The 57,671-nt window shown below is 35.9% G+C and carries 52 protein-coding genes and 1 pseudogene (2 of these 53 cut by a window edge); 39 read left to right on the top strand and 14 right to left on the bottom strand.

Annotated elements, in window-relative coordinates:
- From pdxA to CLU97_RS19150, 15 genes are all read left to right on the top strand, one after another.
- Positions 1 to 417, top strand: partial view of a 4-hydroxythreonine-4-phosphate dehydrogenase PdxA gene (gene pdxA / locus CLU97_RS19080; RefSeq protein WP_121489335.1) — the end only. Its footprint begins 675 nt before the window's first position; the window shows 417 of its 1,092 coding nt (coding positions 676–1,092); its start codon lies beyond the left edge, outside the window; it ends in the stop codon at positions 415 to 417.
- Positions 418 to 501: 84 nt separating this feature from the next.
- Positions 502 to 1,032: a YceD family protein gene (locus tag CLU97_RS19085; RefSeq protein ID WP_121489336.1), complete on the top strand. Its 531-nt coding sequence runs from the start codon at positions 502 to 504 to the stop codon at positions 1,030 to 1,032.
- A 67-nt stretch (positions 1,033 to 1,099) separates the two neighbouring features.
- The gene (gene rpmF / locus CLU97_RS19090; RefSeq protein WP_121489337.1) at positions 1,100 to 1,303 is read left to right on the top strand and encodes a 50S ribosomal protein L32; all 204 of its coding nucleotides are present in this window, start codon (positions 1,100 to 1,102) and stop codon (positions 1,301 to 1,303) included.
- Positions 1,304 to 1,430: 127 nt separating this feature from the next.
- Positions 1,431 to 1,913, top strand: coding sequence for an acetyl-CoA carboxylase biotin carboxyl carrier protein (gene accB / locus CLU97_RS19095; RefSeq protein WP_121489338.1), 483 nt, complete (start codon positions 1,431 to 1,433; stop codon positions 1,911 to 1,913).
- 98 nt (positions 1,914 to 2,011) lie between these two features.
- Positions 2,012 to 3,367 carry an acetyl-CoA carboxylase biotin carboxylase subunit gene (gene accC, locus CLU97_RS19100; RefSeq protein WP_047385963.1) on the top strand — a complete coding sequence of 452 codons (1,356 nt, stop codon included), beginning with the start codon at positions 2,012 to 2,014 and terminating at the stop codon, positions 3,365 to 3,367.
- A gap of 331 nt (positions 3,368 to 3,698) precedes the next feature.
- Positions 3,699 to 4,946 carry an ornithine--oxo-acid transaminase gene (gene rocD / locus CLU97_RS19105; protein WP_121489339.1) on the top strand — a complete coding sequence of 416 codons (1,248 nt, stop codon included), beginning with the start codon at positions 3,699 to 3,701 and terminating at the stop codon, positions 4,944 to 4,946.
- Positions 4,947 to 5,735, top strand: coding sequence for a glycosyltransferase family 2 protein (locus CLU97_RS19110; RefSeq protein ID WP_121489340.1), 789 nt, complete (start codon positions 4,947 to 4,949; stop codon positions 5,733 to 5,735).
- Position 5,736: 1 nt separating this feature from the next.
- Positions 5,737 to 6,501, top strand: a complete 765-nt coding sequence (locus CLU97_RS19115; protein ID WP_121489341.1) for a polysaccharide deacetylase family protein — start codon at positions 5,737 to 5,739, stop codon at positions 6,499 to 6,501.
- Between the two features lie 54 nt (positions 6,502 to 6,555).
- Positions 6,556 to 7,302, top strand: coding sequence for a glycosyltransferase family 2 protein (locus tag CLU97_RS19120; RefSeq protein WP_121489342.1), 747 nt, complete (start codon positions 6,556 to 6,558; stop codon positions 7,300 to 7,302).
- 4 nt (positions 7,303 to 7,306) lie between these two features.
- Positions 7,307 to 8,287: a hypothetical protein gene (locus CLU97_RS19125; protein WP_121489343.1), complete on the top strand. Its 981-nt coding sequence runs from the start codon at positions 7,307 to 7,309 to the stop codon at positions 8,285 to 8,287.
- Between the two features lie 21 nt (positions 8,288 to 8,308).
- Entirely contained in the window at positions 8,309 to 9,298 is a 990-nt protein-coding gene (locus CLU97_RS19130; protein WP_121489344.1) for a hypothetical protein, read from the top strand.
- Positions 9,295 to 10,242, top strand: coding sequence for a hypothetical protein (locus CLU97_RS19135; protein ID WP_121489345.1), 948 nt, complete (start codon positions 9,295 to 9,297; stop codon positions 10,240 to 10,242). The genes CLU97_RS19130 and CLU97_RS19135 overlap by 4 nt, the downstream gene beginning before the upstream one ends.
- Positions 10,243 to 10,247: 5 nt before the next feature.
- Positions 10,248 to 11,459, top strand: a complete 1,212-nt coding sequence (locus CLU97_RS19140) for a glycosyltransferase (protein ID WP_121489346.1) — start codon at positions 10,248 to 10,250, stop codon at positions 11,457 to 11,459.
- A complete protein-coding gene (locus CLU97_RS19145; RefSeq protein ID WP_121489347.1) occupies positions 11,456 to 12,319 on the top strand; it encodes a glycosyltransferase in 864 nt (287 codons plus the stop codon). The genes CLU97_RS19140 and CLU97_RS19145 overlap by 4 nt, the downstream gene beginning before the upstream one ends.
- A 22-nt stretch (positions 12,320 to 12,341) precedes the next feature.
- Positions 12,342 to 13,226, top strand: coding sequence for a hypothetical protein (locus CLU97_RS19150; RefSeq protein ID WP_121489348.1), 885 nt, complete (start codon positions 12,342 to 12,344; stop codon positions 13,224 to 13,226).
- 72 nt (positions 13,227 to 13,298) lie between these two features.
- On the opposite strand, the gene CLU97_RS19155 is transcribed toward CLU97_RS19150, so the two are convergent.
- Both CLU97_RS19155 and CLU97_RS19160 read right to left on the bottom strand, forming a co-directional pair.
- Positions 13,299 to 14,264 carry a glycosyltransferase family 1 protein gene (locus tag CLU97_RS19155; RefSeq protein WP_121489349.1) on the bottom strand — a complete coding sequence of 322 codons (966 nt, stop codon included), beginning with the start codon at positions 14,262 to 14,264 and terminating at the stop codon, positions 13,299 to 13,301.
- Between the two features lie 314 nt (positions 14,265 to 14,578).
- Positions 14,579 to 15,967 carry an MAC/perforin domain-containing protein gene (locus tag CLU97_RS19160; protein WP_121489350.1) on the bottom strand — a complete coding sequence of 463 codons (1,389 nt, stop codon included), beginning with the start codon at positions 15,965 to 15,967 and terminating at the stop codon, positions 14,579 to 14,581.
- 423 nt (positions 15,968 to 16,390) lie between these two features.
- Between CLU97_RS19160 and gltX the strand changes: the two genes are divergently transcribed.
- Entirely contained in the window at positions 16,391 to 17,899 is a 1,509-nt protein-coding gene (gene gltX / locus CLU97_RS19165; protein ID WP_121489351.1) for a glutamate--tRNA ligase, read from the top strand.
- A gap of 49 nt (positions 17,900 to 17,948) precedes the next feature.
- Positions 17,949 to 18,905: an acetyl-CoA carboxylase carboxyltransferase subunit alpha gene (locus CLU97_RS19170; RefSeq protein WP_047435651.1), complete on the top strand. Its 957-nt coding sequence runs from the start codon at positions 17,949 to 17,951 to the stop codon at positions 18,903 to 18,905.
- Positions 18,906 to 18,969: 64 nt separating this feature from the next.
- Here the strand turns inward: CLU97_RS19170 and CLU97_RS19175 are convergent, their stop codons facing one another.
- Positions 18,970 to 19,743: a DUF6759 domain-containing protein gene (locus CLU97_RS19175; RefSeq protein WP_121489352.1), complete on the bottom strand. Its 774-nt coding sequence runs from the start codon at positions 19,741 to 19,743 to the stop codon at positions 18,970 to 18,972.
- A 144-nt stretch (positions 19,744 to 19,887) separates the two neighbouring features.
- On the opposite strand from CLU97_RS19175, the gene tsf reads away from it, so the two are divergent.
- From tsf to CLU97_RS19220, 9 genes are all read left to right on the top strand, one after another.
- Complete coding sequence (gene tsf, locus CLU97_RS19180; protein WP_121489353.1) at positions 19,888 to 20,712, top strand: translation elongation factor Ts; 825 nt, start codon at positions 19,888 to 19,890, stop codon at positions 20,710 to 20,712.
- Positions 20,713 to 20,910: 198 nt separating this feature from the next.
- Entirely contained in the window at positions 20,911 to 24,261 is a 3,351-nt protein-coding gene (locus CLU97_RS19185) for a gliding motility-associated C-terminal domain-containing protein (protein ID WP_121489354.1), read from the top strand.
- 79 nt (positions 24,262 to 24,340) lie between these two features.
- Positions 24,341 to 27,166, top strand: a complete 2,826-nt coding sequence (locus CLU97_RS19190) for a gliding motility-associated C-terminal domain-containing protein (protein WP_121489355.1) — start codon at positions 24,341 to 24,343, stop codon at positions 27,164 to 27,166.
- Positions 27,167 to 27,335: 169 nt separating this feature from the next.
- Positions 27,336 to 30,734, top strand: a complete 3,399-nt coding sequence (locus tag CLU97_RS19195) for a T9SS type B sorting domain-containing protein (protein ID WP_183084617.1) — start codon at positions 27,336 to 27,338, stop codon at positions 30,732 to 30,734.
- Positions 30,735 to 30,936: 202 nt separating this feature from the next.
- Entirely contained in the window at positions 30,937 to 31,731 is a 795-nt protein-coding gene (locus CLU97_RS19200) for a hypothetical protein (RefSeq protein WP_121489356.1), read from the top strand.
- Positions 31,732 to 31,994: 263 nt separating this feature from the next.
- Positions 31,995 to 32,759, top strand: coding sequence for a DUF6759 domain-containing protein (locus CLU97_RS19205; RefSeq protein WP_121489357.1), 765 nt, complete (start codon positions 31,995 to 31,997; stop codon positions 32,757 to 32,759).
- A 96-nt stretch (positions 32,760 to 32,855) separates the two neighbouring features.
- Entirely contained in the window at positions 32,856 to 33,533 is a 678-nt protein-coding gene (gene trmB / locus CLU97_RS19210) for a tRNA (guanosine(46)-N7)-methyltransferase TrmB (protein ID WP_121489358.1), read from the top strand.
- 17 nt (positions 33,534 to 33,550) lie between these two features.
- Complete coding sequence (locus tag CLU97_RS19215) at positions 33,551 to 34,252, top strand: DUF6759 domain-containing protein (RefSeq protein WP_121489359.1); 702 nt, start codon at positions 33,551 to 33,553, stop codon at positions 34,250 to 34,252.
- On the top strand, positions 34,249 to 34,689 hold the full coding sequence (locus tag CLU97_RS19220) for a DUF6759 domain-containing protein (RefSeq protein ID WP_121489360.1): 441 nt from the start codon (positions 34,249 to 34,251) through the stop codon (positions 34,687 to 34,689). Before CLU97_RS19215 ends, CLU97_RS19220 begins: the two co-directional genes overlap by 4 nt.
- A gap of 121 nt (positions 34,690 to 34,810) precedes the next feature.
- Here the strand turns inward: CLU97_RS19220 and rpsB are convergent, their stop codons facing one another.
- The 3 genes from rpsB to rplM all read right to left on the bottom strand — a co-directional run bounded on the left by rpsB (position 34,811) and on the right by rplM (position 36,628).
- On the bottom strand, positions 34,811 to 35,572 hold the full coding sequence (gene rpsB / locus CLU97_RS19225) for a 30S ribosomal protein S2 (RefSeq protein ID WP_034692922.1): 762 nt from the start codon (positions 35,570 to 35,572) through the stop codon (positions 34,811 to 34,813).
- Between the two features lie 207 nt (positions 35,573 to 35,779).
- Positions 35,780 to 36,166, bottom strand: a complete 387-nt coding sequence (gene rpsI / locus CLU97_RS19230) for a 30S ribosomal protein S9 (RefSeq protein WP_002976218.1) — start codon at positions 36,164 to 36,166, stop codon at positions 35,780 to 35,782.
- Positions 36,167 to 36,172: 6 nt separating this feature from the next.
- Complete coding sequence (rplM, locus tag CLU97_RS19235) at positions 36,173 to 36,628, bottom strand: 50S ribosomal protein L13 (protein ID WP_027375420.1); 456 nt, start codon at positions 36,626 to 36,628, stop codon at positions 36,173 to 36,175.
- 348 nt (positions 36,629 to 36,976) lie between these two features.
- Here rplM and CLU97_RS19240 point away from each other — a divergent pair, with 348 nt between their 5' ends.
- Entirely contained in the window at positions 36,977 to 38,077 is a 1,101-nt protein-coding gene (locus tag CLU97_RS19240) for a DUF3667 domain-containing protein (RefSeq protein WP_121489361.1), read from the top strand.
- A 1-nt stretch (position 38,078) separates the two neighbouring features.
- On the opposite strand, the pseudogene CLU97_RS19245 reads toward CLU97_RS19240, so the two are convergent.
- Positions 38,079 to 38,410 (bottom strand): annotated as a pseudogene (locus CLU97_RS19245) (hypothetical protein).
- A gap of 282 nt (positions 38,411 to 38,692) precedes the next feature.
- Here CLU97_RS19245 and CLU97_RS19250 point away from each other — a divergent pair.
- The 6 genes from CLU97_RS19250 (at position 38,693) to CLU97_RS19275 (ending at position 46,525) form a co-directional block, all read left to right on the top strand.
- The gene (locus CLU97_RS19250) at positions 38,693 to 39,091 is read left to right on the top strand and encodes a hypothetical protein (RefSeq protein WP_121489362.1); all 399 of its coding nucleotides are present in this window, start codon (positions 38,693 to 38,695) and stop codon (positions 39,089 to 39,091) included.
- On the top strand, positions 39,088 to 40,377 hold the full coding sequence (locus tag CLU97_RS19255) for a hypothetical protein (RefSeq protein WP_121489363.1): 1,290 nt from the start codon (positions 39,088 to 39,090) through the stop codon (positions 40,375 to 40,377). The genes CLU97_RS19250 and CLU97_RS19255 overlap by 4 nt, the downstream gene beginning before the upstream one ends.
- Before the next feature lie 264 nt (positions 40,378 to 40,641).
- Positions 40,642 to 43,989 (top strand): methylmalonyl-CoA mutase family protein, encoded by a 3,348-nt coding sequence (locus CLU97_RS19260; RefSeq protein ID WP_121489364.1) that lies wholly within the window; start codon positions 40,642 to 40,644, stop codon positions 43,987 to 43,989.
- Between the two features lie 166 nt (positions 43,990 to 44,155).
- Positions 44,156 to 44,356 carry a hypothetical protein gene (locus CLU97_RS19265; protein WP_121489365.1) on the top strand — a complete coding sequence of 67 codons (201 nt, stop codon included), beginning with the start codon at positions 44,156 to 44,158 and terminating at the stop codon, positions 44,354 to 44,356.
- A gap of 124 nt (positions 44,357 to 44,480) precedes the next feature.
- The gene (locus CLU97_RS19270; protein ID WP_121489366.1) at positions 44,481 to 45,185 is read left to right on the top strand and encodes a diphthine--ammonia ligase; all 705 of its coding nucleotides are present in this window, start codon (positions 44,481 to 44,483) and stop codon (positions 45,183 to 45,185) included.
- A gap of 230 nt (positions 45,186 to 45,415) precedes the next feature.
- Positions 45,416 to 46,525, top strand: a complete 1,110-nt coding sequence (locus CLU97_RS19275) for a serine hydrolase domain-containing protein (protein WP_121489367.1) — start codon at positions 45,416 to 45,418, stop codon at positions 46,523 to 46,525.
- A 14-nt stretch (positions 46,526 to 46,539) separates the two neighbouring features.
- Here the strand turns inward: CLU97_RS19275 and CLU97_RS19280 are convergent, their stop codons facing one another.
- The gene (locus CLU97_RS19280; protein WP_121489368.1) at positions 46,540 to 47,259 is read right to left on the bottom strand and encodes a hypothetical protein; all 720 of its coding nucleotides are present in this window, start codon (positions 47,257 to 47,259) and stop codon (positions 46,540 to 46,542) included.
- Complete coding sequence (locus CLU97_RS19285) at positions 47,256 to 47,579, bottom strand: PadR family transcriptional regulator (protein WP_121489795.1); 324 nt, start codon at positions 47,577 to 47,579, stop codon at positions 47,256 to 47,258. Before CLU97_RS19285 ends, CLU97_RS19280 begins: the two co-directional genes overlap by 4 nt.
- A gap of 81 nt (positions 47,580 to 47,660) precedes the next feature.
- Between CLU97_RS19285 and CLU97_RS19290 the strand changes: the two genes are divergently transcribed.
- Entirely contained in the window at positions 47,661 to 48,185 is a 525-nt protein-coding gene (locus CLU97_RS19290; RefSeq protein ID WP_121489369.1) for a 2'-5' RNA ligase family protein, read from the top strand.
- 31 nt (positions 48,186 to 48,216) lie between these two features.
- On the opposite strand, the gene CLU97_RS19295 is transcribed toward CLU97_RS19290, so the two are convergent.
- The gene (locus tag CLU97_RS19295; protein WP_121489370.1) at positions 48,217 to 49,575 is read right to left on the bottom strand and encodes a M64 family metallopeptidase; all 1,359 of its coding nucleotides are present in this window, start codon (positions 49,573 to 49,575) and stop codon (positions 48,217 to 48,219) included.
- Between the two features lie 2 nt (positions 49,576 to 49,577).
- Positions 49,578 to 50,069, bottom strand: coding sequence for a hypothetical protein (locus tag CLU97_RS19300; RefSeq protein WP_147436524.1), 492 nt, complete (start codon positions 50,067 to 50,069; stop codon positions 49,578 to 49,580).
- A gap of 109 nt (positions 50,070 to 50,178) precedes the next feature.
- Here CLU97_RS19300 and ruvC point away from each other — a divergent pair, with 109 nt between their 5' ends.
- The 5 genes from ruvC (at position 50,179) to CLU97_RS19325 (ending at position 53,680) form a co-directional block, all read left to right on the top strand.
- Positions 50,179 to 50,733: a crossover junction endodeoxyribonuclease RuvC gene (gene ruvC / locus CLU97_RS19305; RefSeq protein WP_047424950.1), complete on the top strand. Its 555-nt coding sequence runs from the start codon at positions 50,179 to 50,181 to the stop codon at positions 50,731 to 50,733.
- A 136-nt stretch (positions 50,734 to 50,869) separates the two neighbouring features.
- On the top strand, positions 50,870 to 51,940 hold the full coding sequence (locus CLU97_RS19310) for a DUF4407 domain-containing protein (RefSeq protein WP_121489372.1): 1,071 nt from the start codon (positions 50,870 to 50,872) through the stop codon (positions 51,938 to 51,940).
- Between the two features lie 163 nt (positions 51,941 to 52,103).
- The gene (locus CLU97_RS19315) at positions 52,104 to 52,697 is read left to right on the top strand and encodes a phage tail protein (protein ID WP_121489373.1); all 594 of its coding nucleotides are present in this window, start codon (positions 52,104 to 52,106) and stop codon (positions 52,695 to 52,697) included.
- A gap of 5 nt (positions 52,698 to 52,702) precedes the next feature.
- Complete coding sequence (locus CLU97_RS19320) at positions 52,703 to 53,389, top strand: T9SS type A sorting domain-containing protein (RefSeq protein ID WP_121489374.1); 687 nt, start codon at positions 52,703 to 52,705, stop codon at positions 53,387 to 53,389.
- Positions 53,390 to 53,470: 81 nt separating this feature from the next.
- Positions 53,471 to 53,680, top strand: a complete 210-nt coding sequence (locus CLU97_RS19325) for a KTSC domain-containing protein (protein WP_228437805.1) — start codon at positions 53,471 to 53,473, stop codon at positions 53,678 to 53,680.
- A gap of 57 nt (positions 53,681 to 53,737) precedes the next feature.
- Here the strand turns inward: CLU97_RS19325 and CLU97_RS19330 are convergent, their stop codons facing one another.
- The 3 genes from CLU97_RS19330 to CLU97_RS19345 all read right to left on the bottom strand — a co-directional run.
- The gene (locus CLU97_RS19330) at positions 53,738 to 55,609 is read right to left on the bottom strand and encodes a GEVED domain-containing protein (RefSeq protein ID WP_121489376.1); all 1,872 of its coding nucleotides are present in this window, start codon (positions 55,607 to 55,609) and stop codon (positions 53,738 to 53,740) included.
- 348 nt (positions 55,610 to 55,957) lie between these two features.
- Positions 55,958 to 57,418 carry an IMP dehydrogenase gene (gene guaB, locus CLU97_RS19340; RefSeq protein WP_121489378.1) on the bottom strand — a complete coding sequence of 487 codons (1,461 nt, stop codon included), beginning with the start codon at positions 57,416 to 57,418 and terminating at the stop codon, positions 55,958 to 55,960.
- Between the two features lie 188 nt (positions 57,419 to 57,606).
- A protein-coding gene (locus CLU97_RS19345) for a hypothetical protein (RefSeq protein WP_121489379.1) crosses the window boundary here: on the bottom strand, positions 57,607 to 57,671 show its final stretch. It continues 640 nt past the right edge of the window; only the last 65 of its 705 coding nucleotides appear in the window; the start codon falls outside the window, past its right edge; it ends in the stop codon at positions 57,607 to 57,609.

A 57,671-nucleotide genomic window follows, 5' to 3' on the forward strand; every position in this document is an offset into this window, starting at 1 on the left:
ATTGAAATCATCATCCCTGCTATCAAAGAACTTTCTGACAACGGAATATTGGCATTTGGTCCTTTCCCTGCAGACAGCTTCTTCCAGCCTAGCAAATACAAAAATTTCGATGCCGTTTTAGCAATGTATCATGATCAGGGATTAGCACCATTCAAAACACTCGCTTATGAAGAAGGGGTAAATTATACTGCAGGTCTTCCTTTTATCAGGACATCTCCGGATCACGGAGTAGCATATGATATTGCGGGAAAAAATGTAGCCGATGAACAGAGTTTTACAGAAGCTATCTTCACAGCAATTAAAGTTTTCAAGAACAGAAGTGAATACAGCGAACTGATGAACGGCCGCCTACAGCCAAGAAAAATGGTTGTAGACAACGGAATAGATGAAGATCTACCGGATGAAACTGAAGCATAAATCTTTAAAACAAATTTTAATTTAATTTGTTTCGGATTTTATTTGTTATTATAAAAAAAATGCATATTTTTGCACACTCATTTTATGGACAAGTTAAGAAACTATGACGTAAGCTTTTCCGGACTAAAAAACGGAAAACACGAGTTCAGGTTTGAGATAGATAAAACGTTCTTTCAATTATTTGACACTGAACAGGAATTTACAAATCCTAGAATAGAAGTACATGTATCTCTTGATAAGCATACTACTTTTTTAGAATTTGAGATAAAAATTAAAGGATTGGTAGAGTTGGTTTGTGACATTACAAACGAAAATTTCGACTATCCTATTGAGAATGAAATCAAGATTTTGGTGAATTTCGGGGAAGAATATGATGACAGCAATGAAGATGTCATTACCATTCCGAGTACAGAGCATGCCTTCAACGTAGCCCATTTGATCTACGAAAATGTAATGCTTTCTATCCCAATGAAAAAAATTTCACCGAATGTAAGTGATAAAGATCTTGAAATTCTTGATCAGTTCAGTCCTAAAGATATTGAGGGAAATGAAGAGGAAGAACATGAAAGTGATCCCCGATGGGATGCTTTAAGAAAGTTAAAAGACAATAATTAAATAGAATAATTTAAATATGATGAGATGATGAATCTCATCGCTCATCAATTAAAAAAGTTATTAGAAAATGGCACATCCAAAGAGAAGACAATCGTCCACAAGAAGAGATAAGAGAAGAACTCACTACAAAGCTGTAGTTCCTCAATTAGCTAAAGATACAACAACAGGAGAGCTTCACCTATACCACAGAGCTCACTGGCATGAAGGAAAACTTTACTACAGAGGTAAAGTAGTATTGGAAAAAGAAGTAGCTGCTACTGAAGAAAACTAAGAGACGCTTTTCACTGAAAAAGCCTCATTTTAATACAAAAACCGCCCAATTTTGATAAAATTTGGCGGTTTTTTGTTGTTTTTTGCGTTTTTTTGGTATCTTTGAACCAAAATCAAATATCAAATTTATGGACATTAAAGACATACAAAATCTTATTAAGTTTGTATCTAAAGCTGAAGTATCAGAGGTGAAGTACAAAACTAAAGATTTCGAAATCACTATTAAAACTCCATTAGCTGGAAGCGATGCTGTTTACGCACAACCTGCAGTATACCACACTGCTCCACAGGCAGCAGCTGCTCCGGCACCTGTTGCAACTCCAGCTGCTCCGGCTACAGAGAAAGCTGAAGCTGCATCTGATGACAGTAAATATGTAACCATCAAGTCTCCAATGATTGGTACTTTCTATAGAAAACCATCTCCTGATAAAGATGTATTTGCAAATGTAGGTGACGAAGTTTCTGTTGGTAAAGTAGTTTGCGTTATTGAAGCAATGAAACTATTCAACCAGATTGAATCTGAAATCAGTGGAAAAATCGTTAAGATTTTAGTTGACGATGCTACTCCTGTAGAGTATGACCAACCTTTATTCTTAGTAGATCCATCTTAATTTCGAAGTTAGATGTTAGACATTAGATGTTAGATTAAATTCTACATTAAAATAACATTATCTAATTTTCAAATTATCTAATTTTCAAATTGAAGAAGATGTTCAAAAAAATATTAATAGCCAATCGTGGCGAAATTGCAATGCGTATTTTACGTACTTGTAAAGAAATGGGGATCAAAACCGTTGCAGTATATTCTACTGCTGATAAAGACAGTCTTCACGTAAGATTTGCTGACGAAGCGGTATGTATTGGCCCTGCAATGAGTAAAGACTCATATCTTAAAATCCCTAACATTATTGCTGCTGCGGAAATTACCAATGCTGATGCCATTCACCCAGGTTACGGATTCTTATCTGAAAATGCTAACTTCTCAAGAATCTGCCAGAAGAACGGGATCAAATTTATTGGTGCTTCTCCTGAACAGATTGAAAAAATGGGAGATAAAGCGAATGCTAAAGCTACCATGAAAGCAGCTGGTGTACCATGTGTACCAGGTTCTGACGGATTAATCGAATCTTATGAGCATGCTGTAAAAGTAGCTGAAGAAACAGGATACCCTGTAATGATTAAAGCTACTGCCGGTGGTGGTGGAAAAGGGATGAGAGCCGTTTGGAAAGCTGAAGACCTTAAAGATCACTGGGAGTCTGCCATTCAGGAAGCTGTAGCTGCCTTTGGAAATGGAGGTATGTATATGGAAAAACTGATTGAAGAACCTAGACACATCGAAATTCAGGTTGCTGGTGACCAATTTGGTAAAGCTTGCCACCTTTCAGAAAGAGACTGTTCTGTACAGAGAAGAAACCAGAAACTAACTGAAGAAACACCTTCTCCGTTCATGACAGATGAACTTCGTGAGAAAATGGGTGACGCTGCTGTAAAAGCTGCTGAATTTATTGGGTATGAAGGTGTAGGAACTATCGAATTCCTTGTAGACAAGCACAGAAATTTCTATTTCATGGAAATGAATACAAGAATCCAGGTAGAGCACCCTATTACGGAACAGGTAATTGATTATGACCTGATCAGAGAACAAATTCTTCTTGCTGCAGGAACTCCTATCTCAGGAATCAACTACTACCCGAAATTGCACTCAATCGAGTGTAGAATTAACGCAGAAGATCCTTATGCAGACTTCAGACCGTCTCCGGGAAAAATTACAGGATTAAACATCCCTGGTGGACACGGAATCAGAGTAGATACGCACGTGTATTCCGGATACAGTATCCCTTCTAACTACGACTCTATGATTGCTAAGCTTATCACTACGGCTCAGACCCGTGAAGAAGCTATTGCTAAAATGAGACGTGCCCTTGAGGAATTCTATATTGAAGGAGTAAAAACTACCATTCCTTTCCACAGACAGCTGATGGATAATGAAGATTATCTTGCAGGAAACTATACTACAAAATTCATGGAAGATTTTGTAATGGATAGAAAATATGATAATCACTAAGATTATTTAAAAATATATAATGAAGCTGCCTCTTTTTGAGGCAGCTTTTATTTTTGGTCATCAATACAGAATCCGTTCAGATTAAATATTATAAAGATAACTGGAACGCTCCAATATCTTTCGTTAATAAAAATTAATCAAGAAACGGAAAATAAAAAACCCGCCATAAGAAAGATATAATACCTAAAAAACTATCTGTCTACAAAGAAAATATTTTCTAATACGACATGATTACACCCAAAATTTACTTCAAATATATCCCAAAACCCTATTGTGCATTTGTTCATGTATATCATTAATATTGTGTAATTTTGTTGAAAATCAAAAAAATATGTCAACAGCAGAACAAACAAAAAACTCACAGTATTTTATTGACCTTGAAGACAAACACGGAGCACACAATTACCACCCTCTTCCAGTAGTTCTGGATCGTGGAGAAGGTGTTTTCGTTTGGGATGTTGAGGGCAAAAGGTATTATGATTTTCTTTCAGCATATTCTGCCGTGAACCAGGGGCACTCCCACCCTAAAATTGTAGGAGCTTTGGTAGAGCAGGCTCAAAAACTTGCTTTAACTTCAAGAGCATTCTACAATTCCAAATTAGGAGAATACGAACAGAAAATAACAACTCTTTTCGGATTTGATAAAGTTTTACCCATGAACTCCGGAGCGGAAGCTGTGGAAACGGCTGTAAAACTTGCCAGAAAATGGAGTTATGAAGTAAAAGGAATTGCAGAAAACGCAGCAAAAATTATCGTTTGTGAAAACAACTTCCATGGAAGAACCACAACCATTGTTTCTTTCTCTAATGATCCGGATGCTAATCAAAACTACGGACCTTTTACTCCTGGATTTATCAAAATTCCTTATAACGATATTGCAGCTTTGGAAGATGTTCTTAACAGAGAAGCAGGAAATATTGCAGCATTCCTTGTAGAACCTATTCAGGGAGAAGCAGGAGTATATGTTCCGGATGAAAACTTCCTTAAAAACGCCTCTGAACTATGTAAAAAACACAACGTTCTTTTCATTGCGGATGAAGTTCAGACGGGTATCGCAAGAACAGGAAGACTGATTGCCTGCCACCACGAAGACGTACAGCCGGATATTTTGATTTTAGGTAAAGCCCTTTCCGGAGGAATGTACCCTGTATCTGCTGTTTTAGCAAATGACAACATCATGAATGTTATTAAGCCTGGGCAACATGGTTCAACATTCGGAGGAAACCCTATTGCATGTGCAGTAGCCGTAGCAGCACTGGATGTAGTAGCAGACGAAAAACTATCTGAAAGAGCTGAAGAATTAGGAAAGCTTTTCAGAGCTGAAATTGAGAAGCTGATAGAAAAGACAGACCTTATTACCAAAGTAAGAGGAAAAGGACTTTTAAATGCTATCCTTATCAACGACACACCTGACAGTTCTACCGCATGGAATCTTTGCCTGCAATTAAAAGAAAACGGACTTCTGGCAAAACCTACACATGGTAATATCATCAGACTGGCACCGCCATTGGTAATTACTGAAGAGCAGCTACTGGATTGCGTGAAGATTATTGAAAAGACTATTCTCGAGTACAAATAAATGGCTCTTTCCCTTGCAATCATTACTTATAATGAAGAAGAAAACATCGTAAGGCTATTAAACTCTCTGGCAGACACAGCGGATGAAATTATTATTGTTGATAGCTTTTCTACAGATAAGACCAAAGAAATTTGCACTCAGCAATATCCTCAGGTAAAATTCTTTGAGAAAAAATTTAATGGGTATGGTGAACAAAAAAACCATGCCCTTAATTTATGCTCTCATGAATGGGTTCTGTTTCTGGATGCCGACGAAGTTCCTGATGAAGATATGAAAAGATCTATAAAGAAAATTATTTCTACAGAAAATACGGAATTCAATGTGTATGATGCAAAATTCAATAACCATCTTGGGATACACCTGATCAAATACGGAGGCTGGGGAAATGTGTACCGTGAAAGACTTTTCAGAAAAAAATACGTCAAATATTCTGATGATAAAGTACACGAATTTTTGATTACCGATCAGAAATCCGGACTTCTGGAAGGAAATCTGGATCACTACACCTATAAAAGCATTCACCATCATGTCTCAAAAATCAATAAATATTCTGATATGATGGCAGAAAAGATGTTTGAAAGAGGAAAAAAAATCAATAGATTCAAAATCATTGTAAGTCCTATTTTTGAATTTATCAAAGTATTCATCTTCAAACGAGGCTTTCTTGACGGATTTCCCGGATTTTACATTGCCAAAACGATGTCTTATTACACTTTTTTAAAATATATTAAACTGTATGAAAAAATAAGACTGGTGAAAATGGAAATAGAAAAAAATAGAATAAAATAGCATGATTCTGTGTCTTATTCCTGTTGTATCGGCGGTATTTATCGCCATCTATTTCCGTCTCTATCTATTGGCTTTTCCGCATAACAAACTGATTATTCTTATGTACCATCAGATTGAAAAAGAAAGCCATGAAGATCTTACAGTAAGCTTAAAGAACCTTGAACAGCAGTTTTCATATCTAAGCCGTAAAAAATACACTTGCCGGTTCTTTTCAGAACTTACTACTTCTGCTAAAAAGAATATCATCATCACGTTTGATGACGGCTACAGAAATAACCTTGAATACCTGCCTTCTTTACTGGAAAAATACAGTCTGAAGGCCACTATTTTTATCCCCACAGGATTCATAGAAAACGGATATAAAAATTATCATATGATGACCTTTGATGAAATCAGAAGCCTGGATAAAAAATATTTTGAAATTGCTCTTCATACCCACGCCCATGAAAGCCTGAAAACCAGACATTTCGACCTTATAGAAAAAGATCTAGAAAAGAATATGCAAATTCTTGATGCCCACAGCATAGCTTACTCAAAGGTTTTGGCATATCCTTATGGCAAATATCCCAATAAAGGAAAAGAAAAATCTGCTTTTTTTTCTGTTTTAAAAAAAATAGGAATTGATTTTGCAGTAAGAATTGGAAATAGAGTTAATTACTACCCAACCCGGCATCCATACGAACTATGCAGAGTTGATATAAAAGGCAAAGATTCGATAATAAAGTTCAAATTAAAACTTATCTTTGGAAGATTAAAACTATTTTAAAAAACAATTTTAAAGGGGTATTTTACGTACTTCTCTATCAAACAACCCGTTGTGATGAATATAAGTGGTTTAATCATAACATATAATGAGGAAAAAAATATACAGGATGTTCTGGAGTCTTTTGATTTCTGTGATGAAATAATAGTAGTAGACTCTTTTAGTACGGACAAAACTGTAGAAATTGCAAAGAAATTCTCTAATGTAAAAGTGATTCAAAATAAATTTGAAGACTTTACAAAGCAAAGAAATTTAGCTCTGGATGCTGCAAAAAATGACTGGGTATTATTTTTGGATGGTGACGAAAGAATTACCCCGGCACTGAAACAGGAAATCATTAATGAGCTGAATAAACCCGGGCAAAAGGATGCCTACTTTTTTTACAGGAAGTTCTTTTTTGCTCAGAAACCGATTCAGTTTTCAGGAACACAGGGAGATAAAAACTTCAGACTGTTCAGAAAATCGAAGGCCAGATATATGGCGGAAAAAAAAGTACACGAAACTCTGGAAGTTAACGGAAGCATTGGGATTTTAAAAAATAAATTACTACATTACTCCGTTTCAGATTATGAATCTTATAGAAAAAAAATGATTCATTACGGAGTTTTAAAGGGGAAAGAACTGGCTGCAAAAGGGAAAAAGTACAGTGTTTTAGTTCAATATCTTAAAACAGCTTTTAAATTCTTTAAAGCCTACATAATGAGATTAGGTGTTTTAGACGGAAAAGAAGGATATCAGTTATCTTATCTGCAGTCTTTAAGCGTTTACGAAACCTATGAATCATTAAAAAAAGAGCAAAATTAGTTGAATGAAGATTTGCGTTATTAGTTTTGATTTTTGGGGATACGACGAGCATATTGTGGAAACATTGTGTAGAAAAGGTATTGATGCTCATCATATAAGAATGGGATCTGTAACACATTCTAACTTCAGTGAGCGAGCTACCAATGCTGTAAGCAAAATCTTTCTTAATAAAAATTTAAAAACAGAAAAGAGACAAAAATTTGTTTTAGAATCTCTGGAGAAACTAGGACATCAGGATCAGATTCTGGTATTGAATCCTGATACTTTTGATTTGTCTACCCTTGAAAAAATAAGGGAATATTCTGATCGTCTTATTACTTATCTTTATGATAGTCTGGACAGGGTGCCTGTAGAAAAAGAAAAACTGAATCTTTTTGATAAAATACTTTCTTTCGATATTGCAGACGTTCAAAAATATAATTTTGAAAAGCTCACCAATTATATCTACCTTCCACACCTTTGCAGTAAACAGCAAAAACCGAAAATGGATCTTTTTTATATTACATCTTATGATAATAAAAGAGTTGCATTTATAAAACTACTTACAAAAAGGCTGCTTGAGGTAAATTTAAAATTCCAGATTATTGTTATTGGTAAAAAAGGATGGAAGCACCAGCTTAAGAATATTTTTATTAAAGTACCGGAAAACCTTCATATCATTTTCAGTATCAAAAAAATTAGCCACAAAAAACTTCCGGAATTCTATAAAAATTCCAGAGCTTTGCTGGATCTTACCCGTGAAAACCAATATGGTTTGAGTTTCAGGGTTTTTGAAGCTATGGCTTTAGAAAAAAAGATCATAACAGATAATGAATTTATTAAGAACTATGATTTTTATAATCCCAATAATATACTGGTCCTAAATGACACCTGTAGTAATCTGGATAAGTCATTCTTTGAAATTCCTTATGAAAAAATTTCTGATGAAGTTTATAATTATTACACACTCAATCAATGGGTAGAAAGAGTTTTTCAATTACCCTAAATATATTGTGACCTAAAAATCATGCTTACACATACAGATCAATCAAAAATAATCATATTTTGTCCTCCAAATAGTGTTACCGGAGGTCCCGAAGCTTTGCATCAACTTGCTGATAAGCTCTATCACCTGGGAATTAAAAATGTTTTTATGCATTATATTCCTCAAAGAAAAAATGCAAAACCTGTTAATTATAATGTTTATGCTACAACAGAAATTGAAATTGTAGAAGATAAGCCTGAAAATATTCTGATCATCCCGGAATCTATGACTTTCCTGATAAAAAAATACCCTGAAAGCCAAAAAGTAATATGGTGGTTAAGTGTAGATTTTTATAAAATTTTAATGGATCACAGAATAAGACGACAAAGTTTCTTCACTAAGTTATTCTATAAACAAAACGATAAAGAATATCATTTTGAACATTTACCCAATGTGTTTCAATGGGCTCAGTCTTACAGGTCTTCCATCTATATAAAAGATCATGGTATTCCTGCCAGCCAGATAGATTTTGTCTGTGATTATATTAATCCGAGCTTTTTAAAGAATACGGATAGAATAGAAAAAGATCTTTCTAACAAAACTATTTTATACAATCCGAGAAAAGGAAAAAAAGAGGTCTCTGAATTGATTAAGAATTCTCCGGAGTTGCAATGGATTCCTGTACAGAATATGAATGCCGACCAAATTAAAGATTTGATGGCAAAATCATTATTATATGTAGATTTTGGAGAAAACCCGGGAAGAGATAAAATGCTGAGAGAATCTGTATCTCAGGATTGCTGTATTATTTCCGGAAAAAACGGATCTTCTGCATTTTATGAGGATTTGATGATTCCAGATGAATACAAATTCAATTTCACTGAAAAGGCAATTCCCGAAATTATTGCAAAAATAAAAGAGGTTTTAAACCACTATCCTGATCATATTTCACAATTCAGCACCTATAAAAATATGGTTTTGAATGAAAAAATTGCATTTGAAAATAAGCTGAAAGAAATATTTAAAAAATGACGTCAAAGAAAATTACTTTAATTTACCCTTTTGCGTATGGTTATCTGGATTTTGTTGTTCAGGAGCTGAGTTCTCATCATAATATTGTGGTCACTGATATTAAAACAGATACTATAAAATATAAGTATCCCAATATTTTTGTAAAAGTCTGGAATGGCATTACCAAATTATTTGGGAGTAACATAAAAAAGAAATATTTCAATCAGCAGATTCTAGACCGGATAAAAGAGAAGCAGGATATTATTTTTGTGATCAGACCGGATATGCTGGATGATTCTTTGTTAAAACAATTAAAGAATAATACAGAGACATTTACAGCGTATTTATATGACAGCTGTAAAAAATTTCCGAGACAGCTTGAAATCACCCATTTTTTTGACGAAATTTACTCGTATGAAAAAGAGGACATTAAAAAATACAACTTTATTGAAACGTCTAATTTCATTTATGATGAGACCTTAGAGCCGGAAGAAATAAAGTATGACATTTTCAATGTTTCGTCTTACGATTCCAGAATTGATGAAATCAATGCGGTTTCAACAGCTTTGGCTGAAGGTGGATTAAATATTTATTTTGTATTATTTTGGTATCAGAAATTGGAATATCCTCATTTAATTTCAACCACAAGATATCTTTCACTTGATGAAACCAAGAAATTGATTGCCCAGTCTAAAGCAATGATTGACATTCAGAGAAAAGATCAGAAAGGATTATCTTTCAGAACGTTTGAAAGTTTAGGGTACAGAAAAAAACTCATTACAACCAACACAGCAGTACAAGAATACGAATTTTATCACCCCAATAATATATTAATAATAGACAGCAACCATTTAAATACTGACAAGATTAAAAACTTTCTGAAGCTGGATTACCAGGAAATTTCTCAAGATATTATTGATAAATACAGTGTCCGAAACTTTACAAAGAAAATATTCAAATTATAAAGATCATGGGTATCAAAAGAAAAATAAAAAATTATATATACTTAAAGAGGCATTATCCTTTATCTGTAAAGAACATTACTCCTGATCCTGATAAAAAGAATGTTCTGATTGTAGACAGCCAGATTCCTACATTTGATAAAGACTCTGCATCTAACAGGATTACCGAAATTGCAAAATTTCTGGGTAAGCATTATAATGTCTACCTGATGGACTGGAGAAAGGCCATTCCCAAGCTGGAATCAAAAAAATATATCCAGAACCTAAATGATCATAATGTAATGGTGTATACTCCTTTTATAGGCAAATACGGCATTATGAAGGGTAAAAAGCATTTTATCAACAGTCTTCTTCCCAAACTGGACTTTGTGTGGTGCCACAGACCTGAACTTTTTGAACATTATTTGGATTTTTTCAGAAAAAAAGCACCGCAGGCTAAGATTGTTTATGATATGGTAGACATCCATTATCTTAGAATGGAAAGAGGTCTTGAAATAAAATACGATAAAAACAGAGCCAAAGAACTGGTACACTATAAACATATAGAAACTGAGCTTTGTAAGCAGGCTGATAAAATAGCAGTAATCAGTGATAAAGAAAAAGAGTTTATGACCGCATTTGTGGACCAATCTAAACTTTTTACAGTAAGCAATGTTCATAACTTAAAAGTGAAACCGGAAGATATGCCGCCATTTGAAAAAAGGGATGGTATTTTCTTTATCGGAACTTTTTTGCATGATCCTAATGTGGATGCAGTAGAAATCCTTTATCACCATATTATGCCTTTGGTATGGAAAGTATTACCAGATCTAAAGATCACCATCATTGGTTCGGAAGCACCTGAATCTATTGAAAAAATGAATTCTGAAAGATTTGAAATTGCAGGCTTTGTAGAAAATATTATTCCTTATTACGAAAAATGTTTCGCTTCGGTTTCACCATTGAGATTTGGAGCAGGGGTAAAAGGTAAAATCGGCCAGGCATTAGAATATACTCTTCCGGTATTAACCACTGAAATTGGTGCTGAAGGTATGTTTTTGGAAAACGGAGTTACTGCCTTAATTTCAGGAAATGAAGATTATCAAAAATTTGCAGATAACATTATTGAAATCTGTACCAATGAATCTACCTGGAATACGCTGCACAATAATTCTGAGAAAGCCATTTACCCATTTTCTATTGAAGCTCAGAAAGAAGAAATTTTTAAAATGTTGCAATGACAGATTTAGCTATAATTATTTTGAATTATAATTCTTTTGAGGATACTACCAGGGGGGTTAATGCTTTACTGAGCCAAAATTGTCAGGAAAAATCAATCTATGTTGTAGATAATAACTCTTTAGACAAAGATAAAATTGCAAAATTCGGATCGCAAAAAGGCATCAATTTTATTATCAGCGATAAAAATGGTGGGTATGCTCATGGTAATAGTTTAGCCATAAAGCAAGCTATAAAAGATGAAAAAAAAATCTTCCTATTGCTTAATCCTGATATTGATATTGATATTTCTACTATTGAAACTTTATATAGAGATCTGCAGGAAAAGAAAGATCTTGGCGTTGTAGGTCCTAGAATATGTTACAGGAATGACAAAAATAAAATCTATTCAGATGGGGGTCTGCTGCATCCTGAAAAAGGTTTTGTAGGAGAGCATGTACATTTCAATGCCAATAAATTAAAAGTACAAAGTCTGTCTTATAATTACAATATAGATTATGTTGACGGCAGTGTTTTTATGTTCAGAAAAGAGATTTTGGATGAAATAGGATTTATGAACGAAAAATTTTTCATGTATTATGAAGAATCTGAATGGTGCTTACGGGTCTTAAGAAAAACGCAATGGAAATTAGCTGTGAACACCAATATATCTGCTTTTAATATCTATAGTGAAAAAGGAAGTTTTTATGAATATTATATGACCCGAAATCGTTTTTGGCTTTGCCGTTTATATAAAGGTAATATAAAGTATGTAAAAAAAGAACGGTGGAAATTGGCGAGAAAAGCTTTTAAAAGAGGAGATTTTTCTTTAGCAAAAGCATATGTAAGAGGCATTATGGATGGTATTTACTCCAAATTATAATCATTAAATTTTATTAAAAATTATGAGTAAAAATAAAAACATGATCAAAGCAGGTTATCTTCTATCCTATGACTATTCCTATATATTTACCTCTCTTCATCATATTTATGAACATGCAGATTGTATTGTAATAAGTTATGATGCCAATAATAAAACTTGGGCGGGAAATGATATATCTATTCCTGAAAGTGTTTTCAGTGATATAAAAAAATTGGATACCCAGAATAAAATCATATTTTACAAAGACACTTTTTTCATTGATGGAATGCAGCCCATGGAACTGGAAACCAGGCAGAGAAATATGATGGCAGAAAAAATGGGTGCTGGCGGCTGGCATATCCAAATAGATGGAGATGAATATGCATATGATTTCCAGACATTAGCTCAATTCTTGAAAAGAAATAAATATCTGTTAAAAAATCCAGCTAAAAATCCTATTAATTTTCAAGTCAACTTTGTTACATTATTTAAACAAAATCCTGAAGGTTACTTTGTAATTACGCCTTTTGATGAGAAATGTATGCTGATTACAAACTATCCTCAATATGAATATGCAAGAAATACAAATAAAGGCAGAATTCTCGCACTGAATTATTATTTAATTCACCAATCCTGGGCAAGAGAGGAAGAAGAAATTTCAGAGAAGATTAATAATTGGGGACACAAAAATGATTTTGATACCTCAGAGTTTTTAAATTCTTGGAAGAAAGTTAATGCTGACAATTATAAAACATTTATAGATTTCCATCCTTTATATAAAGGTATTTGGAAAGAGTTATCTTTTTTTCCTGCAAAAAATATTGATGAATTTATTGTTTCATTTTTAAATAAATATCCGCAAGAGAAACTAAACCTAGACTTATCTTTCACTAAAAAAATAAAACTCTGGTTAAAAAGTCTTTTTTAATAAGGGGGGGGGGGGGATTTAAATATATTAAAGGCTAGTATTAATTATAATACTAACCTTTTCTTTTCTTAATTATTTTAGAAATACATTCTCAAACTTCTCCATAACTGATCGGGGATTGAACTGGTGAGAATAGCAATCCCAATTTTTACTATTATCCGGTTTAAAGCTATTCAAAATTTGCATTATATCTTGCTTATCCTTATATAAAATAGCTTTATCTCCCAAAATTTCAAGGTGTGACTTTTCATCAGATCCGGACCATGTTATAATAGGCTTATTCTTAATGGAAAACTCACCTATGGCCATCCCAAAACTTTCACCCTGTGTTCGGGCATGTAAAAAAGCATCAGAAGTATTAATAAATTTTACTTTTCTTTCAATGTCTGTTGTAGGAGGAAGAAAAATGATATTCTTATAAGATCTGAAAAAACTTCTCTTTATAAATTCATCGGTTCCCATAAAAATAAAATATATATTCTTATTTTTGAGTGCTGTTTTCTTTACAGCTTCCATCACAAATCTTATGTCAAAAGTTTCTGCTCCGCCATATCTCGCAAATACTATAGCATCTTTTGGAATATTCAACTCACTGCGAAGATCACCGCTCACTTCAGGAAGATCTATAATATGAGGAACAAAAGGCAATGTTCCCTTACTCATTGTTTTTGCCAGCCATTCTGATACATAAGCGTATACATCACCATATGGCTCGTTGTATTTAAAAACTGCATGAATAGCAGTTTTAATAAGATCTTGAGGTATATCTGTTTCTATCTCCCCAGATTTTATAGCATAAAACAGATCGGCATTTGACTTTTTAATAATCTCATCCCTTTCCTGTATATCACTATATCCAAAGACATTAAACTTATTTTTAAATCGATCAATAGCTTCCTCCACATTATTCGGACTATTTTTAGGATAAAGAATCATTGACTCATTGCCGAGCATTTCTTCGTTATAATAAGCATAATCAAAAAGGGCATTAGAGGTACCCCTATAACATAGTTGGTTTTCGTGGAAAATAATTTTCATTTGTAGGTAAGTTAAATTTTTTAGCTTCTATCATCCTTCATTAACAACAATAGAAATATTTGAAAACATCATATTTCATTTCTGCGGCTTTTGAGAAAGATCTTTTACAATAAAAAACATATTAGTTTTTTCATTGATCAACTAAATTTATAAGCTACAAAAATACATTTTTAATGACAAGCATACCGGAAATATTCTTTCGATGTTCCTATTACTCTCTAATTTTCTTTCAAATAGCAAGTGCTTTTTTTTATTGAAAAAACCGCCTCAAAACTGAGACGGCTTCTTTGTTGTAAAATATCAATATTTTTTAATTAATAGGCATAGAATTCAATTCCTTCCGCCACATAACCTGATGGTCTTACACTTGATCTTGAATAGTAATGATCTTTACCATTCCAGTATCTGTAGATTGGAACTGTATTAGGCTGCTGAGTTGCAAAAGCATTAAACTCAATCCCTTCGTCTACATATCCCTGATAGTATCCCGGAGTTTTTGTATAATAATGATCTTTACCGTTATAATATCTGTAGATTGGAACGGTGTTTGGCGCTTTATATAAGAATGCATTGAATTCCGTTCCTTCATAAGAATATCCGCTGTAGCTTCCCGGAGTTTTTGTGTAATAATGGTCTACTCCGTTATAATATCTGTAAACCGGAATTGTATTGAATTCCATATACACTTTATTGTCGATCAAATACTGATCTACATAGGCTTTAAGCTGAGCTTTTTTAGCAGCATCTTTCACTAGATCGTAGATGATAACCAGTCCGTTGCTTCCAAAATCTACCAAAACTGAGTTGCTTGTATTAGAGCTGTTCTGCCAGTTCGAAATATTGATTTTAGGATTATTCTGATCCAGATTAAGATCTCCTACCAAACCTTTTGATGGATCTCCTCCTCTTGTTTTATAGGCTAATTTTTTAGAATAGTTCATGGAAGATTCCGAAGTATTCACATCGTTTGTTACATCTACGTCAAAGATGTCTTTCATTCCCACTTTCACCCCAATTCTTGCAGCACGGTCACGGCTCTGGCTTCTTGTTTCTGCTTGAAATAAAACATCCAGTTTTGCTCCTGTGTAGATATCAAGTGTTACGTGAGTTCCATAGTCTTCCACAATTTGTTGTGGAGTTTTTGTCTGTAAATCCTGAATAAATTCCGGAGTAAGATAGTCTCCCAACATATCTGTAGTAGTATTGAATCTTACTCTTTTTTGCTTAATGGTAAGATTATAGCTTCCGTAGATATACTTTCCTTCAAACTTATTGTTGGTTGTTACGGCAGAATTAAATCCTACAGAAAGTGTTTTCTTGAATAATGGAATACCTGCGGTAGCATTCACTTTGGTAGAAACCATTTTAGAGTAAGATTCAGCATTTTCACCGTATTCTTCAGTATATTCCTGTGAGAATGTGTTTTCGCTGATCAGTCTGCTGGCCTGTTCTGCTTTAAAACGGTCAATATCAATCACTTTAAAACCGGCTGCTGTTGCATTGGCGTATTCGCCGGCAACATTATAACCATGTCCTAAGACGTCATAAATTCCGTCACCTGCAAATTTGGATGCAGCCAATCTGTTACTAGCCTTTGCCGCAGGGCTTTCAGGGGTTACCTCACTGTTAAGTTCTTCTGTAGAACAAGAACTCATAAAAAGCATCAGTAAACTACTGAAGCAAAATAAAATTTGTTTTTTCATAGATTATTTAAAAGTTTCGGCAAAGATAATATTCAACAATGAGTGACAAAAGCAATGAGCAATGATATATATCATTATTTAGTGAATTTAATAAATTATTAAAACACTGTTAATAAAGGAAATATAAGTATAAAAAAAATAAAATCTATACTGATTACAGAATTTTAAGATCAATCTAAATACTTACAATAAATATCAATGATATTTATTTAAAACATTTGATTTATGATTCAAATTCTGACAAAACCACCCTGTGAATATCACACGATGTACAGTATCAGTCAATATAAAATACATATAACCCATATTTTATGAGATCTATAGAAATAAATAGAAAATTCAGAATCAAAAAAAATAATACACGGGGAGAAATCATCCCGTAAACGCATAATTTTAAGTAAATTTGCAAAAATTAAAATTGAAATGGAGAAAGTAAGAGTACGTTTTGCTCCAAGTCCTACAGGACCTTTACATTTGGGAGGCGTAAGAACCGCATTATATGATTATCTTTTTGCTAAAAACCAGGGAGGAGAATTTGTATTGAGAATTGAAGATACAGATACAGCCAGATACGTGGAAGGCGCTGAAGAATATATTGAAGAAGCCTTGGAATGGTGCGGAATCACCCCTGATGAGAGTCCCAAAAAAGGAGGAAAATATGCTCCTTACAGACAATCTGAAAGAAGAGACATCTATGACAGATATACAGAGCAGATCTTAAAAACAGATTATGCTTATATCGCTTTTGATACGGCAGAAGAATTGGATGCCATTCGTGCAGAGTATGAAGCGAAAGGTGATGTTTTCTCCTATGACAATAAAACCAGAAACGGCCTTAGAAACAGCCTTACCCTTTCTGAAGAAGAGGTTAAAAGATTACTGGATGACAAAACACCTTATGTCGTAAGATTTAAAATGCCTGTTGACAGAGTATTGAATCTTGAAGATATCATCCGTGGAAAATTCTCCGTTAATACCAATACTCTAGATGATAAAGTTCTGGTAAAGAATGACGGAATGCCAACCTATCATTTTGCCAACATCATTGACGACCACGAAATGGAAATCTCTCATGTAATCCGTGGGGAAGAATGGCTGCCATCTTTAGGACTTCACACCTTATTATATGAAGCAATGCAGTGGGAAGCGCCACAGTTTGCCCACCTGTCTCTAATTTTAAAGCCCGAAGGAAAAGGAAAACTAAGCAAAAGAGACGGTGATAAATTCGGATTTCCGGTATTCCCGCTAGATTTCAAAGATCCAGCTACAGGAATAGTGTCTAAAGGGTACAGAGAAAATGGTTATCTTCCTGATGCTTTCATCAATATGGTTGCATTATTGGGATGGTCTCCTGCTGACGATAAAGAAATTCTTCCACTGGAAGAAATGATCAAAGAATTTGATCTTCATAAAGTACACAAAGCAGGTGCAAGATTCAGCAAAGAAAAATCTGAGTGGTTCAACCATCAGTATATTCAGATGAAATCTGATGAAGAGCTTCTACAGATCCTTAAAAATACAGATCTTGATCTTTCCGGTGCTTCTGATGAAAAACTGCTGAAGGTAATCCACCTGATGAAAGAAAGAGCTACCTTTCCGAAAGATATTTACGAAAATGGGAAATTTTTCTTTGAATCTCCGGTTTCCTATGATGAAAAAGCTTCAAAAAAAGCATGGAATGAAGAAACTTCTGCTATTTTAGGTGAATTGGCAACTGCTTTTGAATCTACAGACTTCTCCGCTGAAACATTAAAGCAGAAGATGCATGATTTCGCGGAAAGCAAGGGATTAGGCATGGGCAAGGTGATGATGCCACTACGTTTGTCTTTAGTAGGAGAACTGAAAGGACCGGACGTTCCGGACATTCTGGAAACCCTTGGTAAAGAAGAAAGTATCGCAAGAATAAAGAATGCTATAAATAATTTTAACTAAAATAACCATAATTTTTCATACATTTGAAAGATTTAATTTACTTCAAGAAATGGAATATTTAAGTTTCGAACTTCCTATCAAAGAATTGATGGATCAATACCAGACGTGTTCTTTAGTAGGAGAAGAAAGTGGTGTTGATGTAAAATTAGCATGCAGCCAGATTGAGGATAAGATCTTAGAAAAGAAAAAAGAAATCTATTCTAATCTTACACCTTGGCAAAGAGTACAACTGTCACGTCACCCGGATCGTCCTTATACACTGGACTACATTAACGGAATGGCAGACAAAGGCAGTTTCTTAGAACTTCATGGAGACAGAAATTTCGCTGATGATCCGGCAATGATTGGAGGATTGATTACCCTGGATGGTCAAAAAGTAATGATCATAGGGACTCAAAAAGGAAGAACGACTAAAGAAAGACAGCACAGAAGATTTGGAATGCCTAATCCTGAGGGATACAGAAAAGCTTTAAGACTAATGAAGCTTGCTGAAAAATTCAATATCCCTGTGGTAACTTTAGTAGATACACCGGGAGCTTACCCAGGATTGGAAGCTGAAGAAAGAGGACAAGGTGAAGCTATTGCAAGAAATATTTTTGAAATGGTACAGCTGAAAACACCAATCTTCACTTACATCATTGGAGAAGGTGCCAGCGGTGGAGCATTAGGAATAGGTGTAGGAAATAAAGTATATATGTTGGAAAACACATGGTATACGGTAATTGCTCCGGAAAGCTGTTCTTCGATCTTATGGAGAAACTGGGATCATAAAGAAGATGCAGCCAATGCATTAAATCTTACCCCGGCAGATGCCTTAAGAGAAAAATTCATCGACGGGATTATTGAGGAACCGCTTGGAGGTGCTCATTATGACCAGGAGACTACTTATTTGAACCTGAAAAATTCAATTTTACAAAATATCAAAGCTTTCTCCAAATTTACAGGACAGGAGCTTGAAACCCAAAGACAGGACAAATTCATTGCAATGGGTCAGTTTAAAGGATAAAAAATAAAAAGGTTAAGAATTTCTTCTTAACCTTTTTTCTTTAGCTTTCTTCTATATATTTATCCTATTCTGAGACGTTGAGTGCAATTTCAATATCCTGAGTAATTTTCTTCAAAGAAGAATATTTAGCATCACATACTGAGGTTGTCATTACATATTCCCCTTTATCAACAAGAATAAAATTTTCTCCTTTTGCAGGAACTGTCAGATTATAATATTTTTTACCGCTGATCTTTACGATGAGATTACAGGCAGATCTGTTTTTAATATTCACATACGCTTCACTCTTATTCAAATCATTATTAAAAAGATGGGTAAGCATAGCTGCTGTTTTTTTATTTTCCTCACTTGGTCCAGATTTAGAACTTCCTGCACTTTTTGCTGAGCCAGCAGAGCCTGCCGATGCAAAAGTAGTTGTTCTTCTTTCTTCTTTTAAAGCTTCAATAGCAGCTGCTGTATTATCAGAAACAGGTTTACCGTTAACGGTCTTTGCGGTATTCGTTGCGATTGTTTTGCCACTGTTCAGCTCATTATTTTTTACAATATTTTCAATTTTTTCTTTACTGATTGGCTTAATAGTTGGCTTTGCTTCAGGAGAGTTTCCGGCCATAATAATATCAATCAATTTTCTTTTAAAATAATCTGTTTTGGCGTGTCCGGGGTTTTGTTTCAGGAACCCGGCAATCACTCTGGCTTCTTTTGAAACTTCCGCTTCCTGCTCTGTATAGATAATTACCGTTTCTTTTTCAACAACGGCTTTAGATTTTGTTTTTTTCTTTTTTTGGGAAAATCCAAGAGAGAAAATGCATATAAATAGGAGAAAGAAGATTTTTTTCATTAATCAAATCTTTAAAATAGTATTAAATATATTAATAACGTGAAAAGTCATTTTTTAGTTTATCATTAAAATCATTATCTTTGCACTGCTCTAAAAGTAAGCTAAAAATTAATACTAATAATAAATAAAAAAATAATACATATTATGTCTTATACACCAGTTGCTGCAGACGTAGCTAAATTAAGAAATCAAACAGGTGCAGGTATGATGGACTGCAAGAAAGCTCTAGTTGAAGCTGAAGGAGACTTCGAAAAAGCGGTAGATATCCTTAGAAAAAAAGGACAAAAAGTTGCTGCTAACAGAGCTGACAGAGAATCTGCTGAAGGTGCTGTAATCGCAAGAGTAAACGAAGACAACACTTTAGGTGTAATAATCTCTTTAAATTGTGAAACTGACTTTGTTGCTAAAAACGAAGCGTTCATTGAGCTAGCTTACGAAATTGCTGAAATGGCTATCTTCGCTGCTACTAAAGAAGAGCTTTTAGCTACTGACTTCCACGGAATGACTGTTGCTGAAAAATTAATTGAGCAAACAGGAGTTATCGGTGAGAAAATTGAAATCGGATCTTTCGAAAGAATCCAGGGAGATTTCTTAGGAGCTTACATCCACGCTGGAAACAAAATTGCTGCAATCTCTTCTCTTTCTGCTAAAGTAGACGGAGCTGACGAAGCTGCTAAAGCTGTTTCTATGCAGGTTGCTGCTATGAACCCAATCGCTTTGGACGAAACAAGAGTTTCTCAGGAAACTATCGATAAAGAATTAGAGATCGAAAGACACAAACTTACTGAAGAAGGTAAGCCTGCAAACATTATCGACAATATCCTTAAAGGTAAAATGCAGAGATTCTACAAAGACAACACTTTGGTACACCAGGATTTCATTAAAGACGGAAGTATCTCAGTTGCTGATTACGTAAAATCTGTAAACGCAGACCTAAAAGTAACAGGATTTGTAAGAGTAAGCCTATAAGCCAGCCCTTTCAAAAAAATATAGAATCCCGGTGAAGTTCACCGGGATTTTTTTATTCCGCAAAAGCATGTGATTATTAACGTAATATGACGGGAATTTTAAATATTCAGCAAATACAGAATAAACGTTATTTCAAAACTTTTTTTACATAAAAATTTGATTATTAATGTTTAAATTTGCGGCCCCTTATAATAACGCATGAAAAAATTTCTACTGGCTTTTTGCACTTTTTTTTGTTTATTGGTGAATGCACAATTGGATTCTGAGCATTGGATCGCTCCTATGTCCGCAAGCAGTCTCCTTGGAACTCCGAAAGGTTATCTTTATCTTTCTACCAATGAAACAACACCTTTCTCTGTACAGGTATTTAACAATAACAATGTATTTTCTACCGTTCAGGTAAGCAAAGGAAATCCTGTTCAGGTAACCATTCCGAACAATATGATGATTTCCTCCACCCCATCAGGACTTTTTACGCCCAATTCCATGGGATTGTATGTAAAAGGAAGTAAAAAATTCTTTGCCAGCTACAGATTCACCGTACAGGATCAGGCTGAATTTATTACCTCAAAAGGATTGGCCGGACTCGGGAAAACGTTCTTCGTAGGGATGGCTCCCAATACCACTGCCAAGCCTTATGTCAACTCAACTATTGGAATAACTGCAACGGAAGATAATACCACTGTAACTTTATCAGGTTACAACCCTGCTGTTGTTTTCTCAGACGGAATTTCAGCTCCATCGAGAACTTTCACCATCAATAAAGGAAAATCATACATCATTGAAGCACAGAGCAACCTTAATCCTAATAACTTAACAGGATTAGTAGGTGCAAAAATTGTTGCCAATAAACCGATCTCTGTCACCAACGGAAACTTTAACAGTATCTATACCACTCAAAACAATACTAATGTAGATGTATTGATGGATCAGGCTGTTCCGGTAGAAAGATTGGGGAAAGATTTTGTGATGATGAAAGGAAACGGGCCAGCTAATTCAGGAATGGAAGTCGCCGTAGTGATTGCTACGGTAAATAATACAAAGCTTACTGTAAACGGAACGCTTTTGAATAATGTTACTCTAAATGCAGGACAATATTATGTTGTTCAGGGAACCAACTATGTAAGTCAGGTGAACGGAAATTACAATATGAGTATTTCTGCCAATAACAATGTATACGTATATCAGCTTTTGGCCGGAACTTCCACAGGTACGGTTTATGCCACAGGAGGGATGAATTTTATTCCGCCTTTAAGCTGTTTCTTGCCTAAGGAAATTAACGAGATCGGGTTTATTAATAAAATAGGAACTGATACCTTCAATACAAGACTTAATATTATTACTCAGGCTGGTGCTGCTGTGACGATCAATGGAAACCCTATTGCAGCGGGTACAGGCCCGGCTCCGGTAACAGGAAATCCAAACTGGGTTACTTATTCTATTCCAAGTGTAACTGGAAATATTACTGTAGGTTCAACGAAACCTGTTACAGCAGGTATTGCTGCCGGGAACGGAGCGGTAGGATACGGAGGATATTTTGCAGGATTTTCTTCTGTTCCGGTAATTACAAAAACCGGTGACTGTTATAATGGTGTTCAGCTTTCTGTAGAATCTGGTTATGATGCCTACCAATGGTATCTGAACGGAAACCCGATTACAGGAGCTACTACCCCAACCATCAATCCTGATTTGTACGGCTCCGGAATATACACCTGCTATATCACCAGAACAAACTGTGAATCCAGGCTTACAGCAGAATTTGATTATACTGCATGCCCGCCTATCACTACAACAACTTATGATATTGGATCTTGTAATACCAAAATCATCAATCCGGTATTTAGTAATTCAACCCAAACTATTGATCCTTCATATACAAACATTATTGTATCACCCACCAACGGAACCATAAGTATAAATCCGACAACAGGACAAATCATATATACTCCTAATGCAGGTATTACTGCCAATACTACGGATACATTCACTTATTATATTCAGGGGAACGGAAATCCGGCGGCTTTTGAATATTTTAAAATTGTAATCAACACCCATGTTTTTCAGGTAAACAATGCTTCTCTTACTTCTTGCGCAGCTGCTAACGGAAACGGAACATTCAACCTGACTACAGCTAGTGTAACTCAGGAACCTGGTGCAACAGTAACTTATTTCACCAATCAAAATTTAACAGGCCAAATTACTAATCCCGCAGCTTACTCAGGACAGGCCGGAACGATATATGCAAATATAACTTCAATCTATGGATGTTCTAAAACGGCAACCATTACTTTAAATACTTATCCTACTCCCAATATTAACACAAGCAACTTCAATGCTGCTATTTGTGATGATAATTTTGATGGCATTGTAAGCGTTAACTTTACGAATGTAACCCCTCAAATTGTAACGAATCCTGCCAACTTCACAGTGAGATATTATCTTAATCAGGCTGATGCCAATGCAGGAAACAACAATACTCTTCCGGCCAACTGGACTTTCACGGCCAACACCACGGTTTATGTAAGAGTATCCGGTGTTATTGGAGAATGCCCTCCTGTATTTGGGCAGATCAATTTTACAATTGGAAATAAAATTCCTTTGATTACCAATAATGCACAGGCTGATATCTGTGACAATGACCTTAGTGGTTCGGAAGCGGTAAGTCTTAATGATTATAAAGCTTTATTCACCACAGATCCGGGAGTGACATTATCTTTTTACACTTCACTGGCGAATGCTCAGGCAGGATTAAATCCTATTTCCCTATCACAGACCCTTACGTCTCTCTCAACGGTATTGTATGTAAGATTTCAAAGCAATACAGCATGTCCTAATACAGCTGTATTAACTCTGAATCTGAAAACACCTAAAAAATCAGAGAAGCTTCGTGATCAGGTCATTTGTTCTGATGAAAAAATAATGCTGGATGCAGGTCCAGGATTCACTTCATACCTATGGAGTACAGGTGCCACGTCGCCAAGTATTTCTGTGGGACCGGGAACTTATTATGTAGATCTGGGATTCAACGGGTGTGTATACCGCCAGCATGTGAATGTAACTACCTCACAGGCTCCAACTATCACTAAGATTGAGGTAACCGGTACTACAGCAACGGTTTTTGTAACCGGAGGAACAGCACCTTATAAATATTCATTAAATGGATTTGATTATCAAACCTCTAACGTTTTCACAGGATTATCAAGAGGTCTTCATACGGTATATGTATTGGGTTCTGACAGATGCAGCCATGTAACCAAAGAGTTTCTGGTTCTCAATCTTATCAATACCATTACCCCAAATGGAGACGGAATCAATGATGTTCTGAATTATTCTGAATTAAAAATCAAAAAAAATGTCACTATTGAGGTGGCAGACCGCTATGGGACCACTGTTTATAAGTCTTCTGACAAGAATTATATATGGGATGGAACAGCCAATGGAAGAAATCTTTCAACGGGAACATATTGGTATATTATCAAGTGGATTGAGCCAGATACCCAATTACCAGTTTCATACTCAGGATGGCTTTTAATTAAAAATCGGGAATAACTTTTTAACATTTATTTAAATTTTATTAAAAGTATTTCATTTTTTATTTTAATTTTGTAGAAATCCTAATTCCATACACATGAAAAGATTTCTACTCAGTTTGGTATTAATTTTTTTGACAATTAATCCACTCTTTGCACAAAGGGATACCGAGCACTGGATTGCTCCTTATTTTGACAGTGCCGGAGGGTATACCAATATGCTATACCTTTCTACTGATTCATTGACTCCCATTGATGTAACCATTTATAACAATAATGCTGTAGTTACTACGGTTACCATCAGTAAAGGTAGTCCGCAGACCTATAAGGTAGACAACAGCCTTGTTTCTACAGCTACCACTACTGAAGCATTCAATGTGGGTAATAAAGGACTGTATTTAAAAGCAGCCAAACCTTTTTACTGTAGCTTAAGACTTGCCCAAAGTGTTCACGGGGAAGTAATTACCAGTAAAGGAAAAGCCGGAATTGGAAAAACATTTTTTGTGGCTGCGGCCCCCAATACAAATACCAGCAGTATTCAAAACTTTACTGCAGGGGTACTAGCTACTGAAGACAATACAGACGTAACCGTATCATGGGACGCAACTGCCGGAGTAGTTTTTATTAACGGATCTCCTACTGGTAATACCCAGTCCTTTACATTACAGAAAGGTCAATCTTTCATTCTTGCAGGATCAGGATCTCAGTCTGGGAACAAAACAGGTTTTATTGGTGCAAAAATAGTTGCTACCAAGCCGATAACGCTTACCAACGGAAGCTGTAATGCTAACTTTTCTGCCACTACAACAGGAAGTGATCCGGTTTTGGATCAGTCTGTACCGGTGGATAGACTTGGAAATACTTTTGCCATGGTAAAAACAAGATCTACTGCTCCTGCTTTAAATATGGAGGGAGGTCTTATTGTGGCCACTGAAGATAACACTCAGGTATTTTTAAATGGCGGAAGTACTGCTGTTGCCACTCTTAATGCCGGACAATGGTATAGAATTAATGAAACCAGCTATGTAGCCCAGGGTACTTCAGGACATTCAAACATGTTCATTTCTACAACCAAAAATGTATATTTATACCAATTCATCGGAATATTAGCAAGTGATGCTACCAATGGATTCAACTATATCCCGCCATTGAACTGTTTCCTTCCAAGGAAGATTGATGAGATCGGGAAAATTAATGAAATGCCTCTTGGATCAGGAGGTGCAAGTTCAACCCCTAGTGACCTGGTGATCAAATTAAATATTTTGACAGAGACAGGGGCAACGGTATTGTTAAACGGCGGACCTATCGCAGCAACAGACGGACCTTATCCGGTAACAGGAAATACAAACTGGGTAACCTATGGAATAACAGGCGTAACTGGGAACATCAATATTACTTCTACAAAAGCTGTAACAGCAGGTATCAACGGAGGATATAGCTCTGCAGGATACGGAGGCTACTTTGCCGGATTCTCATCAATCCCTGTAATTGCTAAAAAAACAGGAGAATGTGTACCGGGAATTGTTCTTGAATTGGATGACGGATATGAAACTTACCAGTGGTACCGTGAAGGAGTAGCCATTTCAGGGGCAACTTCTTTTACTTACACTCCTACACAATCTGGAAATTATACGGTAAAAGTAACAATGGGAACATGTCCTCCTGTTACCACACCTATCTATAAAGTACAAATGTGTTTAAAAGAGACTACACAGGCTCTTAACGCTTGTTCTACTAAAATTATTACCCCTACATTTACTTCTTCCACTCAGACGGTGGTACCAAGTACAGTAGTAATTTTAACTCCGCCTACAAAAGGAACAGCTGTAGTAAATCCGAACGGAACCATCACTTACACACCTAACCCTGGATATTTAGGACCAGATAAAATTATTTACAAATTCTGTGGAAACTCTGTAGAGTTTACAGATTGTGAGCAGGTAACATTAAACCTTACTGTAGTACCGTTCATTGTAACAGATACTTCTATTAAGGCATGCTGGTATGATGTAGATCCTTATGCTTATTTTGATCTTACAAAAGCTAAAGTAACAGACTATAATGCAGTTACTAAAAAATATTATCGTACTTTAAATGATCTTACAGCAGGGATCAACGAAATTACAACACCTACCAACTTCCCGTCAACCGGAGGATTTGTATATGTGAAAGTAACCACTGCTGAAGGATGTACAGCAAATGCAAAAATTGAATTAATTGTACTTCCAATCAAAAAATCTCCAATCCTTGTAGACCAATACATCTGTATGGATGCAAAAACTAACCTGGATGCAGGTTCAGGATATGATTCTTACCAATGGAGTACAGGTGCTACTACTTCAGGCATCAGAGATGTAGGTGTGGGAGAATACACCGTAGTACTTGGTAAAAACGGATGTTTCCTTACCCAAACGGTAAAAGTGAAAAAAGTAGAAGATCCGGTAATCCAAACTATTGAGATCAACAACAATACCGCAACGGTAATCGTAAGCGGAGGTAAAGCTCCTTTCAAATATGCGGTTGACGGAACGGCTAACTGGCAGGATTCAAATGTATTCACAGGTTTAAGCAGAGGACAGCATACTTTTTATGTAAAAGATTTCTATAACTGTACCCCTAGTTCGGTAGAAATCACAATTCCTAATTTATTAAATGCCATTACACCTAATGGAGATAACGTAAATGATTATATAGATTACAGTGAACTTGCTTACAAAGAAAACCTGAGCTTCGTAGTATATGACAGATATGGAAATATGGTATTTACCGGAAATAAATTCAACAACTACAGATGGGACGGAAAACACTTTGATAAAAAGCTGGGAACAGGAACATACTGGTATCATATCACATGGAATGAATCCAACAAAGAAAAGACTCCAATAAAATATACAGGTTGGATTCTTGTTAAAAACAGAGAGTAATAATTAGTTTAAAACTATATTGATGAGCCACGATTTTAATAATCGTGGCTTATTTTTTATCCAGATATAAATTTTTAAAAGCTTCGGGTTTAAAATCAAAGCATTTTTATTATATTTTCAAGCATTCAATGCTTTTTATTATTAAATTTGCGATAAATACTAATACTGAATGAAGAAAATTCTATCTTTTTTATTTATATTTTATATTTTCACCTCTACCTTCGCCCAATTGGACCGTGAGCACTGGTTTGCTCCGATGGTAGACAGGACGGGTGCACCCAATCCTTATCAGAAACTGTATTTATCCACCAGCAGAACTACCCCTTTTCCTGTCAATATTTATAACAATAACGTTCTGATCGGAACGGTGAATATCAGCAAAAATAATCCCCAGAAATTTGATGTTTTAAGGAATTATATTATTACCACACAGCAGACAGATCTGTTTACTCCTACCACCAAAGGATTATATCTTAAAGCGGAATTTCCTTTTTATGCCAACCTAAGGTTCTCGGTATTCAACCATGCGGAAATTATTACTTCAAAAGGAATTCCTTCTACAGGAAATACATTCTACGCCGCTTCTGCCCCTATTACGGTAAGCAACAATATCCTGAACTTCATGACCAGTGTACTGGCAACTCAGGACAATACCACCGTTACTATTTCCGGATACAGCCCTACCGTTCAGTTTTCTAACGGGATGACAGGAGCTGCCAACCCTACAATGACTTTCACGCTAAATAAAGGGCAGTCTTACATTATTGACGGAATTGGAGATATAACCGGAAATTTTGATGGATTTATTGGTTCAAAAATTGTCGCCAATAAACCTGTGAATGTTACTAATGGAAATTTCAACGGGCAATATGCCGGAAACTTCCCCTCCAGCTCAGATATTTTGATGGATCAGGCAGTGCCAGTCAACAGACTCGGGAATGAATTCGCTCTGGTAAAAGGTAATGGGCCTATCGGTTCTAATATGGAAGGAGCAGTTGTTATTGCTACGGAAGACAATACCCAGATCTTTGTTAATAATGAAATTCCTCCTATAGCCACTATCAATGCAGGAAAATATTATGTTATACCTGATTCAAAATATATCCTTCAGGGAAACGGGCATTATAATTTATATGTAAAAACATCAAAGAATGCTTATGTATATCAGATTCTGGCCGGAGATTCCAATTCTGGAAATGAAACGGCAACCGGAGGATTCAACTTTATTCCTGCGCTGAACTGTTATCTTCCGAAACAGATTAATGAATTAGGATTGATTAATGAAAATTTTGTTCACTCCAATGGTAATATCGGAGGAGTTCTGAATATTCCGACAAAGCTGAATCTTATTACAGAAAGAGGCGCCAACGTTACCGTAAACAGTGCCACACCTCTTGCAATAACAGGACCTTACAACATGACCGGAACTAACAATTGGGTTACCTACGGAATTCCCAACGTAACGGGAACCATCACCGTTGTTTCGGACAAAGCGATTATGGCAGGAATAACAGCAGGAAGTGATGCGGTAGGATATGGAGGATTCTTCGCCGGTTTCCCTACGCAGCCTGTGATTTTACAATCAGGAAGCGGCTGTATTCCGGGGATTGTTCTTACGGTAGATCCTCTTATCTATGATACTTATCAATGGTATAGAAACGGATCCGTTGTTCCCGGAGCTACAACATCTACCATCACCCCTACGCTGCCCGGATATTATACCTGTTCTGTTACAATGGGAAGCTGTGCTCCTTTAGTAACGGAACAATTTAAAGTACTGAACTGCACAAAACTAAGCACTAAGACCTACAATGTCTGTACATCGCAGACCATAACGCCTACATTAAGCAGCTCTACACAAACCACTGCCCCCAATACAGTAGCTATTACAACAGCTCCTACACTTGGAACAGCCACAATAAATGCCACAACTGGGGTGATTACTTATACTGTAAATACTCCCGGGACATCAGGAACAGATACATTCACGTATACATTCTGCGGCAATGATCCGGACTTCCCGGATTGTGAAACGGTAACCGTTACCGTCAACATCCAGGCACTTACGGTAATGAACACCACACTATTTGCCTGCGACATTAATGGGCAGGGAACATTCAACCTGACTACAGCCAACGTTACTAGCAATTCTCCGGTTACGATTACCTATTATCCTACCCTTTTGGATGCTCAGAATGAAAATGCAGCAGCATTGATTACCAATACAACAGCATACAATGCACCCAATGGAACTATTGTATATGCCGTTGTAAAAAACAATATCGGCTGTAAAAGTATTGCACAAATCACATTATCATTATTTAATAAAGCGATTGTTCTGGATAACTACAATGGTACTTTCTGTGATGATAATCTGGATGGTACAGTTACTGTCATCCTTTCCAATGTCACACCTATTGTACTGAATAATCCAAATTATTTTACCAACGTAAGATATTATGCAACCCTTGCAGATGCCAATGCCGGAAATACGAATACCCTTCCTAACATCTGGAGCTATACTGCCGCCACTACTATTTATATCAGGGTAGATTCTCCGGATGGATGCGCCAGCGTGATCAAACCTTTACAATTCAGTATTGGGGCTAAAGTTACACTGATCACCAAAACCGTTACAGAAAGTGTTTGTGATGATGATCTGGATGGAACAAAAAGTGTCAATTTAGCTCAGTTTATCCCTCAGTTTACACTGGATCCGAATGTGACCTACACTTTTCATGCAACATTATCAGATGCTCAGAACAATGTAAATATCGTTTCATCGCCCGTTAATATTATCACTTCCCAGACTTATTATATCCGTTTTGAAAAAAATGGAGTATGTCCGGAAGTAGGAACTCTAATCATCAATATTAAAGTTCCTAAAAAATCTGATATACTAGTAGATAAAGCCATTTGCCCCAAAACCACCACTACATTAGATGCAGGACCTGGTTTCGAAAGATATTTATGGAGTACAGGAGCCACTACCCCTTCCATCACCAATGTTGCACCCGGAAGTTATTGGGTAGAACTTACATTTAATGGCTGTGTTTACAAACAGTATGTAAATGTCACAGAACTGCCGCTTCCTATGATTACTTCTATTGAAATAGATGGAACTACGGTAAAAGTTGGAGTGACCGGCGGTACCCCTCCTTATGAATATTCTTTAGATGGTGTACTATGGCAAAGTTCCAACGTCTTCACCAATGTACCAAGAGGCGCGCACAATGTATTTGTAAGAGACTCTAAAATGTGCGAAGAGGTGAAAAAGCCTTTTGCCATCATCAATCTCATCAATACTATTACCCCGAACGGAGACGGCTACAATGAAGGAATAGACTATTCTGCATTAATGGCCAATGACAATCTTGTATTCAGAATCTTTGACAGATATGGTGCAGAAGTATTCAGAGGAACTCCGGAAAACAGGTTCACCTGGGACGGAAGAGTTGGCGGAAGATATGTTCCTACAGCAACCTACTGGTATTTCATTACCTGGACAGAATATGGTTCTACGCTCACTGTAAAATATTCAAGCTGGCTGCTTGTAAAACACAGATAAAAAAAGAGAAAGCCGGAAAAAAGGTATTAAGCTTACAATATTTTTCTTCCGGCTTCTTTATTCTCTTTCATTCTTTTTTAGGTTATTCTTAGATTTCTAACACTCCTTAACAATTAAATCTTAAAGTTTAATATAACTTTAACCACTATTCATCATCTAATTAGGCAGAATTGCTTTATTTCTATGTAATTTTGCGCATTATATGAAGAAACTGTTTACTCTGCTGCTATTGGTTTTTCTGGCAAAAATTAATGCACAAATATATTCCGGAGAGGTATTTCTGAGAGACAACTCTATTTTATATCTCAACCAGGTATATGTTACGAATCTGAATACTCAAAAAACCGTTCTTACGGACTACAATGGTAATTTTACAATCCCGGCCAATATTGGGGATGTGATCCGTTTTACGTCTATTGTTACCGAGAGAAAAGATATCAAACTGACTCCTCAAACCATGCAGCAAAAGAATCTGGTTGAGCTGAAAATTGCCTATTATGAAATTCAGGAAATTGTACTCAGCAGATTCAAGCCTACCGGAAATCTCCGGTATGACGTAAACTCTTTAAGAAAAGAAGATAAAGCTTATGCACTTAAGAAAGTAATTGGTCTTCCGGAACCCAAAGGCGACGGAACTCCTCCGGAACTTCCCGTTGCCGGATTACGGGATGGCGGACTTACCTTTAGCCTTGAAAGCATCTACGATATTCTTTCCGGCGAGAGAAAGAAAAAACAACGTTACCAGGCTTACGAGAGGATGAACACTTCTATTGCCCAGATTAAAAATTATTTAGGGAAAGATTACTTTGCTAAGTTTAAAATCCCTGAAAACCTAATTGATAATTTCCTTCAGTTCGTGTACACTTCGGAAAATGTTCAGGCGTATGTATTGGCTGGAAATTTTGAAGCAATAAAGGTTCCTATTGAAAAATATATGCCTATTTATCAGAAAAGATTGAGAAGTTCCCACCTGCAGGAAGTAGTAAGCAATAACTAGAAAATAACATATAAAATCCATGTAAAACACATGGATTTTTTTGTTACCGTACCTCCCAACGTATTATTTTTTTTATGTGTTTACTACAAATTATTTAATTTTAACAGCGTATTATTCTCTGATATTCAAAAATATGTTTAATTTTATCTAACAAACACGTGTTTAAAATAAAAACACTGGTATTTCGTTATCCAATAAAAACTAACCCAACCCAGAAAGCAAATTAAAAGAGAAGCACCGAATTTTTAATTTAATATTAATTAATGAAAAAAGTACTTTTACTTCTTTGTTCTATGTTTTTTGTTGCTGTGTCTGCCCAAAAAAAAGGGAAAGACTATACTGATATTTTAAAAAGTAAGAGCATCTACGAAATCAATGCTTTTTTAAGAGATGCCCATCCCGATGACCCCAAAAGATCTGTTCTGAAGCCAAGGGTAATGGAAATGATGAAAGAATATATCAAAAATGCACATCCTGCCGATCAGAAGGTAAAAGACATGCAGGAAATGCTGGCCATGCTGAGAAGAAGACCTTCCACAAAGATCACCTTCGATGAAATGAATGCTATCATCAAGCAGAAACAGATTGCTAAATATAAGGCTGAACTGGCGGCAAAACAGTCTACTACAGTGTACACCCCAAGTACAGCTCAAAATACCTATGTAGTAAACACCGCTGCAAATGCTGCCGTTCCGAACGCCGAAGCAGAAGAATTCAATATGCTGATGGCAGTTTCCCCTGTAGAACATAAAAACAGAACGGTAAAAATCCTTAACTCCTTATTTGATAACGACCCTAATACTAAGGATGCTATTATAATGATTCAAAATAAATCTGACTGTAACATCATTGTAAGAATGGAAGGTGTAGGGAATACCAAATACAGACTTGCTGTACCAGCCCAGGGTGAAAGCTCCATCGTTATTGAGAAAGGTCAATATCTTTTCACCAGCCTTGTTTGTGGGGCTCAATATGCTTCACAAAAAACTATTGAAAGGGCCATTATGGTAGCTTTAGGAGGTCAATAATTTCCATCATAAACGAATTATCTCTATGTCTTTTACCCCAAAAAGACCGAGATACTCCATAAATTTTCACTATTTTTGCACTCATTTTATAACTCAATGGGCAAGAATAAATTAGCAAGATTCGCAGAAAACAAAATATTACCAAATGTAATCCAACCAACAAGAGAAGATGCTTTAAATGGTTTCGAACTTAAAGGAAAATGGAGAGACAATTTCTTTAAAAACAACAATCCGATTGTATTGGAATTGGGCTGTGGTAAAGGAGAATATTCTGTAGGACTGGCAAAAACATTCCCTGAAAAAAACTTTATCGGAGTTGATATTAAAGGGGCCAGATTTTGGTTTGGTGCTAAAGAAGCTGTAGATAACAACATGACGAATGTGGCTTTTTTAAGAACACAAATAGAGCTTGTAGATTATTTCTTTGCTGAAAATGAGGTAGACGAAATCTGGATTACGTTCCCGGATCCACAAATAAAATACAAAAGAACAAAACACAGATTAACACATCCGGACTTTTTAAACCGTTATAAGAAGTTCCTGAAGCCAGGAGGAATTATTCACCTGAAAACCGATTCAGAATTTCTGCATGGGTATACCCTTGGATATTTACAGGGTGCAGGCTATGAGATTATTTCTGCTCACCATGATATCTATGGTGCCCCTGAATATGATCCTAATACGGAACATTTGAGAGACATCAAAACGTATTATGAAGAGCTATTCTCGGCAAAAGGAAAAACGATTACTTACATTAAATTCCGGATCAGCTGATGAAATAGAACAACCTGATGAAAAAAAATTTTTTAACGATTCTATTCTTCACATTTCTTATTCCCAACTTTATACAGGCTCAAAAAGGCAGTAAAGACATTTTAAAAAGCACAAACATTAAAGAAATTGAAGAATACCTGAAGAACGCACACCCTGACGATCCTAAAAAGAGCGTACTGAAACCTAAGCTTATTGCTTTAAAAAACTCCGAATGGACAAAAGGTGCCCGTACAGCCAAACCTATGGAAGCAAGGCCTGTAATTGCGGATATCCCGAAAAGTGCTTTGAGAAATCCTAATTCGGATGATGCTGAAGAATTTAAGAAGCTCATTGCTGAAACCTCCGTACAACACAAGGAAAAAACAGTGAAGCTCCTGAATGCCATGTTTAATGAGGATATTAACCGCAATGAGGCTATTCTTTTATTCAAGAATAATTCAGACTGCAATATCGTCCTGCGAATAGAAGGAAAAGAGTTTTACAACCTTGCTGTTCCAGCCCGTGCAGAAAACTTCATTGTCCTTAAAAAGGATTCATATACGCTCAACAGCAATATCTGCGATATGAAATATTCCTCACTGAAAGACATTAAAAAAAGTATATTTGTAACGATAGAGAATCCGAATCAATCCTCCAAAACAGAAGTGAAATCTGCCCAAAAGGAGCCAACACCGGAAAAGTCTCCGAAAAAACAAAAATCAAAAAGTAAAATAGGATGAGAAAACTGTTCGTTTTTGCCGGAATTTCATTGATTCTTGCCAGTTGTAATGTAAATTATGGCAGCTACCCGGGAAGGACCTCCTACCCTTACCCAACCAGCAATGCAGGAAACAGTGCCAACACGGAAAGAGAATATAGTGAACTGATAAAAACCTATAAACCGGAAACAGCTGATGTTCTTAATGATCTTCTTAACAGTGATGATCCTAAGAATCCCAGAACCTCTATTTCGGTAGAAAACAAATCTTCATGTAATATGGTGCTTACGGTAAGCGGAGGTAATTTCTTTAAGAAAATCCCTATTGGTGCCGGAAAAATAGGATATACAATGGTTCCTAAAAATCAGAATTACAGATTATCCGGAGTTGTTTGTAACTCGGCTTATCAGTCTACAAAGTTTGTCACAACTTCTTATTCTATAAAACTTTCAAATTAAAATACGGCCCGCAGAATTCTGTGGGTTTTTATTTTTTATTAATAAAAAGCTTTAGTTATCACCAATAAAAAAACGCTGGATCAAAATCCAGCGTTTTTCCTATATAAAAGAAAATCTTCAATTATTCTGCATCGAAATCAGCATCTGTATCAGCAGATACTTTTTCTCCTTCTTCTTTAGATTTTTCTTTATCAGCTTTTCTTTGAGACTGACCTTCTTTGATAGATTCAGAAACTACGCTAAGGATCATATCAATAGACTTAGAAGCATCATCGTTTCCTGGGATAACGAAGTCAACTTTTCTAGGGTCAGAGTTTGTATCAACGATACCGAAAACTGGAATACCAAGTTTCTTAGCTTCAGTTACCGCGATGTGCTCTCTTAAGATATCAACTACAAATACAGCAGATGGAAGTCTCACCATGTCAGCGATAGAACCTAAGTTCTTCTCTAGGTTAGCTCTTTGTCTGTCAACCTGTAATCTTTCTTTTTTAGATAAAGTTTCGAACGTACCGTCTTTTTTCATTTTGTCGATAGAGTTCATCTTCTTTACAGCCTTTCTGATCGTAACGAAGTTCGTTAGCATACCACCTGGCCATCTTTCAGTAATATAAGGCATATTAAGTTCTGAAGCATGTTTTGCAACCACTTCTTTCGCTTGTTTCTTAGTAGCTACGAAAAGAACTTTTTTACCTGCAGAAGTTAATTTTTCTAAAGCGCTGCACGCTTCATCTAATTTAACTGCTGTTTTATGTAAGTCTACAATGTGAATACCGTTTTTCTCCATAAAAATGTATGGAGCCATATTTGGGTTCCACTTTCTAGTCATGTGACCGAAGTGTACACCAGCCTCTAAAAGGTCTTTTACATTTGCTTTTGCCATGTTTTCTGTTTTTGTTAGTTTACTTTCCGTCTTTTAAACAATCAACAACTTCTTTAGATGGGAGAAGCGTTTGGATGCTAAACGTAACGGGCAATTGGCGGTTTGCTTTTTGCTTTTGGCAATTGGCTTTTCGCCGAGATTAAGTTAAAAAAAAATTTAATACATTTCTGTAGCCAATAGCCATAAGCCATCTGCCAACGAGAAATCTTAACGTTTTGAGAATTGGAATCTCTTTCTTGCTTTTTTCTGACCTGGCTTCTTTCTTTCCACCATTCTTGCGTCTCTTGTAAGTAAACCAGCAGGCTTTAATGCTAATCTGAACTCAGCGTTGATCTCGCATAAAGCTCTTGAAATACCTAATCTGATAGCTTCTGCCTGACCCGTATTTCCACCACCGAAAACATTTACGGTAACATCATACTGACCAACAGTCTCAGAAAGGATAAACGGTTGGTTTAGTTTGTAAACCATCACGTCTGTAGAGAAATATTCTTTAGCATCTTTACCGTTTACTGTAATAACACCAGAACCTGGTTTTACATAAACTCTAGCTACAGAAGTTTTTCTTCTTCCGATTTTGTGAACTATAGACATAATTAATTATTTAAATTCGTTAACATTAATTGTTTTAGGCTGTTGAGCTTCATGTTTGTGCTCAGTTCCTTCATATAAGTAAAGGTTCTTAAGGATAGCAGCTCCTAATCTGTTTTTAGGCAACATACCTTTTACAGATTTCTCTAATACCTTTAAAGAATCTTTCTTTTGAAGTTCAGCCGCAGTCATAGACTTCTGTCCTCCAGGATATCCTGTATGCCAGATGTAAGTCTTATCAGCCCACTTATTTCCGGAAAGCGTAATTTTCCCAGCATTCAAAACGATTACGTTATCACCACAATCTACGTGAGGTGTAAAGTTCGTTTTGTGCTTACCTCTCAAAATCTTTGCAACCGTAGAAGCTAGTCTTCCTAACGGCTGTCCTTCAGCGTCTACCACAACCCATTCTTTATTAGCAGTAGCTTTGTTCGCTGAAACAGTTTTGTAACTTAATGTATTCACACGTTTTAGTTAAAGATTAAACATAATTTACCCCTAAAAGGGTGTGCAAAGGTACAAATTATTTTTGTAACCCAAAAACATATTTTATTTAATCTATATAATCTATCCCATACACCCCTCTATCAATAGATTTTAACATTAATTACAATTTGGCATATATCTTGCGAACAAATGTTCCGATGAAAAAAACACTTCGAAGATTCTAAAAACACCAATGAAGCAGCAAAGAGTTTTTTCCCTCAACTCTTTCTTTTATTAAATTTACTTTAAAGATTTCCGTAAAACATACAGATATAATTATAATTTCATTGAAATAATTATATTTGCGCTAATCATATTCCCTAATCCATGAGCCACGGAAAACTAAGAGAAGACAAAACCTGCCTAAACTGCGGACACCAGGTTGAAGAAAGATTCTGCCCACACTGCGGACAGGAAAATATTGAAAGCAGACAGCCTTTTCATTTTCTGTTTACTCATTTCATTGAAGATTTTACCCATTATGATGGCCAGTTCTGGAGAACCATACAATATCTGTTTACCAAACCGGGATTACTTACTAAAGAATATCTTGCTGGTAAAAGACAATTATATGTGGCACCTGTAAAACTCTATATATTTATAAGTTTCCTTACATTCTTCCTTCCCAATGTTTTACCACATGCCAAAGAGGAAGAAGAAAAGCCAAGCAAAGCTAAAACCGAAGAAAAAGCAAAAAAACAAAAAGAAGTCTCCAAAGACATTGTAAAAGATTTACAAAAAGGAGGAGTTTTGTCACATGAAACCGTTAATGCAGCTCAAAAAGCACTGGAGGATGATACTTTGAAGATAAAGGATGGAAAAGAAAGAGACGAGCTTTTCGACAGCACGTTTGATCCTAAAGAAGCATCCATTATGCATGCTTACTCCATGAAACAGTATGACTCTATTATGGCGAAGGATGATACCGGGATTTATACTATCATGAGACCTATTGCAGGGAAAGTATTTGAATTGAAGGAGGACGGATACAGCAAGAATCAGATTTGGGAAAAGTATAAAGAAAATTTTATCCACACCATTCCGAAAGCGCTGTTTGTTTATCTGCCAATATTTGCCTTCTTTTTATGGGTGTTTCACAACAAGAAAAAATGGTGGTATTTTGATCATGGTATATTTACCCTTCACTATTTCTCATTTTTATTATTAGCGATACTGGTATTTATAGTAGGAGAAAAAATTGTAAGCTTTTTACCCAGCAGCAGCTTGCTTACCTTACTATATGTCTTAGCCTGCTTAGGACTAGGGCTTTATATGACAGTTTATTTCTTTGTAGCCCATCACAGGGTATATGAAACAAAAAAAAGAATCAGTATTCTGAAAGGTTCCGTATTATTTATTATCAATTATATCGGATTGATTCTGATGTTTATGGTATTGATGTACCTAAGCTTTATTATGCTGCATTAATTTAGTTTCTAAGGGATTTATTCCCCCTGAAGCTTGCAAATAAATAATAGGCAACAAAAACGGTTGAAAATTTCAGAATAGACGGAATGGCCAGTTCAAGAGTAAAAATTAAAGCACCAATAAGTACCAGAACTCCCATTGCTACAAATGAAAGAATTAATTTTTTAGGCAAGGCGAAATCAGGAGTATCCAGATAATAAGCAATTCCCCAGGCAGAACCGAAGGCGAAGGCATAATAAATATCCAGCGCGATATTTTCCGAACTTATAAAAAATAATTGATCAGGAAACTTACTACTGTTCCTAAAGCGAAATACATCAAAGCTTTTTGCATGTCTGTAAAAATATGCTGCAAAAATAGAGATTTTAATCGGGGTGCAGAATCGTTTTCCCCATTTAATTATTGAATTGAAGGTTAAGTTAAAAAGATTTTCATTTCAGAATAATCCAGGTTGTATCATTACAATATTACCCGAAAAGGTAATTGACAAGAAATATTACAAATTCTAAATTTGAAATAGAATCAAAAGCTGAAAAATCATCATACTTATTTTAAAGGTATTGAAAATGAACGATCAGGTTTTGAAAAAAATTACAAACCAAAAAAACAATAGACATGAAAAAGATTCCAAAAACAACAGTAAAAATTGCGCAATTCACAGAAAACAATGTGGAAGTGAACGTAATAATCAGTTCTAATACACAATTTGGTGACCCTCATTTTATCGTTAATGAAAAATGGATAGAAGACAATAATTTAAATGATGATAAATTTTCATTTACCATACCAAAAGTAGATTTAACATCTGATAAATTACTTTTCGCAACATCTTTCAATATTAATATGCAGATTAACCATCTGCAGATCTTAATCAATACATGCAGAATAAAATTCGAATTCCCTCAAATTCCTGCCAAGAACTTTCATTTCAACCCTTTTGAAGGTAAAAAAGTTGAAGACTTAGCCGACAAGAAGAGCTATCCTGTTTATAAATTCATAAAACTTAAGCTATGAAAAAGTTATTAATACTAACAGCTTTGGTGACTGGAATAACATTGCTATTTTCCCAAAACAAAGAAATTACTGCAGAATTAAACAAACTGGAACTTTCCAATGCACCAAGTGTAATGCTCCTCGGTTTAGCAAGCTCTGATTTGGAAACTCCAAAATCAAAAAAGGCTTTCATGACCAGTATTGTGAATTCATTCAGCGAAAATGAAGGTCTTCCCAATGCCTATGCGGTAGAACTTACCCCAACCCATTTATTTCCTTTAACGGAAATGAATGCATTGAAATATGCCGGCATTAAAACCATTAAAGATGTAAATAATGAAGATAAGCATAAGAATAACATCTTCAGTGAAGCCAAAAACGTTTCATTCTCCTTTGCCTTTCTGAGAAATTATAAAATTGAAAATCTTAACACAGAAAATCCATCGGTATCTTTTTCTTTGCGAACAACTATATTTAAGATAAGAAATAAGAAAAATATAGCTGATATTGTCGCTTCGAATGATATCATCTCAGAGATGTTAACTAGCATCCAGAAAGAATTTGAAACATCAAAAAAGTTTATAGATATAAACTTATCTAGTGATAGCAATGATGAAAAAATCGGAAAAATTGAAAAGGCATACGACGAATTTGTAACAGATTATTACAAAACCGGAAAATATAAAAAATTCATTGACGAAACCGAAAATTATAAAAAATACCTTGACGAAAAACCTGCTTTTCAATTAGATGTTGCTTCGGCCTACAGTACTTTCTTTTTAGATAACCAGTTTAAAAATAATCAATTCGGAAAATTCGGAGTTTGGATGACGATGAGTTCCGGAATCAATCTGGAAAGGAAAAATCAAAAGCCAAAACCAACTGAAGAACAAAAGGCAGTCGAAAATCAAAAGAATGAAAAACCCAAAGTAATGATCAAAGAAACTCCTACAGAAGCTTCAAAGATTGAAAAAAGATTGAATTTCTATGCCGTTGCAAGATATATGCAGGACAAAACAGTTTATGATATTGCCAACGGGTTCAGCAAAACCAACAATTATGATTTTGGTGGAAAAATAGAGCTTGTTTATAATAAATTCTCTATTGGCTATGAATTCATTTACAGAAGCAGTGACTTGGATAACACTTATCGTTCCAACGGAATCATCAACTATAAGGTATCTGACAGTGTGTATATTAATGCTGCTTTCGGAAAAAATTATGGCGATAAAGACAATCTCATTTCATTCTTAGGTTTGAACTGGGGACTGGACAGCAAAAGAAAAACACTTTTCTCAGAAAAATAATAAAACAGGAAATTTTCCCTGAAATAAAGACCCAACTTCAGGCTTAGGCCGGGGAGAAAATGTCGGCAGATTCTGTTCTGCCGACATTTATATTTTTAGGGAATAGCGTAATAATCTGAAAAATACAGACCTAACCTCTGACAAAGTCTGTAAGATTCAAAAAACAATTATTATAAACATTTAAAAATCAAAACATTAACCTACAAGTCAAGGTTTTCATTTTATTACTATATTTGAGAACTTAGAAACTGTCTAGAATTTTTTATGGAAACCCAAAAATATACTCCAACCAACAAGGTAAGAATCGTAACTGCTGCCTCATTATTTGATGGGCATGATGCTGCGATCAATATTATGCGTCGTGTTATTCAGGGAACAGGATGCGAAGTGATCCACTTAGGACACGATAAATCAGCAGAGGAAGTTGTAAACACAGCCATCCAGGAAGATGCCAATGCAATTGCATTAACTTCATATCAGGGAGGTCACAATGAATATTTCAAATATATCTACGACCTTTTGAGAGAAAAAAATTCACCTCAGATCAAAATTTTTGGCGGCGGTGGCGGTGTAATTCTTCCGGAAGAAATTAAAGATCTGATGTCTTATGGAATCGACAGAATTTATTCTCCGGATGATGGCCGTGAGCTTGGACTTCAGGGAATGATTGATGATCTGGTACACAGATCAGATTTTGCTACAGGAAAAGATGTTACAGCAAAAGATCTTGACGATATCAGCTTTGAAAACCCTTCAAGCATTGCACAGATCATCTCAGCCGTTGAAAACTTTTCAGAAGAAAAACCTGAACTTGTAAAAGCAATCGACGAAAAATCTAAAGATTTAACCATTCCGATTATTGGTATCACAGGTACCGGAGGTGCGGGTAAGTCTTCTTTAACAGATGAATTGGTAAGACGTTTCTTACGTTCCAATACTGATAAAAAAATCGCTATTATTTCCATTGACCCTTCGAAAAAGAAAACCGGAGGTGCTTTATTGGGAGACAGAATCCGTATGAACGCGATCAATGATCCAAGAGTTTATATGCGTTCTATGGCTACCAGAGAAAACAACGTTTCTGTTTCTCCTTTCATTCACTCTGCACTGAATGTCCTGAAACTGGCTCATCCGGACGTAATCATCCTTGAAACTTCAGGAATCGGGCAGTCTGGTTCAGAAGTTTCTGATTTCGCAGATGTTTCCATGTATGTAATGACTCCTGAATATGGAGCTTCTACACAGCTGGAAAAAATCGACATGTTAGATTATGCAGATCTTGTCGCACTGAATAAATCTGACAAACGTGGTGCATTGGATGCACTTCAGGCGGTAAGAAAACAGTTCCAGAGAAACCATTTACTATGGGAAAGCCCATTAGACGATATGCCGGTATATGCAACCAAAGCATCTCAGTTTAATGATCACGGAACTACAGAATTATACAACAGATTAGTTTCAAAAGTAAATGATAAATTCTCTGAATTAAATCTAAAAACTTTTGTAGAACAGGAAATTACAGAAGAAGTAACCATCATCCCTCCGAAAAGAGTCCGTTACCTTTCTGAAATCGTTGAAAACAATAAACAATACGACATCAATATTGAAAAACAGGCAGAATTAGCCAGAAAAATGTATCATATTGAAGGCGTAAAAAATATCATTTCCAATGACGTTCTGGATGCTGAATATCAAAAAGCAGAAAAAGAACTTCAACAGGATAATATCGACTTCCTAAAGACTTGGGACGATACGAAAAAAGCTTTCCATGCAGAGTTTTATTCTTATTTCGTGAGAGGAAAAGAGATCAAGGTTGAAACTTCTACTGAATCTTTATCTCACTTAAGAATTCCAAAAATTGCATTACCAAAATACAATGACTGGGGAGATCTGATCAAATGGAAAGGACAGGAAAACCTTCCGGGAAGCTTCCCTTACACTGCAGGTATTTATCCGTTCAAGAGAACCGGAGAAGATCCTACAAGGATGTTTGCAGGAGAAGGAGGTCCTGAAAGAACTAACAGAAGATTCCATTATGTTTCTGCAGAAATGCCTGCAAAACGTTTATCTACAGCTTTTGACTCTGTTACATTATACGGTCAGGATCCGGCTTTACCACCAGATATTTATGGTAAAATCGGGAACGCGGGAGTTTCTATTGCAACACTGGATGATGCTAAGAAATTGTATTCCGGATTTGATCTTGTGAATGCATTGACTTCGGTTTCAATGACGATCAACGGTCCTGCACCAATGCTGCTGGCTTTCTTCATGAATGCTGCCATCGATCAGAATGTTGAAAAATATATCAAAGAAAACGGTTTAGAGGCTAAAGTAGAAGCTAAGCTGAAGGAAAAATTTGACGATAAAGGTTTAGAAAGACCAAAATACAACGGTGAACTTCCTCCATCCAATAATGGTTTGGGACTACAGCTATTAGGATTAACAGGTGATGAAGTGATTCCTGCAGATGTATATGCGGAAATCAAAGCAAAAACAATCGCTACTGTTCGTGGTACAGTTCAGGCTGACATCTTAAAAGAAGACCAGGCTCAGAATACATGTATCTTCTCTACAGAATTTGCATTGAGATTAATGGGTGACGTTCAGGAATATTTCATTACAGAAAAAGTAAGAAATTTCTACTCTGTTTCCATTTCGGGATACCACATTGCAGAAGCAGGAGCCAACCCGGTTTCTCAGCTGGCATTTACATTGGCGAATGGTTTCACGTATGTGGAATATTACTTAAGCCGTGGAATGGATATCAATGATTTTGCACCGAACTTATCTTTCTTCTTCTCTAACGGTATCGACCCTGAATATTCAGTAATCGGGCGTGTAGCAAGAAGAATCTGGGCAAAAGCGATGAAATTAAAATACGGCGCAGACGAAAGAAGCCAGATGCTGAAATACCACATCCAGACTTCAGGACGTTCTCTTCATGCTCAGGAAATTGATTTCAACGATATCAGAACCACTCTTCAGGCACTTTATGCAATCTATGATAACTGTAACTCTCTTCATACAAACGCTTATGATGAGGCAATTACAACGCCTACTGAGCAATCGGTAAGAAGAGCCATGGCTATTCAGCTGATCATTAATAAAGAATTAGGATTGGCTAAAAATGAAAACCCACTTCAGGGATCATTCATCATTGAAGAATTAACGGATCTTGTAGAAGAAGCTGTATATGCAGAATTCGACAGAATTACAGAAAGAGGAGGTGTTCTTGGAGCCATGGAAACCATGTATCAGCGTTCAAAAATCCAGGAAGAATCTATGCATTACGAATGGCTTAAGCATACCGGTGAATACCCGATTATTGGAGTAAATACATTCTTAGGAAAAGACGGTTCACCAACCGTTTTACCGGGAGAAGTTATCCGTTCTACAGAAGAAGAGAAGCAGGCACAGATTGAATCTCTTCATAACTTCCAGCAAGCGAATGAAGGCAAATCTGAAGAAGCTTTAAATCAACTTCAGCATGCAGCCATCAACCAGCAAAACTTATTTGAAATGATGATGGATGCCGTGAAATACTGTTCTTTAGGACAGATTACCAATGCTTTATTCGAAGTAGGTGGTAAGTACAGAAGAAATATGTAAATTGATACAATAAACATTTCTCATATAAAACCTCAAAGTAAATCTTTGAGGTTTTTTTATTTTTTATGTGAAAAAATTCTAAATTCTATCCGGTTGATTTATAATGTTTGTTAAAAATTAAAAATAAGCTAACCCGATCCTATATATTTGCCCTCAAAAAATTCGAATGAAAGCATGCATTAAAATTATTTCGGTGTTGGGTCTCTTTGTGGCATTAGCTTCTTGCAAAACCCCTATTGTAGATAACTCTCATAAAAGCGACATGGCTAGAAATGTTGAAGAATTACAAAAAAGGGATCAGGCAGAAAAAGACAGAGTGGATGTTACAAGCCCTCAAAACAACTATGGAAAGCCCGTTTCAAAATAAGGAAATCTCCTTGGTAAATAAAATCTCTTGATTTATTCAGGAGTTTTTTATTTTTAATCGTATAGTTTTTCATGTCGTATTAACCATAAAATCTCCCTATTTTTGAGAGATTTTTATGTTAAAAATGAAACCAAAAGCCTTATTCAACTGGAGCAGCGGAAAAGATTCTGCCCTTGCCCTTTATAAAATACTACAGGAGGATCAATATGAAATTTCTACACTACTTACCAGCATCAATCAGGAGTTTCAAAGAATTTCTATGCATGGTGTACATGTCTCTCTTTTAGAAAAACAGGCAGAAAGCCTCGGAATTCCGTTAATTAAAATGGAGCTTCCCAAAGAGCCATCCATGGAAGAATACCAGCAAATTATGAGTAAAACAATGACTGAAATACAGGCTCAGGGTATTACTCATTCTGTTTTTGGGGATATTTTCCTAGAAGACCTGCGAAAATACAGAGAAGACCAACTAAATACCATCGGGATAAAAGCTGTATTTCCTCTTTGGAAACAAAATACCTCCCACCTCATCCATGAATTTTTAGATCTTGGCTTTAAAACCATTGTAACCTGCGTCAATGGATCTTACCTTGATAAAAGCTTTGCCGGACGAATTATTGATCAGAAATTCATTGATGATCTTCCTGAAAATGTAGATCCATGCGGAGAAAATGGGGAATTTCATACCTTTACTTTTGATGGGCCGATTTTCAAAAATCCAATTCAGTTTGAAATTGGAGAAACAGTAAAGAAAACGTATCCTAAACCAAAAACATCTCCTGATGAAGAAGATGGAGAATACGTTTTCTGGTTTTGTGATCTGCTATAAAAAAAGCCTGTGAATATTCTTTCACAGGCTTTTTCAATCTATTATTTCATTTCGTTCGGGATTTCATTCATAAGGTTAAATATTTACCGAATACTTCACAAGTATAGATTAAATCCTTATTAAATTGCTCCGGTACCTCATCCTAGCACGCAATTTGCTTCCCTTACTACTCTTTTGGATATTTTAGTATCTTTAAGAGTATCAATCATCATTAAAAAAATACAACACCTGTGATCAAAAATTTTATTATCCTGTCCCTTTTCTGTTTTTTGTTTTCCTGCACCACTGAAACTCCTAAAATTGCTCCTGTTGACAAGAAAGCTATTGTTGATTCTACTATTGCAGCTTTTCAGAAAACACTTTTAGAACAACAGCTTGATTCCACTTTCAAAAAGTATCATTTCAATGGAAGCATTGCCGTTTTTAAAGACTCTCTTCCTCTTTATAGAAGAGAAAATGGTTATTCGGATTTTAAAAGGAAAACTAAAATTGACAGCAATACTATTTTTGCGATAGGATCTGTAAGCAAACAGTTCACTGCTGTTATGATCCTGCTTCAGATGGAACAGGGAAAACTTAATGTAACGGATAAAGCTTCAAAATATCTGAAGGAATTCCAGACCAAAGAATATGAAAACATTACGATTCATCAGTTACTCAATCATACTTCAGGATTGAACCTGATGGGTGGAAAGCTGATGTTTAAAAGCGGTACAGATTTTTTCTATTCCAATGACGGATTTAATACGCTTGGAAAGATTGTGGAAAAAGTATCCGGAAAGTCATATGATGAGAATGTTCTGGAACTGTTCAAAAAAGCAGGAATGACTCATTCTTCAACGGGAAATATTTTTAAAGGAAATAATTTTGCAAGTGCTTATGTCGGCACACCTGCTAAGTTTTCAGAAGTTCCGAATATGCCGAAAAGATTAGGCGGACAGGAAATAGGAACTCCAGCCGGAGGAATACTATCTACCATTCAGGATCTTCATTCCTGGAATAATGCGCTGTATGGTGGAAAAATTTTAAAACCTGAAACATTAAAGCTATTCATGGCAAAAAGTTCAGAAAGACATCACGCTATCTTTGGAAAAATGGGCTATGCTTATGGAATTATGCTTAATATCGGGCAGCCTAATTCTTATTTCCACAGCGGTTATATAAAAGGCTCTCCTTCCTTAAATATCTATTATCCGGAAACAAAAACATCTGTTATCATTCTTTCTAACATTGCCGATGAGGAGAAAGGAAAAGGAGTGATTTTCAGACCTCATATTGAAGTAAAAAAAATCACAGATAATCTTGAGAATACGCTTACACAGCTTAGATCAAAACATTAGCTGTCGTAATAGGTTTATACCGCCTTTAGAAATTCCTGCATTTTTACCAAATTCTTTTTATGCTCAATAAAATTCAACACTGCAAAAACAAGCGCTATCTGTAATACAAAAGGAATCATCAAAGTCATCAGAACCCCCGGAACATCGTTATAATTCTGTTCTCTGAAAAACTGGTAAGCATAATGTCCATGCCTTATAGCCACCTGCGTCATAGAACAGGCACAAACAACCATTAATCCCAGATTCTGCTGATACATGGTGTAAAGAGATTTCCCTTTGTATTTAAAATCAGCTTTGATATATTTCCAGATTTTATAATTTAAAATCCAGATCAGAATCGTTGCTAATACAAATGAGCCATTCAGTAGTTTAAAGAACAGATCATACTGCTCTTGATTACCTGATATAAAAATTAGCAATAGATTAACTGCAAAAGCCAGAACACCTACCATCAAAGCTTTTTTGAAAAGCCCACTGTATTTCTCCTGAATAATTCTTTTCGCAATCAAAGGAATCTTAGTAGGATAAAATAACAGATAATTGACCATGGTAAACTCTCCATTCCATGATTCTTTCACTTTTGAGAAAGCTTCCTCAAAGCTGACATTTTCATTGAACTGAATATCTGAAATCTGGCTGATCATATGATCTCTGATTTCCACCAGAATATCCAGTGAGAGCTCCTGAGCTACCAGATAATCTGTAATTGTATTTTCCTGTATTTTGGTGATCATATACTGAATATTGTCTGTAGGTTGAGTAAATAGCTTTTCATCTCAGTTTCCTGCTCTGTCTGTTGTTTTTTTCCTTTTTCAGTCAGCAGATAATATTTCCGGTCTCTTCCATTGATCTTTTGAATTTCAGAAGTGATCATTCCGTCACTTTCCAATTTGTGAAGCAATGGATAAAGTGCACCTTCCGTCATTTCAAGCTCACCCTGAGTCAGATCTTTAGTTCTTTGGGTAATCTGATATCCATACATTTTAACCTCTTTTGAAAGAAGCTTCAAAATAATATTCTGCAAAGTACCTTTATAAAGGCTATTCTTTTTCATAGGATGATTTGTATACATTGCAAACTTATGCATAATTTTCTTATGTATGTAAATTTACTGTAAAAAATTTTAATTTGCTGTATGAAAAAAATGTACTTCATAGCTATTTATCCTCCCCAGGAGATTATTGAAGAAATAAAAGTTTTTAAGAGAGATTTAGCTATCCATTATGGCAATTCTAAAGCTTTGAAAAATGAAGCACACATCACCCTTTTTCCACCTTTCTCCAGAGAAATTGAACTTGAAGATGATATTCATGTTGCTTTTCAGAAGATCAATACGGAAATCGAGCCTTTCGAAATAGAACTGAATGGTTTTGGAAGCTTTCCCAATCCTAACAATCCTGTTTTATTTGTTCAACCGGAAAGCAGCCCGCTTTTAGAAGAGCTTTATCATCATGTAAAACAGCAGTTTAATTTTGGTAAATATTCTTTCCATCCACATATGACTGTAGGATATAGAAATCTGAACTGGGAGAATTACCTCAAAGCCTGGGAAAAATACAAAACAAAAGAATACAAAACTAAATTCTTAGTTGACAAGATTATACTTCTGCGTCATGAAGAAAACTGGGTGCCTATCGCTGAAAAAAGGCTGACAAAATAAAAACCGGCTGTGGCAGCCGGTTTCATTATATTTATTCTTTAATCACCTTCTGAGAAAGAATCAGCGTTTTATTTTCTTTTACATTAATCAGATAAGTACCTGCCGGATAGTTTTTAATATCAACCTTTATTCCGGAATCATTCAGTTCAAATCTGGATGGAATCAGTTTTCCTGAAGTGTCATACACTTCTACTTTTGCATCTTTTGAGAAGCCTTGTTTTACTTTAATAAAAAACTCCCCGTCCGTAGGATTCGGATAGATGCTGAAACGTCTTTCTTCTGCTTTCACTTCTGAAGTGCCAAGAGTAGCTTTACTCAACGTCCATGTAACATTGGTAACGTGAAGTGTGCTGTGATTATCAACTTTCAGAAGCGGATTATTATCCACCACAGAAAGTGTCAATGTATTATTTCCTCCATTAAGCTGTCCCGGAGTAATAGTAACGGAATTCCCAGTGGATCCCAGAACTGTTCCATTTAAAGTCCATGTATTAACTAATGTATTCGGAATAGGGAGAATTTCAGTAGCTGTGAAAGTAACACTAGAAGTACCATCTACTGTAGTATTGTTTGCTGGTGTATAGGAATCTACGGGAGAAACCAAAGAGTGAATTCTTTCAATAATCGCTTCTGTACACACAGAACAAAACTGCTGGTTAAGATACCTCATCTCACAACTCTGATGCGGTCTGAACCATGTAGGGCTTTCAGCGTGAGGATATACTCCTACTCCGTTCAATCCTACCCAGTTTTTCCATCTTATGGTAGCAGGATTGGAGGTCTGAGTTTTATTGGGAGATTCAAGAGATCCTGCGAACCAATATTCATCAGCCAGCTTTCCGAAAGAGTGTCCTAATTCATGTACTACAATTTCATTGGAAGAAGCATTCAACGAAGCAAAGGCATAAGTACCTCCACAACCACCATATTCTGTGGAATTTCCTAATACATAAGTAATATCATAATCAGGAACATTGGCAGCCAATACCTGCCCTACCGTATTGGACGTATTACTGTATAAGCATCTGTGAACACCTATATCGAAAGTAGAACCAAGATAGTTATTAGGATTGGATACAGGGATTACGGGTTCCACAACATCTGTTGCCGTCCCGGGATGCTTTACACCGGATTCTGTGGAAATTACTTTTACAGCATAGGCATTAAAGTAATTTTTATATTCTGTATAAGGGCTTTTTGTAAAAAGATAATTGACTGTATTTTGAGCTGATGTGGTAAAAGCAGTCTGCTGTGCAGCAGTAAACCCATCTCCCAAAATAGCAATAATAACACGCTTACTATTGTCTCCGTTCTGCAAAAGCGGAACCGTCTCAAATGTTTGGGCAAAGCAGCTGCTTCCTATAAGAAGGGAAAATAAAACTTTTTTCATATTTATAATTTTTGTGTGAATAATAATTGTACTCCGTCTTCGGTTGCTTTTTCTACCTTCACCATCTGAACATTTTCTGAGTACGGGAATCTGGCGCTGAACTCTGTATTTTGAAAAGCAGCTTTATGTCTGGTGATCCCTTCTTTTTCGTAAACTTCCAGTTCAGGATTAAAAGGATCTTTCACAAGCTGTTGAGCCACTTCTTTTCCATTTGAGCCTGTCAGGCTAATGATAAGATCTCCTTTATGAACATCATTTCTTTCAAAAGTAGAAACCTGCTTTAGTCTTCCATCTGCAATTTTACTGCTTTGAAGAGTAATCTTTGCATTTCCTGACTGATCTTTATCTGCCTTGAAAAACAGATAAATAATTCTGTCACTTTTCTTTGTAACCGTTTCTGAATTTAATTTCTTGTTTTGAGGCTGTTCATTTTGTTTCTGAAAACTGCAAAACAGAAAAACAGGAACAATTAATACATTAAATACATTTTTCATAATCATTTTTGTTTAAAGGTACTAAAGTTTTAAGTATAGCAAATATACATGAAAATCTGATTAAATACTTTTTGACACTTAAAACTTAGAAAGCCTTATCTTTGAGGCAATGATTTCAGAGAAAATAATTTTAGGTATTGACCCGGGAACTACCGTCATGGGATTTGGTATTATCTCCGTAAAAAAAGGAAAAATGGAGATGGTTTCCATTCATGAGCTTATCTTAAAGAAATATCCCAACCACGAAACGAAACTCAAATATATTTTTGAAAGAACATTATCTCTTATAGACGAGTTTCATCCTGACGAAGTAGCCCTGGAAGCTCCTTTCTTTGGGAAGAATGTACAAAGTATGCTGAAACTGGGCCGTGCACAGGGTGTCGCTATGGCTGCCAGCCTGTACAGAAATATCCCTATTACCGAATATTCTCCTAAAAAAATTAAAATGGCCATCACCGGAAACGGAAATGCCAGTAAAGAACAGGTAGCCGGAATGCTTCAAAACCTACTTAACCTGAAAGAATTTCCTACAAAATATCTCGATGCTTCCGATGGTCTTGCTGTAGCGGTATGCCATCATTTTAATTCCGGAACTATAACGGACACTAAATCCTATTCCGGATGGGAAAGTTTCCTGAAACAGAATCCTGACAGACTGAAGTAATTCTGTTCTCCACGTCTTATTCCTAAAAAACTGATTCACAATAAAATTGATAAAACACACAGTTACTTGGTAAAACATAATACTATCTTTTACATTGGTATGATTTTTAGTATTATCTTTGTATAAATTTTCAGTTATGAAAACAAACCAACAAACTATAAATCAAGGAACTCATACAATAAACTGGTTCCAAAAGTTTCTGATGGTATGCTCCGGAGGAAACATTCATATTTTAAGAAAGACTCCGAGTGAATGGAATAAGTTTTCCGGAATTGGAGGGATTGTACTTTTCACAGCAATATTTGCCACTTTGTCTGCAGGCTATGCTATGTATACGGTATTCGACAATATCTGGGCTTCTGTAGGGTTCGGAATTTTGTGGGGGTTAATGATCTTTAATCTTGACCGTTATATTGTTTCTTCCATTAAAAAAACTGGAACATGGTGGAATCAGATTCTGATGTCTATTCCCCGTCTTATTCTTGCTACATTCCTGGGAATTATTATTTCAAAGCCATTAGAGCTTAAAATTTTTGAGAAAGAGGTCAATAAGCAGCTGAATACCATCATTCAAAGAAATAAAAAACAGCTTCAGGGCGAGATGAACGGAAGAATTCTTCAGCAGAGCGGCCCGTTTGAAACAGAAAAACAGCAGATCTCAGGGAAAATTGCCCAGTATCAGAAAGCCTATGACTCTGCTTCAGTAGAACTTGAAAAAGAAATTCTGGGAAAACAATCAGGATTAACCAGTGGAAAAGAGGGTTACGGCCCCAACGCCAAACGTAAGCAGGAATTAAAAGAGCAGCGCAGAGTAGATCTGGAGAATTATCAAAAACAGGCGGCTCCAAGGCTGGAATATCTGGATAAAGAAATTTCCAAAGTATATACCAACCTGGAAACCGAAAGAAAATCTACGGAAACTTTTGAAGATAAATTCAATGGGTTTGCAGCCAGACTTCAGGCATTGGATGAACTTGGAAAAAATTCTGCAATCATAGGACTTGCCGCTTCATTTATCATGGGGCTGTTTATCTGTCTTGAGATTTCTCCGGTATTGGTAAAACTTATTTCTCATATAGGACCCTATGATTATCTTCTGGAAAAAACAGAAAATGATTTCAGGCTTTATTCTAAAGAGAAAATTGAGAAAGGAAATGCTTTAACCGATTTCAGGATTGATGATTTTAAGGATAATCTAAAAAATTAAAGACCATATTTCCAGCCTTCCAAACATTAGAGAGAAAAACTATAAAAAAGCTAATTTCAATTAATAAAATCTAACCTTTCATTATAACATGAAAGGTTTATTTATTTATAAACGTTTTATGCGAAATATTTTATAATTTTATAGTAATTAAAACCTTGTCATCATGAAAAACTTATTTATTGCATGTACACTGCTTATCAGCGGTGCATTCGCTCCTTCCCTACAAGCTCAGGCATCGGATCCATATTTAGGACAAATTGCTTTTGTTCCTTACAATTTTGTTCCCAAAAACTGGGCATCATGCGATGGACAACTTCTGTCTATTGCACAAAACCAGGCACTATTTGCCCTTTTAGGTACAACCTATGGCGGGAACGGAACAACTACTTTTGCCTTACCTGATATGAGAGGCAGAGTACTTGTACATAACGGACAGGCTCCGGGGGGGCCTACTACCTATAGCATGGGGCAAACCGGAGGAACTGAAAGCGTTACATTATTGGTAACACAGATGCCGGCACACAGCCATACGGTAAATGCGGTAACTGCTGAGGGGAATCAAAATTCACCTACCAACAGTCTTCCTGCAGACACCAAGGTTCTTGACAAAGAATACTCTGATGCGACAGCGAATACAACCATGAAGAGTACAATGATCAACAGTACAGGCGGAAACCAGCCGCATGAAAACAGACCTCCTTTTATAACCTTGAAATGTATCATTTCATTAGTAGGAGTATTTCCAACGCAAAACTAATCGCTATGAAAATTCTTTACTTAGTATGTCTTGCTCTCGGAAGCTCAGCTTTTGCGCAGACGATCACTTTTAAGGGATGTCCCAATCTGTTTGACGCTACTACATTCACTTTTAACAAAACAGGTGTAGATTCCTTTAATAAAAACATTTATATGACTACTCCTATTGACGGTGCACAAGATTGCAGCGGATTAGGAACCTGCGAGTTTAAAATCCAATGGAACAATGCTCTTACAAGATGGGAATTTCTTGCTGATGAAGGAAATGGAACTTTCACAACGCCATTTTTAATTTATTATAATTCAACAGGAAATAATTCAATTCCTATGCCTCCCGGCAACATGGTAGGAACCTGGACAGAGAATACAAGCGTTACAACAGGACAATGCGGTGGTAATCTTACAGCAGCCAATTCTACTATGACCGGTGATGTACAGACCATAACATTAGGAACCACAGAGTTTTCGAAAAATAAAATTCAGATTTTCCCGAATCCGGTGGCCGATTTTATAAGCATTTCCGGTATTGATGACGGTCTGTCTATTCAAATTTATACTATTGACGGACGGTTGGTAAAATCTGAAGCATTTGATTCAAAAATTGATGTTTCTCAACTTGTTTCTGGTGGATATGTAATGAAAATCAGCACAAGAAATTTTCAGACTCATCAGTTTAAATTCGTTAAAAAATAAATCCTTTTTCAAAAGAAATCATCCATTAAAGCTTTCAGAAATTCTGAAAGCTTTATTTTTCAGGCGGGGAACATTTTTTGTATGAGCAACTGTATGCCTTCAAGTGTCGTCAACCATTTCATCTATTTCCCGGATACTGAAATATTGAGAATTATATATCAGTCAGGAGCTGTTTATGATTATTTTAAAGTTCCGGCTGACATTATTGAAAAGTTTAAAGAGGCAAGATCTAAAGGTCAGTTTTTAAATAAAGTGATCAAATCCAGATTTAAATATCGAAAGATTGAATAAAAAATGCCCCCAAATGATTGGAGGCATTACTATTTATTTCAAATTTTAATCAAATAATTACTTGATGATCAATTTAGAAGATTTAGAATCTTTTCCGTTAGAAACCTGAATCATATATACTCCTTTTTCTAATTGCTGATCTACTTTGAAAACACCATTTCCTTCTTCAGTTACAGATGGGCTTGATACCAGTCTTCCTGACATATCAGAAATAGAAACTTTCAGATTTTTACCATTTTTAGCTTTAATGAAAATTTTGTCTCCGGTTGAAACAGGATTTGGATAAACTGTTAAATCGCTGTTATCTGCTTTCACTTCACTTGTTCCTAAGTTGGTCACAAATTTCACAGTATAATCTTCAACCTGACCATACTTTAACTGTCCGCAAGGAGTCATATTAGGATTCTCATCATCTACAAGAACTCTCATTCTCAATGGAGTATTAAGCACGGCTGAAGCCGGAGCTGTAATGGTAGTACTGTAAGTACCAATTGCCGTAACCGGATCTGCAATAATATTATCCGCAGAAGCTACCAATTCAGAAGCTTCGAATGTTCCGTTATTATTATAGTCAATCCAAACTCTAACATCATTATTTGAATCTGTTACATTTACCTGAAGGTTATGAGTACCTGTTGCTAAAAGCTCAGTAGATGTAGCTTTCAGACAGCTTGCTCCCGTATAATCTTCATAAAAAACTGGAGCCCCCTGCCAGTATCCTACAGATCCATTGTTAATGGCTCCTAGTTTTACAAGAGTTGGCCCTACAAAATAATTGCTTGTTGTATTTAAGATACCACTTGGGTTACAAGTAGCAGCAATAGGTGTACCAACGGAAGCAGCTGCGGTAGGAGCCGTTGCGCCTAATGAAGTACTTAGAGCTCCTCTCAATAAGAAGAAATAAAGAGCCGCTCTATCATGCTGCCCACTAGTAAACTTGAATGCTATTGGGTTGGTATAATTCATCATATTGTACTGTACTCCCTGATAGTTGGTACCTGTACAATAATTCATATTGCTGTTTGTAGGTGCAGGAAAGTCATTCAGCAAACTTCTTGATCTTTCCGTATCACAAACCTGATCATCGTCTGTAGCACAGTTATTAGTAGTTGCTGGACAGTTAGTGGTAGTTGTATCTCCCTGTGGTGGCTGAGCATTGGCATTGCCAAAAGTATGCAGCAATCCCATACTGTGTCCAAATTCATGAGCTAAAGTAATATCATCCTGTAAGGTAACTACAAAAGATTTCATGAAGGATTCGTATGAAGAATCAGGATTCTGAGGCAGTCCTGCCCATCCCATAATTCCATATTGTCCACCTCCATCTACTTTGTTCATAATATAGATGTTAAAGTAAGAAGCCTCAGGCCAGTGTGGTGCAATTGATTTAATTTGTGTTGTAGTAACACCACCTGTTCCGCTACGGTTCACACCGTTTGCATCATATCCTGCAAGAACTCCACCGTTATATCTTACAATTCCGGTAGTGGCATTACAGTTAGGGTCTCTCTTCGCCAATACTAATTTGATCGGCATTGTAGCAGCGTTACCAAAATCAGCCGGAACTCCCTGAGCCCACTGATAAGTACCTGCATACATTTGATTACAATGATCCAGCCAAGCCTGAATTTGCGCATCCGTTTTATTGTAAGCCGTTCCAAGAGCAGCACCTGTAGGTGTTATTACGTGTACTACAACAGGAATTTCATACACTCCGTCTACAATTTTGTATGCACTCCCATTTTTAGCAGCTGTATTTTGATTACTGCTAATAACTCTATTGCGGATGTTGCGAATCATTTCGTCAATTTCCCCATTCTGTTTCTGGTGTACTCTTTGTTCGTTATCAAAATCACACCAGTCTTTTTTTTGCTGTGCTGATACCGAAAGGGAAAGTAGCAATGCCCCACAAAGGATAGTTTTCTTCATTATAATAATTTAAAAAAATTAAACAGGTTGCAAATTTATTATTTTTATACCTTATATGATAATATTTGACATAAAAACAAATTCAAAATTTAAAACTTCACTACAGTTAGTAGAAAAACATGGATTTTTGTTACATTTAACACTTAAAATAGAATTACATACATATCAGAACATGTTTAAATCATTTAAACTATTCACAAAAATATTACCAAAAATAAAATATATAAGTAATATAAAAAAGTCAAAATAAAAAAATAAGACACTAACAATCATATTGTTAATATAAAATCATAAAATAAAAAAACCGCACAATTTGTACGGTTTTTACTATATAAATTCAACTATTGTTTATAATGAATAATTCGGAGCTTCCTGCGTGATAATTACATCATGCGGGTGAGATTCTTTTAATCCGCTTCCGGTAATCATTACCAGTTTGGAATCTCTCTGAAGTGTTTCAATATCTTTTGCTCCGCAGTATCCCATACCAGCTCTCAGACCTCCTGTCAACTGGAAAATAACATCTTCCAATTTTCCTTTGTGCGGAACTCTTCCTTCAATTCCTTCCGGAACGAATTTTTTAGCTTCACTCTGGAAGTATCTTTCTTTACCTCCTCTCTTCATTGCTGAAAGGCTTCCCATTCCCTGGTAAGATTTGAATTTTCTTCCCTGGAAGATAATTTCTTCTCCCGGAGCCTCGTCTGTACCGGCTAAAAGTGAGCCCAGCATTACTGCACCTGCTCCACTGGCAATAGCTTTCACGATATCTCCTGAAAGCTTGATACCACCGTCACCAATTACAGCTACATTTTGAGATTTAGCATATTCGTATACGTTATAGATTGCGGAAAGCTGAGGAACTCCTACTCCGGCAACTACTCTGGTTGTACAGATAGATCCAGGTCCTACACCTACTTTCAAAACGTTTGCTCCTGCTTCAATAAGGTCTTTCGCAGCATCTGCAGTTACAATGTTTCCCCCTACAATATCAAGGTCCGGATATGCTTTTCTGATTTCTGAAATTTTATCTAAAACTCCTTTAGAATGACCATGCGCAGAGTCTATTGCTACGATATCAACTCCTGCCTTTACCAAAGCCTCAATTCTCGTCAGTGTATCTTCTCCTACCCCTACTCCTGCTCCTACAATAAGACGACCACTCTCATCTTTATTAGCATTCGGGTATTCCAATTGATTATCGATATCCTTGATGGTAATTAGACCTACAAGTTTATTGTCTTTATCTACGATAGGAAGTTTTTCAACCCTGTTTTTAAGAAGGATTTCTTTTGCCTTTTCAAGGTTGGTATTTTTGTCGGAAGTGATCAGATTTTCTTTGGTCATGATCTCTTCAACTTTCATATCAAGATTTTCCTGATATTTTACATCTCTGTTGGTAATAATTCCGATCAGAACATTATTGGGATCTACCACTGGAAGACCTGAAATCTTATATCTTGACATAAGATCTCTAGCTTCACCTAAAGTATGATCTTTAGATAATGTAACCGGATCTGAGATCATTCCGTTTTCGGAACGCTTTACTCGGTTTACCTGAGCAGCCTGCTCAGCGATCGTCATGTTTTTGTGGATAAAGCCTAACCCTCCAACTCTTGCTAAGGCAATGGCCAGATCAGCTTCAGTAACAGTGTCCATCGCAGCGGAAACTATCGGAACATTCAGCGTAATTTTGTCGGTAAGTCTTGATTTTAATGAAACCTGGTTAGGTAAAACTTCTGAATAAGAAGGGACTAGAAGAACGTCATCGAAAGTGATGGCTGTCTCTACAATTTTGTTATGAATAGACATCTTTACTTTCTTTGCAAAATTAGGTTATTTTAATGAGATATGAAAATCCTTTTTAATAGTTTAAATAAAATTTAATAATCAATAACTTAAATCGAAAAACCGTTCTTATGTCAGAACGGTTACGGTACAAAATAATTGAATAAGTATGAAACTACTTTAGTTATCTTTTAAATAATGAACATTAAAGGTTATTTGACAAGGTTTCCATTTTCATCCAGATTTTCAATATGGGTCTGATTATTTTTATCAACGT

It is taken from the genome of Chryseobacterium sp. 7, assembly GCF_003663845.1.
GTDB lineage: Bacteria > Bacteroidota > Bacteroidia > Flavobacteriales > Weeksellaceae > Chryseobacterium.

Excerpts from the sequence above, each read along its gene's own strand:
- CLU97_RS19170 (WP_047435651.1), top strand. The coding sequence starts at position 17,949 with ATGGAATATTTAAGTTTCGAACTTCCTATCAAAGAATTGATGGATCAA.
- accB (WP_121489338.1), top strand. The coding sequence starts at position 1,431 with ATGGACATTAAAGACATACAAAATCTTATTAAGTTTGTATCTAAAGCT.
- CLU97_RS19325 (WP_228437805.1), top strand. The coding sequence starts at position 53,471 with ATGAGCAACTGTATGCCTTCAAGTGTCGTCAACCATTTCATCTATTTC.
- CLU97_RS19150 (WP_121489348.1), top strand. The coding sequence starts at position 12,342 with ATGAGTAAAAATAAAAACATGATCAAAGCAGGTTATCTTCTATCCTAT.
- CLU97_RS19330 (WP_121489376.1), bottom strand. The coding sequence starts at position 55,609 with ATGAAGAAAACTATCCTTTGTGGGGCATTGCTACTTTCCCTTTCGGTA.
- accC (WP_047385963.1), top strand. The coding sequence starts at position 2,012 with ATGTTCAAAAAAATATTAATAGCCAATCGTGGCGAAATTGCAATGCGT.
- CLU97_RS19295 (WP_121489370.1), bottom strand. The coding sequence starts at position 49,575 with ATGAAAAAAGTTTTATTTTCCCTTCTTATAGGAAGCAGCTGCTTTGCC.
- guaB (WP_121489378.1), bottom strand. The coding sequence starts at position 57,418 with ATGTCTATTCATAACAAAATTGTAGAGACAGCCATCACTTTCGATGAC.
- CLU97_RS19160 (WP_121489350.1), bottom strand. The coding sequence starts at position 15,967 with ATGAAAAAACAAATTTTATTTTGCTTCAGTAGTTTACTGATGCTTTTT.
- CLU97_RS19310 (WP_121489372.1), top strand. The coding sequence starts at position 50,870 with ATGAAAACAAACCAACAAACTATAAATCAAGGAACTCATACAATAAAC.
- CLU97_RS19190 (WP_121489355.1), top strand. The coding sequence starts at position 24,341 with ATGAAAAGATTTCTACTCAGTTTGGTATTAATTTTTTTGACAATTAAT.
- CLU97_RS19290 (WP_121489369.1), top strand. The coding sequence starts at position 47,661 with ATGAAAAAAATGTACTTCATAGCTATTTATCCTCCCCAGGAGATTATT.
- tsf (WP_121489353.1), top strand. The coding sequence starts at position 19,888 with ATGTCTTATACACCAGTTGCTGCAGACGTAGCTAAATTAAGAAATCAA.
- CLU97_RS19130 (WP_121489344.1), top strand. The coding sequence starts at position 8,309 with ATGCTTACACATACAGATCAATCAAAAATAATCATATTTTGTCCTCCA.
- CLU97_RS19085 (WP_121489336.1), top strand. The coding sequence starts at position 502 with ATGGACAAGTTAAGAAACTATGACGTAAGCTTTTCCGGACTAAAAAAC.
- CLU97_RS19120 (WP_121489342.1), top strand. The coding sequence starts at position 6,556 with ATGAATATAAGTGGTTTAATCATAACATATAATGAGGAAAAAAATATA.
- CLU97_RS19125 (WP_121489343.1), top strand. The coding sequence starts at position 7,307 with ATGAAGATTTGCGTTATTAGTTTTGATTTTTGGGGATACGACGAGCAT.
- CLU97_RS19280 (WP_121489368.1), bottom strand. The coding sequence starts at position 47,259 with ATGATCACCAAAATACAGGAAAATACAATTACAGATTATCTGGTAGCT.
- CLU97_RS19300 (WP_147436524.1), bottom strand. The coding sequence starts at position 50,069 with ATGAAAAATGTATTTAATGTATTAATTGTTCCTGTTTTTCTGTTTTGC.
- gltX (WP_121489351.1), top strand. The coding sequence starts at position 16,391 with ATGGAGAAAGTAAGAGTACGTTTTGCTCCAAGTCCTACAGGACCTTTA.
- CLU97_RS19205 (WP_121489357.1), top strand. The coding sequence starts at position 31,995 with ATGAAAAAAGTACTTTTACTTCTTTGTTCTATGTTTTTTGTTGCTGTG.
- CLU97_RS19255 (WP_121489363.1), top strand. The coding sequence starts at position 39,088 with ATGAAAAAGTTATTAATACTAACAGCTTTGGTGACTGGAATAACATTG.
- CLU97_RS19155 (WP_121489349.1), bottom strand. The coding sequence starts at position 14,264 with ATGAAAATTATTTTCCACGAAAACCAACTATGTTATAGGGGTACCTCT.
- CLU97_RS19110 (WP_121489340.1), top strand. The coding sequence starts at position 4,947 with ATGGCTCTTTCCCTTGCAATCATTACTTATAATGAAGAAGAAAACATC.
- CLU97_RS19175 (WP_121489352.1), bottom strand. The coding sequence starts at position 19,743 with ATGAAAAAAATCTTCTTTCTCCTATTTATATGCATTTTCTCTCTTGGA.
- rpsB (WP_034692922.1), bottom strand. The coding sequence starts at position 35,572 with ATGGCAAAAGCAAATGTAAAAGACCTTTTAGAGGCTGGTGTACACTTC.
- trmB (WP_121489358.1), top strand. The coding sequence starts at position 32,856 with ATGGGCAAGAATAAATTAGCAAGATTCGCAGAAAACAAAATATTACCA.
- CLU97_RS19250 (WP_121489362.1), top strand. The coding sequence starts at position 38,693 with ATGAAAAAGATTCCAAAAACAACAGTAAAAATTGCGCAATTCACAGAA.
- CLU97_RS19240 (WP_121489361.1), top strand. The coding sequence starts at position 36,977 with ATGAGCCACGGAAAACTAAGAGAAGACAAAACCTGCCTAAACTGCGGA.
- CLU97_RS19135 (WP_121489345.1), top strand. The coding sequence starts at position 9,295 with ATGACGTCAAAGAAAATTACTTTAATTTACCCTTTTGCGTATGGTTAT.
- CLU97_RS19265 (WP_121489365.1), top strand. The coding sequence starts at position 44,156 with ATGAAAGCATGCATTAAAATTATTTCGGTGTTGGGTCTCTTTGTGGCA.
- CLU97_RS19315 (WP_121489373.1), top strand. The coding sequence starts at position 52,104 with ATGAAAAACTTATTTATTGCATGTACACTGCTTATCAGCGGTGCATTC.
- rocD (WP_121489339.1), top strand. The coding sequence starts at position 3,699 with ATGTCAACAGCAGAACAAACAAAAAACTCACAGTATTTTATTGACCTT.
- CLU97_RS19200 (WP_121489356.1), top strand. The coding sequence starts at position 30,937 with ATGAAGAAACTGTTTACTCTGCTGCTATTGGTTTTTCTGGCAAAAATT.
- CLU97_RS19215 (WP_121489359.1), top strand. The coding sequence starts at position 33,551 with ATGAAAAAAAATTTTTTAACGATTCTATTCTTCACATTTCTTATTCCC.
- CLU97_RS19260 (WP_121489364.1), top strand. The coding sequence starts at position 40,642 with ATGGAAACCCAAAAATATACTCCAACCAACAAGGTAAGAATCGTAACT.
- ruvC (WP_047424950.1), top strand. The coding sequence starts at position 50,179 with ATGATTTCAGAGAAAATAATTTTAGGTATTGACCCGGGAACTACCGTC.
- CLU97_RS19115 (WP_121489341.1), top strand. The coding sequence starts at position 5,737 with ATGATTCTGTGTCTTATTCCTGTTGTATCGGCGGTATTTATCGCCATC.
- rpsI (WP_002976218.1), bottom strand. The coding sequence starts at position 36,166 with ATGTCTATAGTTCACAAAATCGGAAGAAGAAAAACTTCTGTAGCTAGA.
- CLU97_RS19285 (WP_121489795.1), bottom strand. The coding sequence starts at position 47,579 with ATGAAAAAGAATAGCCTTTATAAAGGTACTTTGCAGAATATTATTTTG.
- CLU97_RS19140 (WP_121489346.1), top strand. The coding sequence starts at position 10,248 with ATGGGTATCAAAAGAAAAATAAAAAATTATATATACTTAAAGAGGCAT.
- CLU97_RS19270 (WP_121489366.1), top strand. The coding sequence starts at position 44,481 with ATGAAACCAAAAGCCTTATTCAACTGGAGCAGCGGAAAAGATTCTGCC.
- CLU97_RS19320 (WP_121489374.1), top strand. The coding sequence starts at position 52,703 with ATGAAAATTCTTTACTTAGTATGTCTTGCTCTCGGAAGCTCAGCTTTT.
- rpmF (WP_121489337.1), top strand. The coding sequence starts at position 1,100 with ATGGCACATCCAAAGAGAAGACAATCGTCCACAAGAAGAGATAAGAGA.
- CLU97_RS19185 (WP_121489354.1), top strand. The coding sequence starts at position 20,911 with ATGAAAAAATTTCTACTGGCTTTTTGCACTTTTTTTTGTTTATTGGTG.
- CLU97_RS19220 (WP_121489360.1), top strand. The coding sequence starts at position 34,249 with ATGAGAAAACTGTTCGTTTTTGCCGGAATTTCATTGATTCTTGCCAGT.
- CLU97_RS19145 (WP_121489347.1), top strand. The coding sequence starts at position 11,456 with ATGACAGATTTAGCTATAATTATTTTGAATTATAATTCTTTTGAGGAT.
- CLU97_RS19195 (WP_183084617.1), top strand. The coding sequence starts at position 27,336 with ATGAAGAAAATTCTATCTTTTTTATTTATATTTTATATTTTCACCTCT.